At 41.2% G+C, this 57,671-nt stretch carries 39 protein-coding genes and 1 pseudogene (2 of these 40 cut by a window edge); 33 read left to right on the top strand and 7 right to left on the bottom strand.

From position 1 onward, the window contains the following. On the bottom strand, positions 1-1,444 hold the 5' portion of the coding sequence (locus K0T92_RS06205) for a DEAD/DEAH box helicase (RefSeq protein WP_219871551.1). It extends 377 nt beyond the left edge of the window; only the first 1,444 of its 1,821 coding nucleotides appear in the window; its start codon is at positions 1,442-1,444; the stop codon falls past the left edge of the window. A 302-nt stretch (positions 1,445-1,746) separates the two neighbouring features. Between K0T92_RS06205 and K0T92_RS06200 the strand changes: the two genes are divergently transcribed. Further along, a complete protein-coding gene (locus tag K0T92_RS06200) occupies positions 1,747-4,437 on the top strand; it encodes an adenosylcobalamin-dependent ribonucleoside-diphosphate reductase (protein WP_219871550.1) in 2,691 nt (896 codons plus the stop codon). Between the two features lie 744 nt (positions 4,438-5,181). On the opposite strand, the pseudogene K0T92_RS25590 reads toward K0T92_RS06200, so the two are convergent. Further along, positions 5,182-5,644, bottom strand: a pseudogene (locus K0T92_RS25590) (transposase); the annotation flags it as partial. A 99-nt stretch (positions 5,645-5,743) separates the two neighbouring features. After that, positions 5,744-6,502: a hypothetical protein gene (locus K0T92_RS06190; protein ID WP_219871548.1), complete on the bottom strand. Its 759-nt coding sequence runs from the start codon at positions 6,500-6,502 to the stop codon at positions 5,744-5,746. Between the two features lie 140 nt (positions 6,503-6,642). Here K0T92_RS06190 and K0T92_RS06185 point away from each other — a divergent pair, with 140 nt between their 5' ends. The 8 genes from K0T92_RS06185 (at position 6,643) to K0T92_RS06150 (ending at position 17,463) form a co-directional block, all read left to right on the top strand. Further along, a complete protein-coding gene (locus K0T92_RS06185) occupies positions 6,643-7,734 on the top strand; it encodes a TniQ family protein (protein ID WP_219871547.1) in 1,092 nt (363 codons plus the stop codon). 116 nt (positions 7,735-7,850) lie between these two features. After that, complete coding sequence (locus tag K0T92_RS06180) at positions 7,851-8,393, top strand: helix-turn-helix domain-containing protein (protein WP_219871546.1); 543 nt, start codon at positions 7,851-7,853, stop codon at positions 8,391-8,393. 72 nt (positions 8,394-8,465) lie between these two features. Further along, positions 8,466-9,119 carry a TnsA endonuclease N-terminal domain-containing protein gene (locus tag K0T92_RS06175; protein WP_219871545.1) on the top strand — a complete coding sequence of 218 codons (654 nt, stop codon included), beginning with the start codon at positions 8,466-8,468 and terminating at the stop codon, positions 9,117-9,119. A gap of 2 nt (positions 9,120-9,121) precedes the next feature. Continuing rightward, positions 9,122-11,239: a Mu transposase C-terminal domain-containing protein gene (locus K0T92_RS06170; protein WP_219871544.1), complete on the top strand. Its 2,118-nt coding sequence runs from the start codon at positions 9,122-9,124 to the stop codon at positions 11,237-11,239. A 19-nt stretch (positions 11,240-11,258) separates the two neighbouring features. Further along, complete coding sequence (locus K0T92_RS06165) at positions 11,259-12,296, top strand: TniB family NTP-binding protein (RefSeq protein ID WP_219871543.1); 1,038 nt, start codon at positions 11,259-11,261, stop codon at positions 12,294-12,296. A gap of 94 nt (positions 12,297-12,390) precedes the next feature. After that, a complete protein-coding gene (locus K0T92_RS06160) occupies positions 12,391-14,061 on the top strand; it encodes a TniQ family protein (RefSeq protein WP_219871542.1) in 1,671 nt (556 codons plus the stop codon). Between the two features lie 366 nt (positions 14,062-14,427). Next, a complete protein-coding gene (locus K0T92_RS06155; RefSeq protein ID WP_219871541.1) occupies positions 14,428-16,515 on the top strand; it encodes a retron system putative HNH endonuclease in 2,088 nt (695 codons plus the stop codon). 9 nt (positions 16,516-16,524) lie between these two features. Next, on the top strand, positions 16,525-17,463 hold the full coding sequence (locus K0T92_RS06150) for an HNH endonuclease family protein (protein WP_219871540.1): 939 nt from the start codon (positions 16,525-16,527) through the stop codon (positions 17,461-17,463). A 32-nt stretch (positions 17,464-17,495) separates the two neighbouring features. On the opposite strand, the gene K0T92_RS06145 is transcribed toward K0T92_RS06150, so the two are convergent. After that, the gene (locus K0T92_RS06145) at positions 17,496-19,094 is read right to left on the bottom strand and encodes an AAA family ATPase (RefSeq protein ID WP_219871539.1); all 1,599 of its coding nucleotides are present in this window, start codon (positions 19,092-19,094) and stop codon (positions 17,496-17,498) included. Beyond that, positions 19,051-19,782 (bottom strand): hypothetical protein, encoded by a 732-nt coding sequence (locus K0T92_RS06140; RefSeq protein WP_219871538.1) that lies wholly within the window; start codon positions 19,780-19,782, stop codon positions 19,051-19,053. Before K0T92_RS06140 ends, K0T92_RS06145 begins: the two co-directional genes overlap by 44 nt. 282 nt (positions 19,783-20,064) lie before the next feature. On the opposite strand from K0T92_RS06140, the gene K0T92_RS06135 reads away from it, so the two are divergent. The 3 genes from K0T92_RS06135 to K0T92_RS06125 all read left to right on the top strand — a co-directional run bounded on the left by K0T92_RS06135 (position 20,065) and on the right by K0T92_RS06125 (position 26,207). Further along, positions 20,065-22,323 carry a zinc-ribbon domain-containing protein gene (locus tag K0T92_RS06135; RefSeq protein WP_219871537.1) on the top strand — a complete coding sequence of 753 codons (2,259 nt, stop codon included), beginning with the start codon at positions 20,065-20,067 and terminating at the stop codon, positions 22,321-22,323. Between the two features lie 394 nt (positions 22,324-22,717). Next, positions 22,718-24,370, top strand: a complete 1,653-nt coding sequence (locus K0T92_RS06130) for a hypothetical protein (RefSeq protein ID WP_219871536.1) — start codon at positions 22,718-22,720, stop codon at positions 24,368-24,370. Positions 24,371-24,860: 490 nt separating this feature from the next. After that, complete coding sequence (locus K0T92_RS06125) at positions 24,861-26,207, top strand: hypothetical protein (RefSeq protein WP_219871535.1); 1,347 nt, start codon at positions 24,861-24,863, stop codon at positions 26,205-26,207. Positions 26,208-26,630: 423 nt separating this feature from the next. Here the strand turns inward: K0T92_RS06125 and K0T92_RS06120 are convergent, their stop codons facing one another. Further along, positions 26,631-27,704: a helix-turn-helix domain-containing protein gene (locus K0T92_RS06120; RefSeq protein WP_219871534.1), complete on the bottom strand. Its 1,074-nt coding sequence runs from the start codon at positions 27,702-27,704 to the stop codon at positions 26,631-26,633. 226 nt (positions 27,705-27,930) lie between these two features. Here K0T92_RS06120 and K0T92_RS06115 point away from each other — a divergent pair, with 226 nt between their 5' ends. The 18 genes from K0T92_RS06115 to K0T92_RS06030 all read left to right on the top strand — a co-directional run bounded on the left by K0T92_RS06115 (position 27,931) and on the right by K0T92_RS06030 (position 51,167). Beyond that, positions 27,931-29,454: a TIGR02677 family protein gene (locus K0T92_RS06115; RefSeq protein ID WP_219871533.1), complete on the top strand. Its 1,524-nt coding sequence runs from the start codon at positions 27,931-27,933 to the stop codon at positions 29,452-29,454. Further along, positions 29,454-30,626 carry a TIGR02678 family protein gene (locus tag K0T92_RS06110; RefSeq protein WP_219871532.1) on the top strand — a complete coding sequence of 391 codons (1,173 nt, stop codon included), beginning with the start codon at positions 29,454-29,456 and terminating at the stop codon, positions 30,624-30,626. The genes K0T92_RS06115 and K0T92_RS06110 overlap by 1 nt, the downstream gene beginning before the upstream one ends. Then, the gene (locus K0T92_RS06105) at positions 30,623-34,873 is read left to right on the top strand and encodes a TIGR02680 family protein (RefSeq protein ID WP_219871531.1); all 4,251 of its coding nucleotides are present in this window, start codon (positions 30,623-30,625) and stop codon (positions 34,871-34,873) included. The genes K0T92_RS06110 and K0T92_RS06105 overlap by 4 nt, the downstream gene beginning before the upstream one ends. Before the next feature lie 3 nt (positions 34,874-34,876). Next, positions 34,877-36,166 (top strand): DUF2399 domain-containing protein, encoded by a 1,290-nt coding sequence (locus tag K0T92_RS06100; RefSeq protein ID WP_219871530.1) that lies wholly within the window; start codon positions 34,877-34,879, stop codon positions 36,164-36,166. A gap of 374 nt (positions 36,167-36,540) precedes the next feature. Beyond that, entirely contained in the window at positions 36,541-37,251 is a 711-nt protein-coding gene (locus K0T92_RS06095; protein WP_219871529.1) for a hypothetical protein, read from the top strand. A 127-nt stretch (positions 37,252-37,378) separates the two neighbouring features. Continuing rightward, entirely contained in the window at positions 37,379-38,149 is a 771-nt protein-coding gene (locus K0T92_RS06090; protein WP_219871528.1) for a GIY-YIG nuclease family protein, read from the top strand. Between the two features lie 91 nt (positions 38,150-38,240). Then, the gene (locus tag K0T92_RS06085) at positions 38,241-39,374 is read left to right on the top strand and encodes a hypothetical protein (RefSeq protein ID WP_219871527.1); all 1,134 of its coding nucleotides are present in this window, start codon (positions 38,241-38,243) and stop codon (positions 39,372-39,374) included. Between the two features lie 327 nt (positions 39,375-39,701). Further along, positions 39,702-39,845: a hypothetical protein gene (locus K0T92_RS06080; protein ID WP_219871526.1), complete on the top strand. Its 144-nt coding sequence runs from the start codon at positions 39,702-39,704 to the stop codon at positions 39,843-39,845. A gap of 278 nt (positions 39,846-40,123) precedes the next feature. Next, positions 40,124-41,731, top strand: a complete 1,608-nt coding sequence (locus tag K0T92_RS06075; protein ID WP_219871525.1) for a TIGR02391 family protein — start codon at positions 40,124-40,126, stop codon at positions 41,729-41,731. A 512-nt stretch (positions 41,732-42,243) separates the two neighbouring features. Then, a complete protein-coding gene (locus K0T92_RS06070; RefSeq protein WP_219871524.1) occupies positions 42,244-42,660 on the top strand; it encodes a hypothetical protein in 417 nt (138 codons plus the stop codon). A gap of 18 nt (positions 42,661-42,678) precedes the next feature. Continuing rightward, positions 42,679-43,653, top strand: a complete 975-nt coding sequence (locus tag K0T92_RS06065) for a hypothetical protein (protein WP_219871523.1) — start codon at positions 42,679-42,681, stop codon at positions 43,651-43,653. 815 nt (positions 43,654-44,468) lie between these two features. Next, the gene (locus K0T92_RS06060; RefSeq protein WP_219871522.1) at positions 44,469-45,704 is read left to right on the top strand and encodes a hypothetical protein; all 1,236 of its coding nucleotides are present in this window, start codon (positions 44,469-44,471) and stop codon (positions 45,702-45,704) included. Between the two features lie 98 nt (positions 45,705-45,802). Further along, complete coding sequence (locus K0T92_RS06055; protein ID WP_219871521.1) at positions 45,803-46,174, top strand: hypothetical protein; 372 nt, start codon at positions 45,803-45,805, stop codon at positions 46,172-46,174. Positions 46,175-46,401: 227 nt separating this feature from the next. Continuing rightward, entirely contained in the window at positions 46,402-46,794 is a 393-nt protein-coding gene (locus tag K0T92_RS06050; RefSeq protein WP_219871520.1) for a hypothetical protein, read from the top strand. A gap of 87 nt (positions 46,795-46,881) precedes the next feature. After that, complete coding sequence (locus K0T92_RS06045; protein ID WP_219871519.1) at positions 46,882-47,736, top strand: hypothetical protein; 855 nt, start codon at positions 46,882-46,884, stop codon at positions 47,734-47,736. Between the two features lie 940 nt (positions 47,737-48,676). After that, positions 48,677-49,267: a cyclase family protein gene (locus tag K0T92_RS06040; protein ID WP_343223635.1), complete on the top strand. Its 591-nt coding sequence runs from the start codon at positions 48,677-48,679 to the stop codon at positions 49,265-49,267. Between the two features lie 749 nt (positions 49,268-50,016). After that, positions 50,017-50,556: a DinB family protein gene (locus K0T92_RS06035; protein ID WP_219871518.1), complete on the top strand. Its 540-nt coding sequence runs from the start codon at positions 50,017-50,019 to the stop codon at positions 50,554-50,556. A 107-nt stretch (positions 50,557-50,663) separates the two neighbouring features. Then, complete coding sequence (locus tag K0T92_RS06030; RefSeq protein ID WP_219871517.1) at positions 50,664-51,167, top strand: DinB family protein; 504 nt, start codon at positions 50,664-50,666, stop codon at positions 51,165-51,167. 635 nt (positions 51,168-51,802) lie between these two features. Here K0T92_RS06030 and K0T92_RS06025 read toward each other — a convergent pair. Then, entirely contained in the window at positions 51,803-52,678 is an 876-nt protein-coding gene (locus K0T92_RS06025; protein WP_219871587.1) for an SDR family oxidoreductase, read from the bottom strand. A gap of 233 nt (positions 52,679-52,911) precedes the next feature. On the opposite strand from K0T92_RS06025, the gene K0T92_RS06020 reads away from it, so the two are divergent. From K0T92_RS06020 to K0T92_RS06010, 3 genes are all read left to right on the top strand, one after another. Then, positions 52,912-55,533: a PAS domain-containing sensor histidine kinase gene (locus K0T92_RS06020; protein WP_219871516.1), complete on the top strand. Its 2,622-nt coding sequence runs from the start codon at positions 52,912-52,914 to the stop codon at positions 55,531-55,533. Between the two features lie 33 nt (positions 55,534-55,566). After that, a complete protein-coding gene (locus K0T92_RS06015; protein ID WP_219871515.1) occupies positions 55,567-56,208 on the top strand; it encodes a response regulator transcription factor in 642 nt (213 codons plus the stop codon). A 294-nt stretch (positions 56,209-56,502) separates the two neighbouring features. Then, on the top strand, positions 56,503-57,671 hold the 5' portion of the coding sequence (locus K0T92_RS06010; protein ID WP_219871514.1) for a methyl-accepting chemotaxis protein. Its footprint extends 430 nt past the window's final position; 1,169 of the gene's 1,599 nt are visible here — the first part of the coding sequence; the start codon lies at positions 56,503-56,505; its stop codon lies beyond the right edge, outside the window.

Below are 57,671 nucleotides of genomic sequence, written 5' to 3'. Positions count from 1 at the left end.
GTTCGACCCGCATCGGATTCCAGGGCAGATCGAAGTTGATAATATGATGGCAGAATTGAAGATTAATGCCTTCGCCGCCTGCTTCCGTGGCAATCAGCACCTGGGCGCGGCCGCGAAATAAATCCATCATCCAATCTTTCTTACCCCGATTCATGCCTCCGCGATACGGGACAGCAACAATATTATTAGATTTTAAATATTGCAGCAGGTATTCCTGTGTCGCCCGATACTCGGTGAAGATGATAACCTTCTCATTCATTTCCCGGACGAGCTCCATCGTTTTCTCCGCTTTGGAGTTGGCTTGAATGCCTTTAATCACTTCAACAAGCTGCCATATTTTCGCGCGGACCGGTGAGTCCTCGGATGTCTTTTTAAACATATTGACAAGCGTTAGAAACACGGCGTCCCGGCTGCTGCACACCTCGCGCTGAAGGGTCACAAGCGACAGCATGCTGGACAGGTCGCCGCCGCTCTCATCGTAGCGTTCCCGCACGAAGGAGGTGACCGCATCATACAGAGCCTGCTCTTCCGGGGAGAGGGACATTTCGATATTTTTGACGATACGCTTGGTGAACTGAATGCCGCCATCACCGCGCCGATTGCGGATCATGACGGTGGAGAGTGCCTGCTGAAGCTGATCCTCATTCTTGGGCACACGCTTGTCTACGACAAAATTAGCGGCAAAATCACTCTGTCCCCCGAGCTGTCCGGGCTTGAGCAGGGTAATGAGATTATAAAGCTCGTCCAGATCATTCTGCACCGGAGTTGCGGTCAGCAGCAGGCAGTATTTCTTGCGGAGCTGGTTGACGAATTGATAGTTTGTCGTCTTCTTGTTCTTCAGCTTGTGCGCCTCGTCGATGATAATAATGTCATAGTCTGTACCGAGCAAAATAGGACGGTGCGGATCGCGCTTGGCCGTATCGATGGAGGCGACGACCACATCGTACTGCCAGGTATGCTCCTTCTTCTGTGCAATGGCGGAGATGCCGAATTTCTGATTCAGCTCGCGCACCCATTGCAGCACCAGGGAAGCGGGAACGAGAATAAGCGCACGGCGGACGAGCCCGCGAACCATATATTCCTTCAAGACGAGCCCGGCTTCTATCGTCTTGCCGAGTCCGACCTCGTCTGCAAGAATGGCCCGGCCGCTCATCTCATGGAGCACTCTGCGGGCGGTGCTAATCTGATGCTGCATCGGCTCAAAGGCAGGCAGGCTGCGCAAGCATTGCAGATCATCGAAGCTGCCGATCAGCTTCGTCTGCTGGGCTTCAACGGCGAGCTGGTACATGGACCAGTCATCCCATGGGCCGTTGCGGTCTACGCGTTCCTGAAGATTATGAAACCAGGAGCGGTCAAACTGGATGTCAGCATCAGGATGGAGCTTGCGACTGTGAACAGCGGACGGTTGTTCTCCCTTGAATGTGTTGTTCGTCGTCGAGTGCATGCCTGGTAGGCTCCTTTCCGGGGATGGATTCCTTTTAGTATGGCCTTGTAGGGAGGATTTCATAAGAATCAGGGGGACAAAAAATATCGAATTCGTCAAGTCGGCTAAAAGAAAGTAAAACATGCGTTCGAAGCAGATAATAGAAGAACAGCTGTCCTCTGGATGCCAAAGCTGCTTGAAATTGAACGAATACGGCTCTTTGAATCAATATATTGTATGTTATAATAGATTCATAACACAATATATAGTAATTTTTATGTATTTCTACTACCTTGAGCTGATATGTGGGAGGCGTACTTGGAATGGTGACGAAGCAGAGTGGGCAGCTGGAAGGGCTTAGCGAGAAAATTTTTCTGGATCGGTATGCATGGAAGAACGCGGATTCGAACGATACGAAGGTCGGCGATGTTGTCCTTGTATTAACGAAGGATGATCCTAAATTTCCGGCGAAGGAAGTCGGGGAGGTCATCGCTCGCAGCGGCAGTGAGGTTACGGTGCGTCTGCGCAGCGGAGATCTTGTTCAATCCTCTGTCGAGAAGCTGACGCTTACGGTCGAGAAGACGCCGGGTGAAATGTGGGACCGGCTCGCGGGTGCAATCTCTGCCGTTGAAGAGACGACAGAGAACCAGAAGCTGTGGCAGGAGCGGTTTCGCTATGTCCTTGACGACTGGAAGTTAGTTCCAGGCGGTCGAATCGCTGCCGGAGCTGGTGCTAGCGAGGAGTTGACACTGTTCAACTGCTATGTCATCCCTTCTCCACATGACAGCAGAGGCGGTATTATGAAGACATTGTCGGAGATGACGGAGATTATGGCCCGCGGCGGCGGTGTCGGCATTAATCTGTCTTCTCTGCGGCCGCGGCGGGCAATCGTTGCGGGTGTGAACGGCTCTTCCAGCGGTGCGGTGTCATGGGGCGGATTGTTCAGCTATACGACAGGGCTTATTGAACAGGGCGGAAGCCGCAGAGGCGCTCTTATGCTGATGATCAACGACTGGCATCCCGATCTGCTTGATTTTATAACGGTGAAACAATCAATGGGTCAGGTGACGAACGCGAATCTGTCGGTATGTGTCAGCAATGACTTCATGCGGGCGGTGAAGGAGGATCTGGACTGGGAGCTGGTATTCCCTGATACGAAGGATCCGGAATATGACGGTCTCTGGGATGGCGATCTGGAGAAATGGCGCCAGCGCGGCGGCAAGGTTATTCCGTACAAAACGGTCAGCGCACGCGAGGTGTGGCATACAATTATTGAGTCAGCCTGGAAATCAGCAGAGCCTGGCGTTGTATTCATGGAGTACTACAACCAAATGTCCAACAGCTGGTACTTTAACCCGATTATTTGTACGAACCCTTGTGGAGAACAAGGGCTGCCTGCATGGGGCGTATGCAATCTCTCGGCGATTAATCTGTCTAAGTTTTACGATGAGGCCAATGGGGATGTTGCATGGGATGAGCTGTCCAAGGTTACCCGGTGGTCGGTTCGTTTCCTCGATAATGTTATTGATGCGACGCCGTATCATTTTCCGGAGAATGAACAGAACCAGAAGCGCGAGCGGCGAGTTGGGCTTGGCACTATGGGGCTTGCGGAGCTGATGATCAAGCTGGGCATCCGTTATGGCGACCCGGAGTCGCTGGTGTTTCTCGATAAGCTATATGGCTTCATCGCCCGGGAATCCTACATGGCCTCGACAGAAATTGCTGCTGAGAAGGGCTCATTCCCTGCTTTCGAGGCTGACAAATATGTGCAGAGCGGATTTATGCGCCATATGATAAGCGAATTCCCTGAGGTGGGAGAGGCGGTCAAGAAGCGCGGCATCCGCAATGTGACGGTCATTACCCAGGCGCCTACGGGCAGTACAGGTACAATGGTCGGCACATCAACGGGCATCGAGCCGTATTTTGCCTTCGAATACTACAGGCAGAGCCGGCTCGGCTATGACAAGCAACTGGTGCCGATCGCACAGAGCTGGAAGGATGCCAATCCCGGGCAGGAGCTGCCGGATTACTATGTGACGGCGATGAGCCTGTCCGCAGAGGATCATATCCGGGTGCAGGCGGCGATTCAGCGCTGGGTGGACAGCTCCATCTCCAAGACGGCGAATTGTCCGGGCGACTTTACCGTTGAAGAGACGAAGCGGTTGTATGAGCTGGCCTTCGAGCTTGGCTGCAAGGGCGTAACGATCTACCGTGACGGCAGCCGGGATGTGCAGGTGCTGAGCACGGACAAAGCGGAGGAGAAGCCTGCGGAGGATAAGAGCAGCGTTGGCGCTGCTGCTAAATCCGGCGAAGGGAATGGAGCAGCAGAGATCGGCGAAGCGAATGGAGCAGAGGCAATTGGTGCATCAGTGCCCGCCGCAGCGTCTGCGGAATTTGCAGAAGCGCCAGTCTCGTTGAGAGCGGCCGAGCAGGTGGTGGACAAAGCCTACAAGAGCCGTCCGCAGGTGCTGCGCGGCGCGACATACAAGGTGAATACGCCATTCGGAATGGCGTACATTACAATCAATGATCTGAATGGGTCGCCGGGTGAAATCTTCCTGAATGTCGGCAAGGCTGGCTCTGACGTATTCGCGATGGCAGAGGCGCTTGGGCGTGTATGCTCGCTCTTCCTGCGTTACGGCGATCACGGCAACAAAGTGAAGCTGCTGATCAAGCATTTGAAGGGAATCGGAGGCTCCGGCGCCATCGGATTCGGCGTGAACCGCGTAGAGTCCATTGCCGATGCGGTGGCGAAGGCACTGGAGAATCATGTGCAGCTGGATGATGCCGCAGACGGAAGCGGAACGGCGGCGGTCTATGCTGATGAGAGCGCGGCCGTTCAGCAAGGAACTGGCGGAGAGCTAGTGGATGAAGTAGCTGCTCCCTACTTAGCTGCTAAAGGAACAGCGGCCATCACATCCAGAGATCTATGCCCATCCTGCGGCTCGGCATCTCTGATTAATGTGGAAGGCTGCAAAACCTGCAGCAACTGCGGCTATAGCAAGTGTTCATAATGAGGTGATTGAACCACGGAATAGCTATATACATGTGAGGAATCTTCAAAGTTGCCAAAATGAACACAACTGATAATAATTTTGTCTCACGAAAAGTGAGAGAAGTCGATGATATACAACGTTGTGTATAAACATTCATTTTGGATAAATATACATTAAATCGAATAATAATTAAACAAGGAGCTGTAGGCCATTTGCCAACAGCTCCTTGTTTAATTAATATTTTCAACGGGATACGTGTTCTCCTTGTCGTTCCGCTCGTCGTGTAGCACGATTTTATGTGGTCCTTTTAAAAGCAATACTTGCTATCGGCGTATGTACTTGATTTTAATTGGATATGGATTATGACGTAGCCCAGGCATAGAGGGGGTAGCGTCCTTTTTTTGAACAGGTGGGATGGTTCAATACAGTCCTTAGGTTTGATAGGACTTTATGTTTTCGGATAGATAAATGGAACATATAAGCAAGTGGGCATTATTTCAGCGGTGAAACCGATCAATCGCTTTTTCTGGTTATTTTATACTCCGTTAGGGAGACAAGAGTGTGAGGGGGGCTGATTAGTCACTTGCTTCACGATCACTGAATTACCGAGAGTTTACTGTAATTGGAAATACAGTAAAAAATTAGAAGTAGAAGGCAAAACGTGGGTAGCGTCAGTCGGTTTGTGTATCCAGAGTGCAGGAACTCATTGTAAATTGTTTGGGTGGTGTATCCCAAGCGAAGGCGCGGAGCTTTAGCCCTGCACCTCTTGCTGTACATAGATGCAAACACTTTCTTTGTCTTTTCCATGCTAAAGCCTCGGATGATTCTTTGGCTCCATTGATCGTTGTAGTCCGTCACAACCAAGTAAACGATCTTCTCTACAGCATCGATGTTCGGCACACTAATGTCTTTCGGATACTTGTAAAAGGTGAGTAGTACCGGCAGATTCGATCTACAGGTTGCGAGTCCGCGAGGATACTGTTTCGCCCACTTAAGCTCTACAGCGTGGAACAGACGAACTCCTTCTTCGTAGCATTGCGCATTATTAACTTCTTTAAGATCACCCATGAACTGGACCTTGTCTTTGACTCGAATCTTTGGGAACTTACTGTGCTTCTTGTGGACGACGCAATGCTGGTACATCGATCGGCTTTGGATACACTCTGTGGAAGGCCATCTCAAGTTCGACTAGGCCATCGAACACTCTGATAAAGATTTCCCTTGCACTGGTTCAAATTCTATTTCTTCTTCAGAAGGCTTGTTTTCATACAAATTCATGAGGGCCTCTGTTTGTCTAATTAGCTAGAAAGATGTGAGATACGCATCAATTACTCCTGTACATTGAGTTATTATATGTACGAAGAGCCTCCAAACAAGTTTTTAAATATTCTCCCTCCGTGGAAGTGACAATTTCCCTTTCCCCATTAAGGAACAAGACCGATAAATTTAGTTTTTTTGCAGTTTCCAACAGTTCATTTTGGTATTCCAGATCATCTACTTCATTTCGGTCTTTCTCCAGGTTTTGATTCCCATAAGAAATACTTTCCTCGTGTAATTTACGGAAAAACTTGAGGATATAGGGAATTACTTTTAGCTTATCCCTTTGGCTAAATTCCTCCTTTAGTACAATCTCTATTGTGTCTATTAGTACGCTTCTCGAACCCATGCCGATTTCACTAAGGTTAATTTGATCAAAAATACAAAAAGGGCGAAATCCATCAATTTTAAATTGTCGTAAATGATCGATAATAACTGCGAGTTGTGGAGATGTTGAATTGAAAACTAAACTTTGTAAAATTTGATCAACCATTTGATCTATTTCTGAAAAGGTTTCCTGGACATCGTTTGGCGCTTTCTCTATATATCCGGCAAAAACTAATTTATTCGGATTGCCATATAGTACTTCTGCCAGTGCACGGTTTACATCTTCAGAAGCAGGAGGTTTTTTGCCGGTTTTTATTTTGCTTATATAAGAACTATCTATAGATAAATTTTTTTCTTCATAAAGCTCTTTGCTTATTTCCTTTAGTGTTTTGCCGGAAGTTTTAATGTATGAACTAAGTAATTTAGCATAATAACTCATTGTTTTAGAACGCCTCCTTTGACTTATTGTGCATCAAGATGCCCAAAAAGTCAAAAATTTCTTGACAGATCAACAGCGAATTACTATTATAAAAATGACTTTAAGGTCAATTGTGACCAAAAAGACAACGGAGGTGTAAAATGCGTGACCCGTTTTTAAGAAGAAGACCAGTTCCTTTTCCTGACGAGAGTATAAGGGGATATATTGTTCGATTAGCTCATTTAAATCGCACATCGCCACGAAATATATATCAAAAATCATCATTACTGACGGGAACTGTTCCAAGGAGCCTTCTAATGATTACGGATAAAGTTCCATTATCCAAACTTCAAGATCTCACATTAATCGAAGAATCAAAATTATATGATCTAAGTTTTTATTCACTTGCCGGTAAGTATAGGGATAAAAGGGAAGATTTAAAAATTTTAAGACGTATTAGTGCTAAAGGTTTTTGTTCCGTATTCTTTTCACAAGTTTGTCCTATTTGTCTAAGCGAGAAAGATTTCCACAGGAAATTGTGGGAATTAAGAATGATTACGACGTGTCATTTGCATAAGTGTAGGTTGGTATCAACTTGTCCTCAGTGTGGGAAGATTTTGTCTCCTTATCGCCGTTTTGTTACATATTGTGATTGTGGATTTGATTTACGAAAATGCAGTGCTAAATATGTTAATTCGTCGGATATTTTATTACCGACCTATATTAACGAAAAATATTTTACTGGGATTAAGACAATTCATTTAACAGAAGAGTTTCAGCAGCTTAGTTTCCGCCATTTTCTCTACTTGCATATTTTTTTATATGAATACATTTTTAAGTGTGAGTTTTCTCAGTCTGACTTACAGTATTCGGCTTCCTTTAAACCTGAAATTATGCACCAAGTATCATTAAAAACATTTGAAATTTTTATTGGTTGGCCAAAATCTTTTTACGAATTTATAGAAACGTATAGAATAACACCTAAAAATAGTAGTTCTGGAATTACTAAAGAATTTGGAAGGTTTCATTATCAATTAATAGAGAAATTATCTTTAGAAGAGTTTTCTTTCGTATTAAATACGTTTGTTCAGTATTGTGGAGATATTCCTTCAGACCCTATTTTGAAACAAGTGAAAAAACAATTATCAGATTTTTTAACAAGGAAGAGAAGAAAGATGATATTTCCCTTCAAAAAGATAATTTTATATGCATTAAAAGTGCAGCTGAAATCCTTGGAGTTAATGTTAGGGTAATTGATGGTCTAATAAGCAAAAAAATAATACAAATAGTTAGGGGTAAACATGCTCATAGATTTTGTCTTCTTAATAGTATTAACAACATCATCCAAACAATTCGTTCGTACAATCTAATGGAAGATGAATCTTTAGAAAGTAGAGATAAAGAAATAGTTGAGTTCAAAAATATCGATAGGATATTAAGACGCAGAATAAGCTTAGTTCAATTTATTGCCGATGCCTTAGAAGGCAAGATTTTTGCTTGTGTGGTTAATTCTAAGGAGAATGGGCTCAATCAGTTCTCCTTTTTTAAAGAGGATGTGGAACAGTTTATAAGTAACGGTACGATTCCAATTGATGAAGCAGCTCGACAACTGAATGTAACAAAACAGTCTCTAAGAGGATGGATAAAGATGGGTCTTATAAAACAAAATACTAATAATAGGTTCTATTCACTGAATCTTGAGGAAATAAAAAAATTCAAATATCACTATATACCATTGACTGAACTTCTAAAATTACATCCACATATTAATAATGTTTCATCTCTTTTTAGTTATCTAACGAATAAAGATATTTATCCGGTTACTGCCCTTCGAAAGGATCGCTGCGTAGCCAACCTATATAAAAAAGATCAGAAATTATTACGTGCAATGGGACTGGAATCATGGAATTAATTTATTGTTAATCGCTAGGTTTATAGATTCATAGAATTGGAAAAGCTTGAAATAAAGAAGGAGGTAAAGGACATGAGAAGGAAGCCGGCACGAAAAATAAAACCGGTTAGAGGTAAACATTATCGATGGAAAGTTCCTTTGTTGAAAAACGGGGAAATGATAGATTGTGAGAGTCGATTAGAACGATATTTTGTACGTTTGCTCGATTTTGATCGCAATGTGCTTGAGGTGGAATCACAGCCTATCTGCATTGCGTACTCATACAAAGGTAAGTCAAGGAAATACTACCCGGACTTCAAAGTTATTACTTCAGATGGACAAGTCAGAATTGTTGAAGTTAAGCCTAAATCAAAGACACAGCATCCGAATAACGTTATTAAGTTCATTATCGGTAAAATGTATTGTGAGACAAAAGGCTGGGAGTACCAGATTGTTACAGAAGGACAGATATTTAATGGGTTTATTCAAGAAAATATAGATATACTGCGGGCATTCGGTCATGAAGTAACTTCATATGAGGACTTAATTTATCTTCTTAATATGTTAAGCAATACCGGTACTTGTACGATTGAGGTGTTGCAGTCCAATTGTAGCAACTTGGATCCTGAAGTTTTCTACAAGTGTTTGTATAAACTGATTTATCATCAGAAAGTTTATGTAGATTTATACACTGAAGTCATTAATGAGCATTTGCTCATTTCATTAAATAACAAGGAGGAGTTATAGATATGCAAGGGTTCTCTTTTGTACCAGGAATTTACTTTCGGTGGAGTGAAAAAGAATTCGTCGTTAGGAAAGTTATTGAAAATAACGACGTTGAGGTAACGAACTTATCATATGATACTGTAGAAGTTTTTTCCCTGAATGAACTATTAGAAGCATGGTCTGATGAAACTCTGGTTGTAAAGCGAGATTTTAAGGCGGAAGAGGCAAAGATCACTCAACACGATGTTGAGTTGTTAAGCGATGAAGAGAAACAAATTATCGAACTTCGATATAAAGTTCTTGAACCGATACTATCTGGAAAAGTAAAATCCAGAGAGTATAGTGAATACATTGATTCATTGCCGGAAGAACAAAGGAATTTGGTGAATTCCACTTCGACATTATATCGATGGAAACGAAGGTGGGAAGAAACGCAGGATAAAAGAAGTCTGTTGCCTCGAAATGATTTAAAGGGCGTTAAAACATTTAAGGTGTCAACGGATGTACAGGATATCATTGAAAGGCTATTAGTTAAATACGACAAGCAAGGACTAGATGTCTCGAATAGAAGAATTCACATCGAGATGGAAAAAGAAGTGAAAGAGATAAACTCTACCCGTACCGATGATCACCAAATCGAACCTTGTGGGAGAGCAACGACTAATCGGATCATTCAACACCTAAGGAAAACATACTTAAAAGACAAGGCAAGGTATGGTGTGGTTCAAGCAAATCTAAACAAAAATGGCTCAACAACTGAAGTGTACGTCGAACGGCCATTACAAAGGGTTGAAATTGATTGGACACCGCTCGATTTGTTTGTTGTTGATACATATTCAGGAAAGACGGAAAGATTCTATTTAATCCATGCAGTAGATAAAGCAACAGGTTATGGGCTTGGATATGAGTTGTGGCTGGGCGAGCCTAACACAAAGGCGATAAAACAATGCATGTTGCATGCAATGTTTCCGAAGACACATATTCGTTCATTGTATCCAAGACTGCAGCATGACTGGGCAGCATATGGGAAACCGGAAGTAATCGTAGTGGATAATGCAAAAGTTCATGATGCCGAGGACTTGGTAGAATTCTTCAGTCTCATAGGTATTGAAGTGCAATTTTGCCCGGTAAAGGCAGGCCATCAAAAAGGTACAATCGAAAGAAGGTTTCGTACCTTGAATGAGAAGGTTTTTCATAGTATACCAGGAACCACATTCTCAGATCCTAAAATGCGTGCACTCTATGATTCAACCGGAAAGGCTTGTCTGACATTAAAAGCATTACATGAAATTGTGCATATTACAATTGTTGATCTCGTTGCTAATGACTACAGTATTGCACTTGGTGGTACACCTGCTTTCCTATGGGAGCAGGGTTTAAAAGATTGGCATGTACATCGTACCCTTCCGATGCAGAAAAAAGATCTGATCATGCTGCTTTCAACGGGAATTGATTACCGCACGATTACTAATAAAGGAATCGAGCTTGAAGGGCAACATTTCCAAAGCAGTTCATTGATGAAATTATTTGATTATATGAATAGAAAAAAGAAAGACAGAAGAGTTCGAGTGCGGTTTAATCCATCAGATATGCGTACAATTTATATTTTGGATGAAACCACAAATCAATACATCGAGGCATACCCTGTGAAGAACAGCTTACGAAAGAAAAGCATTGATGAAACTCATCCGGTTCATATCGCGCAATTAAAGTATTATAACCTTCGTAAAAATAAGGAGTACAACGATTTTGATACTACTCATCTGGCCCATGCGTATGAACAGATAGAGGATATTATTCATAATAGTCGCAGAGAACTTGCTCAACTTGAGAAGTTACCAGATGATTTGAGAGCAGTGGAACATAATAAGCATCTGTCTTCCATTCAACATCTACATGAAGCTCAACTTGCCCCTGAAGGGATAGAAACCTTAAAGATCATTAGCGAAAAAGAAGAGGAAACGGTCAAGGATAACGGAAAAACAGCCGTTAAATCCAAACCAAAAGTGTTTAAAAAAGGGAACTCTTATCAATCTGTCAACAATGACTCGAATGGGATTGTTCGGGAATCTTCAGATTCAGAAATGCCTCCATTACTGTTTGATGATGATTTGGATGAAGATTGGGATGTTACTGTTTAAAAAGAAAGGAGAACCGTCCGTGAGTATAAAAAAGTTAATGTTTCAGACGCTTTCAGGGAAACCTTTATCTTTCCGTGATCCAGAATATAAGTTGCGGTTAGAATACATGAAAAAAATGATTGTAAAACATCCTCAGTATCAAGAAGTATCTGATGAATTGGAAGAGCTTCATATTACTTCGAAAGATTCAGTTCAGGCTTCACACCTGAATCTTTGTGGGCAAACCGGAGTAGGCAAGACAACGGTTGTAAAAGAATATGCAAAGAAATTTCCCAAGAAACATGTAGGTTCGGAAACGATAATTCCTGTACTTTACCTGAAGGTTCCACCGAGGTTAAGAACACCTAAAGCATTGGCCTCCAAGATTTTAGCAGAGATGGGCGATTTATTCGCTAATTCTGGTACAGATGAGGAATTGGGCAGGAGAATTGTGGATTTTGCAAAAGATAGCAAAATGGAGATGCTTATTCTTGATGAGTTCCAACACCTAATTGATCGGGACACTCAAAACGTTTTAGCAACTGCTTCTGACTGGCTGAAGCTCCTTACAGAAGAACTCAATATTCCGGTTGTTTTGTGTGGTTTGCCGGAATCGAATGATATTTTTGAGTACAATGAGCAAATAGATGGAAGGTATCCACGAAGGATATTACTTGAGCCTTTTGGCTTTGAGGATCAAGAGCAGCAGAGGAGCTTTAGGATGTTCCTGAAATATATTGATGAAGAACTTCCATTTCCAGAGCACTCTAATTTAAGTGATCCATTATTGGCTTCCAAGATCCATTATGTCACAGAGGGCGTACCTCGTTATGTTAAAGACCTTATGATTGAAGCGGCAAAATTATCCTTGAAACGAGGGTTCGATCGTATAAATGAGGAATCTCTTCATGACGCTTTTAACAGAATCACACGTTCAAACCAACGGTATGCCATTAATCCATTTTTGGATTCAAAATTTGAGTATTTTGCCGAGCTTAAAAAACAGCAAGCTAAAATAAAGGCTTTTATTGACGAAAGGCAATCAAACTCAAAACGCAAAAGAAAGAAAACTTCATAATTAATAATATTAAAACACTTGTCCTAAGCAAGTGTTTTTTGGTTTATTAAAGAGACTGTAAGGCAATACTAGGTTAATAGAGAGGAGTGTTCTTATGCTTCTTAGAAGACCTAGTAAATTCCCGAAGGAAAGTGTGTCTAGTTTCATTTTTAGACTCGCAATAGCTAATCACCGACCTGTTAGTACGTTCCTATCATTATTTGGTATTCGTTGGGCGAATTGGTTGAAAAATTCGTTTTCAAACGAACAATTAAGAAAAATAGCAGAACGGGCGAATATTAATCCCTCCACCCTAGAGGATGGATTATTCCATTGGTTTGAGTCGGACGCTTATTACCTTAAGAATAGGGTGAAGTTTTGCCCGGATTGTTATAGGGAGAGTGCGTTTCACCGAACGTTTTGGGGACTCATACCAATAACAACTTGTTTGCAACATAATTCTCTCTTATTAGACACTTGTTCAAATTGCGATACCCCAATAAAGTTGGAAGAACTAATGATAGGAGTCTGTAAAAAATGCCAGAATAAATTTAAAAAATTCGAGGCGATACATGTAGAGGTAAACTCAATCATTTATGAACAACAAGTTGCTATTCAAAACTCTCTTCATACTAACTCCAAAATGTTGTCTATAGCTAAAGGTTTTAGTGCATATCAATTTTTGTTGTTAGCCAAACATAGCTTCCACCTTCTGGAACAACTTCCGTCTTTTCTAGATGAGAATCGGAAAAATAAAATATTTCAAAATCATTCCGGTGGCTACAAGAGTAACCATTCCGCAGCTGAATCCTACGCTCTCGTGTTCTGGTCCTATCAAGATTTTCCTCACCGTTTCAATAAGATGTTAAGCAAATTTGTGGAAAAGCCACGGCGAACGTTATACATGCAGAAGAAAGTATTCGAGTCCCTATTTAATAATGAAGGATTTGAAGTAATTAAACAGGAGTATGAGCTGTTTTGGGCAATGGAATTAGAAAAAGGAACTGTAAGAAGGAATTTATCTGTATTTAAGAAAAATACTGACCTATTGGAACAAAAAGGACATTATAGGAAAGAAGAAACTAAGCAATTAACAGGAATGTCATACCCGAAGTTGGAATCACTTCATGAAGCCGGAACGATTAGTATTATTTCAAGGAAAAACGGGGGAACAATGCAACATTTCATTGATAAAGCTTCGGTTACTTACCTTTTAGAAGAGAAACAAAACTACATTAATAAAAGAGAAGTTGCACAGATACTTGGCGTTCAAAGAGCATCTGTTTCTCAACTTTTAAAGGAGGGTTTGCTAAAGGAAGCAGGAACTGTTTTCAGTCCCTATAAGCTAATTCGACATAATGAAGTCTTGGAACTATTGAAGAAGTCAACAGGACTGCTAAACATCCATATAGAAGGGCTCAAGTTTCACCAGGTACTTATCAAATACTCAGTGAATGGGTTAACGATTTGCAAGCTATTAAAATTAATACATCAAAAAGCATTAAGTCCTCAATTGGCTGTTCCGAATGGTAATCTATCGGACGTTTGGTTTTGGGAAGACGAACTTCAGCAGTGTAATGAATTACTGAAAACCGAGAAGAAAAACAAGGACGGATTATATATGAAAGATGTATTGGAGTATTTGAATATTGGAGAAAAAAAGCTGAAAAGGCTCATGGATAGTGGGGAATTGAAACCAGACAGAGTGATCGTTTGGAAAGATGGGCGAAAGCGGTATTTGTTTCACGTTACACGGATAGAAGAATTTAAAAAGAATTTGAGATGAATTGGCCCCAAAAAGTTGTTGAGTTTTCTGAATTAAAGGTCTCTGAATCGATCACCTATGGGTTGGGTTAATACCGAATAAATGCAAACGTCAAATATCAACATGTGGTTTAACATAGTCTAAATTAAAAATAGTCAGGGTCAAGACTAGAGAAAGTGAGTATTTTGGATGTCATCAGAGAAGGGAAAATGAAAGAGGTGTTCACATTATTACGTCAGATGTTGTTTATATTTAGTTTCGAAGAATATAAGAAAAACCAAAACTCTTTAGAGTGGAATCTTGTGGTAATATTAGGTATAAGGGTCGAATTATTATTAGTAAGTGGTGCTTAACAGTTATATTTAAATGGCAAAGGGATGATTGCTAGTGATTTTTGTCAGTAGAAATGACGCAAGACTGCCGGCTTGGTTCGAATCTCAGAAAGCAGAATTTATAAAATCTGAAATAGAGAACTTCTACTCAGATATTCCAAATGAATTATTAGAACAACGCAGTCTAAGAGAAAATCAAAACTATAGTAGAATATTATCCCAGTTTTCTCGTAACCCCGAAATCCGATCAGAATTAAAAATGTTGTTTTGTAATAAGTGTGCTTTTTGTGAATCATCACTCACTGAGTTATATGTTGCCCATTTTCGCCCCAAATCTCTTTATGAGTGGTTGACCTTTGAGTGGGATAATCTGGTGCTTTGCTGTCGTGAATGCAATAAAGCCCAGGGTGCCGGATTTCCGATAAAAGGAAAACGCGGCAAGGTATTGAGTTCAATTGAAGAATTGCGAGAAACGGAACTTAGTTTATTAATTGATCCTTGCTATGATATCCCAGAGGAACATATTGCATTCGATTATGATGGGAATATCTTAGCTCTGACAGACAGAGGAAACGAAACAATTCGTGCTTTTGAACTGAATCGTCCTTCCTTAGTACGCAGTAGGAAAATGCGAATTAACGAAGTAGAATATCTAATTAATCGACTGAGAAATCAATTTGAAAATAATCCTACACAAGATATATTTAATCAGCTAATGTTTGAAATTGAACCCTCTCCTGATCAGCCTTTTCAAGGATGCATAAGATCTGTGTTCAAAAATGTATTGAACAAATTACAAGAAAAATTAGAGTTTGAAGAGTCCAAAAGCATTGTTGATTCTCTAGTTAGGATTAATGTTGTAGGTGAACTTGTGAATCATCGTACAAAAACTAGAAAAATATCTTCTGTTAGAGTTGTGAATCTCCTTGATATGGAAGACTGTGATATTCATATAAACGAAACTGACGGATCAAATTGGCTGATGGTCTTGGGGGAGAATGGTACCGGAAAAAGTACACTGCTAAAACTACTAGCTATTAATCTAGCAGGAGAAGAAAAAAGGCGTTCTCTGAGTCAGGGGAGTATGTCCCCCAAAGAGTTGGTGAAACACGGAAAGAGTTCTGGCTATATTCAAATCGTGTTTACAGGTGAACCGGTAATTACGCGTCAATTAATTTTTAATTCTGACAATACTTGGACTGGCTCGGCGGATCATCCATTTGGTGGAAAAGTACTTAGTTACGGACCCGTTCGAATTGTAACGAAAGAACTTAATGCTCATGACATCATTCAAAATCAATTTATGCCATATTCATCCCTCATGGACATGAACATGTGGCTCGTTGAAAAGTATAAAACTGAAAAGCCAATCTATTCTGCAGCTGTTCGATGTATCCGAACAATGCTACCTTTATCAGAAGACGTTGCACAAATCTTTTTATTAGAACCAGAGGAAAATCGACTGGTTTTCCGGAATCTTCATCATGAACAAAATAAAATTCCACTGGACTCATTAAGCTCAGGTTATCGAAATGTATTCTCTTTAGTTTGTGACATTTTTCGAAAATTAGATGGTAAAGATGAAGCATCATTAGAAGGTATCGTGCTTCTAGATGAGATCGATGTCCATCTGCACCCTCGTTGGAAGATGAGAATTGTCAGCCAACTTAAAGAGTTATTTCCTTTAGTACAATTTATCACCACATCTCATGATCCATTATGCTTACGTGGATTAAATAAGCAAGAAATTGTCGTTTTGGAACGTATTAAGGATAGGGTCAGAGTACATTCAGATAATTTACCTAATCCTCAAGGGCTTCGTGCGGATCAATTGCTTACATCTGAGTTTTTCGGGTTGAGCAGCACACTGGACCTGGAGACTGAATCTACATTTACTGAGTATTACAGTTTGCTGGCTAAACGAGTTCGGGGATCTGAGGAAACTAACCGAATCGAGGAGATCAAGGAAATACTGCAGCAGTGGGGCTACATGGGGAATAATCGTCGTGAGCGGTTGATGTATGGTGCAATCGACGTTTTTTTAGCTGAGGAGCGGATATTATCTACTTCAGAGCTGCGCCAACTCGCACAAGAAAATAATCTTATGGATAAGCTTCGGAGTATTTGGAATAAAAAAGAGTAGGTGGACCCTATGTTGAAGGTTGTAAGATCAACTGAGATACCAGCAACTTTGGTAAAGGAGTGTTCTCTTGGAGGTAGATTGACAGAGGCCATTAATGTCTATTCCGATTACTTTGCTTCTCTTGCAGAGGCAGGTGAAGAAAAAGGTAATTCTGAAAGTATACACAAGTTTCTTAAATATGATGAAGACGATGTTAGACAAAAGCTAGATACTATGTTTCATAGTAAATGCGCGTACTGCGAATCATTACCCAAAGGAACTGGTTTGATGGAAATCGAGCATTTTAGACCTAAGGCTAAAGTTCTGCAAGAGAGAGGCGGAGCTATACGTCGGACAGGTTATTACTGGCTTGCTTGGGAGTGGGAAAACTTACTACCTTCTTGTCATAATTGTAATAGCGTTATTTATCAATATATTATTGGAGGTGATTCCCCCGAAGTTAAAGTTCTCCGAGGTAAAGGAAATTTATTTCCATTAGCGGACGATAACATGAGAATAAGTCATCATGAGAATCATAAGTACTTGGATAAGGAAGTACCGCTACTTCTTAATCCTTGCGTCGATGTCCCCAAAAATCATCTTGAGTATTCTGATGAGGGTCATATATATCCAAGAAGTGATAAAGGTTACACATCCATCATTACATATGGCTTGGACCGGAAGGAACTGTTTAAAGATCGACTGAGTATTGCAACGCTTATTACAGCTCAAATCAAAAGAGTAAGAAGATGTATGACGAAATGGATAGCTGACCCCGAAAATACAAGCGTAATGGAAGAGTTGATTGAGGAGCGGGATATTCTATACGCATATGTGAAGCCTGAACGCGAGTATTCGTTAATGGCCTCCCAAATAATTCATCGTTTTTGCTTAGAAGCTGAACTTGATTGTCCTTGTTGTATGCAATCATCGGATGAACAAACAGGAGACATTGCATTAACAACCTAAATCTATTTCCTTTTCTAAACCACATCGGCTCTTCACCAGCAGGTGCTGTAATCATTTTTTCGGCTTCGTTGAACAACGGGAGTTCTAATTGATCCTGATGCGTCTGCTCGCAGGAAGCACCGAAACGCCTTGTCCGGTTTCTTAGCAAATACAGGCGTAGCTCCAGGTTCACCAGCTCCCCAAGATTCCGCCCTGAGCCATGTAACACCGCAATCAATGCCCATTTCATTAGCCGCATCTTCAAGTAAAGTTAGGAAAGAGAGACGATGAGTAAAGACAATCACTTGTCTGGATAAGCTCAATTTAGCAATTCTTTTTACAGTTGCCTCCTCAAACAGTTGATCTAATGACGATATAGGATCGTCGAAAATAAAAGGTGAACTATCTGAGCCACCTTCAACATCAGCAAGAAATCCGGCAAGAGACACTATTCGGAATTCTCCTTCGCTCAACACTTCAGAAGTTCGAATATGTGGAGGGCAATTTCTAAGTTTCACCTGATGATAAATATGCCCTCGTTCAGCCCTAGTTTTAGTCAATTCAACATTGACTCTAGAGCCTCCTAGACCTTGTAACTCCTTTTGAAATCTTTTTATGTACTCGGCAGTAATTAATTCGTTCGACAGTGACGATTTCTTGGTCGATAACGATTGCGTACTAGTCAATGTAATAGCCGCTTTATACTTTTTTGTTTTTCCTAGCATTTCTACATTTTCCACAATGACAGACTTATTTTGGTGAAGCCATCTTCGAGCTTCAAGCTCAATTACGCTTTTCTTCAATTCGTCTCTGTTTTCTGTTTCAGCTAATTTTTCGTAGTCAGCAGCCTGTTGTTCTTTCGCAGCCGCCGCTTCATCAAAAGACTTCAACAAGTCTACTTGTGGTAAGATCGCAAGTTGGTCAAGTGAAGTCGCACCATTCAAGCTCTCGCTTCTCTTTTTTAAGATAATGCAGTATTCGAGAATGGCTTGTTTTTCTTCATCTGATGTAATCCCTATTGAGTTAAAATGAAGTGCTAGTGTTGACTCAGACGGTATTTCTTTAATTGCTTTTAACAATGTATTGTAATGTGACTCTGCAGCTTGTGCTTGTTTGTTGAGCGAATCTTTAACAAAGGCTTCAAAACTACTTAGCCTTCCTTGTGCTTCAGGTGAAAGTGGTTGCTGGCAAAGTACACAATTAGAGTCAGTCTCTATGTATGGAAATGATTGTTCAGGGTATGCGAGTTGCTCAGAGAAAGCCCTTGCTTGCTCCCAAAGCAATTTCCAACTATCAGATCCTACGCCATCAAGAGGAAGTCCTTCAAAAACACTCTTGGCATCTTCTTCAGCAGCTTTCTTTTTTATCGTGTAGTCTAATTTAGCATCTATTATCTTAGTACACGAATCATCAGTCAGAAAGTCCCTAATGTCTGTAAGAATGCTTTGTAGTTTCTTAATACTTTGCGCAGTAGTCCTAAACTGCTTCATTTTTTCAATGGGATCTGTCTCGGCCAGTTGTTGTCTTTTAGTGCTAAGCGTAACTTCATCTGCTTCCGTCCATGAACAGTTATCCTCTATTTCTTTACTAGAAGTTGTATCCTTAATCTTAATTAAGCCACAAAACAGCTTTTGTACCAGAACTGCCCTCAAGAGGAATAAGCTTTGTTAATGATATAATCTCCATTTCTTGTTTAAGAGCTTGGCCTACTTTTAAACAAGCTTCCGTCAGTTGGCTGAAAAACAACAGTATCCACGGTTCGTAAGCGACTTCGTTTTCATCATTAACGTATACATTAGCACAATCTGTATCGTATAGTTGGAATGTGCGTAGTTCATTGAGAGCCCCTTGATCGGGTGTCCAGTTAATCTCATGGTTTGTACCATCTTTTGTAATGGCTAAAGAACAGTCCTGAGGCTGTTGTTCTTGGGCATAAACATTCCCCATTAGCTTTCCGGGCTTTTTAGCTCCAGATATATGTTTTAGCAAGCGTACATAGCTTGATTTGCCGGAACCGTTTTGACCATATACAATTGAAAGGGGGCTCTGAAATTTTAAAGGATTTCTGGGATTAAGGGCACTAATCCCCTTGATACTATTTATAGCATCAAGTCTTAGATGTAATGAACTTTCCTTTGCGGAGAGGCTGCCTGCTATAATACTTCGGGGCTTTACTTCAGAGTCTATCAGTCGTGCTTCAACTTTGCACAATAACACTAGTTCTCGATAATTGTCTTCGGTAAGTAAATTGTTATTTTGCATAAGAAGATGTGCTGCGTGTTGCAGCCAACGCGGTCGTTGTGAAAGCCATTGTTCTACTTCTGTTAATATTGTCCCCATCGTCAGTCCTCCTCTAAAACATCAAGCAATAGTATTATTTTACTATAGCTTCGTCCCTTTTGATAGAAAATTCTGTATAATTTGTAGTGTGAGGCAAAGAACTTGAGTACTTTGCTCCTTACATAATCACCTAACAATTTGCTCACTGAGGATAGTAAAATTACTCCAGTTAGGACGAACTGGTCATGTGTACGAATCCACCATTTTTTCTAGGGATTGAAAGGATTGGCATGTCCAATTGATGCAGGGAAAACGTTTCGAGGAGATCGAGAGGAGCAATAAATGAAGAAAAGAAAATCAAGAAAAATTGCCCCCTCCAAAAGTCTAGGAGTCGTTAATCCTGAGATAGCGAAAGAATGGGATCATGAAAATAACGGAGGGAAAACTCCGTTTAATTATGGGGCCTGTTCTCACAAAAAGGTATGGTGGAAGTCAGACGTATGTGGGCATCGGTGGGAAGCGATGATCTTCAACCGCCATCGGAGAAATGATGGGTGTCGCATTTGTGCAAATAAAGAAGTGGCTCCCGATACTTGTTTAGCTGCGGTGAACCCGATATTAGCATCGGAATGGCACCCTATACGGAACGGAAGTTTAACACCTTATGATATTGTGGCAGGAACGAATTTGAGGGCATGGTGGCAATGCAATAAGGACACTCGTCACGAATGGAATGCCTTAATTAGTTCAAGACACAATCAAGGAGTTGGATGCCCTTACTGTGACGGGAAGAAAGTGTTACCTGAGGAATCATTCGGGGCCTTATTTCCGTGGATTGCAGAAGAGTGGGATGAGAAAGGAAACGGGAGGAAAAGTCCATTCGAAGTATCATCTGGCTCTAGTTATATAGCTCAATGGATATGCCGAGATTGCGAACACTCTTGGTCTACGAAAGTAAAGATGCGGGTAGGTTCGGATTTTCAAAAAGGAACCAATTGCCCGAAATGTAATGGAGCAAGCCAATCCTCTCATGCCGAGCAAATCTTTTATTATAACATGAAGAGAATATTCCCAAGTACCCTTCATCGACTGAAGGTAGTTGCGGATGGGAAAAAGTACGAAATTGATGTTCCGATCCCAGAAGTCGATTTTGCATTGGAATATGACGGTCCACATCATGCGGATATTGCTGATAAAGATGAGGAAAAGAATGAAAAAATCAAAGATATGTATCAATTGATTCGGATTCGTGTCCCGAACCTTCCTGTGATTGAACCTCATGGTTCCATTGTGTTCGAACACGACACGACACGTTATTATTCTTCCTTAAAGGAAGTACTCATTCAAATATTCCAGTGTATAGCTGAACGTCATCAGTTAAGTGAAGAACAAATCAAGAAAATCCAAGAGTTCGAAAGCAGTGATTTACATGAGCAAGCAGGTGAGGTGATCCAGTATTTCCGAAAGATAAAATTGGAGCAATCACTCGCTTATGTGAATCCCAAAATTGCGAAAATATGGCATCACACGAAGAACGGAACCTTAAGACCGGATCAAGTCTATCCTCACGACAAAGTAGTGGTGTGGTGGAAGTGTACGGAACATGGTGATCATGTATTTCAAAGCACCATCATCGCTCGGCACATGAGTCAAGGTTGTTCATTCTGTAATCAAAGTACTCACTATGTAAAGCGATTAAAAACTGGTCCTCGCATCTTAGCAAATGCGAACCCTCCACTTGCTGCAGAATGGGATCAAGAATTAAACGGAGAATTGACAACCTTGGATGTCACCGTAGGGATGACGGATAAGGCATGGTGGAGATGCCAATTGGGTCACCGGTGGGAAGCGGTGATTGCTTCACGACATCAAGGGGCAGGGTGTCCTGTCTGCGCGGGAAAAGTGGCTACACCTGAAGATAATATTACAGTCACCCATCCCCATGTCGCCCAAGAGTGGCACTCTGTCCTAAATTTACCTCTACTACCTCATGAAGTAAAAAAAGGGTCAAACAAGAGGCTGTGGTGGTTATGCCAAACCTGTTCTTATGAGTGGGATGCATTCGTATATAATCGAACCAAAGGTGATTCGTGTCCTGCTTGTACGAAAAAAGTGACTACAGATAATTACAGTTTAGTTGCCTTATATCCTGATATTGCTACTGAATGGAACTACGAAAAGAACAATGGCAAACAACCACAGGATTTTTTACCGAAATCCAACGAAACGGTATGGTGGAAGTGTGCAAAAAAACATAAATGGCCTGCTGCGATTTGTAACCGAACCATACGTGGCGATATTTGCCCTTATTGCAGCGGGAAGAAAGCAACAATTGAAACGTGTTTGGCTACGTTGTATCCTGAAATCGCAAAGGAATGGAACCATGAAAAGAATGCTATCGAATTTCCTGACCTAACGCCTGAAACCATATTGCCGGGTTCGAACAAAAATATATGGTGGAAATGTGCAAGAAACCATGAATGGCGAAATATGGTGGTTCGTAGAACATCAAGGTGGACAGGTTGTAAGGAATGTAAAGCCATCGATAAACAGAATAAGCAACGGAAACGCACCTCAAGTCAAATTGAACTATCACAATAAATAGGATCAGCAATTGATTCGGTTGTGGCAATCAATTCGCGATGGAGGGAAAGAAAACAATGACCGATCGATTTCTTTCAGAGTTAGAGCCGCTTATTGCAGCCCAATGGCTGCATCATAAGAATTATCCGCTTACTGGATGAATATGGTATGGATACTTCAAATACTGCACAAACACAAGTAACTAGACCAATTATTGATTTATTTTCAAGTATTATTAGCGATTTTTCCAAGTATAGGCTTGCGAAGGCATTTGTTAATTGGACCAGAAAAAATAGTGCGAACGATCTTACAGAAGTAGAAAGAGAACGGTTAACAAAGCTAATTGATGACATCAATAATGTTCTTAAATAATGACGATAAGGTGAACTTAAAGAAAATGGAGTTGAAGTGATTGAAATCAGATATTCAGCTGCAGAAAGAGTATGATTTTCGACAAAAGTTAATTTCAGATATAGAGGGACGAATTCAATCATTTATTTCATCGTATTGTCTAAAGTACAAGAGTAATATAGGATTCATGTTGGTTTATCCTCTAATCCGTCTTGAGGAACGCTGTTTTGAATTGAATCAAGGTGGCAACCTTAGTTGGATCGAAGATGAGAGATACGCAATTAGTTGGTTTATTAGACAGATTGCTAAATTTAGTGTAAGTCAAAATCAGTCTTATGAATTTAATAATACAGAATATCAACTTTTCAAAAATGTTTATCCTCAAATAAAAGATATATGGGATGACTATCAATACATAATAAGATTAAATGATATGAACTCATATGGTAAGTATGATATTGACATGAATAGTGATGTTATACAGATTATTAGACCTGCTATCATGCATACTATGATCGATTCAGCTATTTATGGGAATGGACTTCATGATAGAGAAGGGATGGCGAAAGATAAAATTGCAGCAGAAAAAGTTAGTCGATATCTTCAAACACGTGATTTACAACAGTTACGAAAGATTGCATTGGGAAAGGATAAAGATTTTATAGAGCTCTGTATAACAAGAGTAGATAAAGATTTTTCGAAAATGGGTGGAAATATCACCAGTGCTTATATTGAAAATTTATCCAATCTCAGGAGATTTATTGGATTTTTATATTCAATATGCCAATTTCAATTATTCAGTAAATTTAATCGCATACCGGGGATCGGTATTAAAAAGGATAGTTTAGTTTTTTCTTATACGCAATCAGAATTTATTGAAATCACATATAAAGCGATAAGAATTCCCATCGAACAACTTAAGCTGTTTATTGAATACTTTACGTTTCCAACGGATAATGAAGGAACATTGCAAGAGTTCCCATTGATCCTTCATAATGAAAAAATTTACTTTATTCCAAGTTCATTTTTATTGAATGATTGGCACTTTAATATTCCAAATGGGCATTATTATAAAAAAATAGAAATTACCAATAGAAACAATACAATTGCTCATACCATTGTTCAGTGGGTAGCCGACCGAGCGGAAAAGTTCCCTAATATCGTTATTTCGATGGAGAAGGATTATCAAAAGGTTGCTCATCAACAAAGTCTAGATGGAAGTGAAATCGATTTAGCTTTATATGATTTAGATAAGAATGTTCTTCTAATAATTGAGTGTAAGTGGCAGGAGAATGTTTATAATCCAACTGAAAACTACTTAAATATACAGCGTATCTTTAATAAAGTATTTAAAAAGCAGCTACCAACACACGAAAAATTTTTAAGGCGTAAAGAAAATATCGATTATATTTTTGATTACGATCAGCGTGTTGTAGAAAAATCAAATAATGTAGATATTCATTATATTATGTTGGATAAAAGGGTTCAGTACCATCATGGCAATAAGCATTTAGTTACTGTCTACATGATGCTTTTGCTTATCAATATATATGCACAAGATGATGGTATTCTCCGTTTAGATGAGTTGATTTCGAAAGTAGAGTCATTTGAGACAGAAGTAGATTATGAACTACTGGGCTCTTGTACAGAGTTTATTTTAGATGGAGATAAAGTAAGTGCTGAATATTTAAACTACTATTATTTAGAGCCTTAATTGTTTAGTATAACTTAAACCGTTGTAAATAATAAAATTAAAATTTTCGGTTATGAACTAAGATTGGGAATCCGTCCATTCCTAGTTCAAAACCGAGATAAAAGGACTGAATAAGTTCTGTTATTCAAGAAAAGGAACATCATTTATAATGGTGTATAAAATCGTGTCGCGCGCAAGTATGGCGCGCGGATCGAGCAACTGCAGTTCGCGTTCCTGTATGCTTATCTGGACGAGGTTCAACCTTAGTACAATCGGCCTCCTATGGAGACGGTTAGTGGTGCGACCTCTTGCTCCCATTCACATTCAATACTTTATTACCTCCGATCATTTTAGCGCTAGAATGCTGGTAACTCATCCGGATTTGAAAGTAAGGACGATAGCTCGAGCAACGCGAGCAGTCCCAAGAAGGATAATTCTATATTTGCTTCTGCGAGTCGGTGAATTTAAATTTAACTATATATTATTCTCTAAGTGATGGGAGGAACTTTCTGTGATTGATCATAAGTACTCTATTCCAACTCCACAGAGATGGGAAACTTGTTTTTATTGTGGAGGCCACCTTCCGGCTAAAAACAAAGAGCATATTTTTAATTCAAATTGGACAGGTAAGCATAAGACGGGTTCTTTGATCTGCGACGTTTGCAACGCTGCATTTGCACCAGAGGTTGATAAGGCATTTCTCCCTTATACGAAGTACCAAATGAATGTATGGTCTCTAAAAGGCGAACGACACAAAGATGCGCCCACTATTAAGACTAAAGAGAAGATAGTTATTCGGCCGGGAGCCCAGCCAGAGGTTACACCTTCATTAAATTTACATATTGAGGATGGAAAGCTATATTACAAGGGCAAAGCTCCAAATAAAGCGACCTTGCGCCGTCTCTTAAATGATCAGCTTCCTTTGAAGTTGGGGCGAAGCCTAAGAGAAGATGAGATACAACAGATAAATATTTCTGTACGCCAAGCAGAAATTCATACAGAACTAGCAGGATCTGTGCAGTTACATGATTCAATTGATCCCTCCTTAGAAATGCGCTCAACCATTCATACTATTCTAAAGTGTATGGCCCTCTATGACCCAAAATTTAGGGAGCATATATTCAAGGATGTACTGGACTTTAGTCGATATGGAATTGGCGATTGGAGCTCTTTTGCCGTTCAAACTCATTCTATCGTCGTTGACGTTGTAGCTGCCTACTCTAAGAATAACCCTGATTATAATGCGGTAGAAGTGCATTATCTACCCGCAAATAAACAAATTCTGGCGAGGCTTGTAATTCTGGGTCAAATAAATCGTTGGGTAATTTTATCGAATGAATATGAAGGACCCTTTCAGTTATTGTTTGTAGGCGAGCCATCTCTTGGAGGAATACTAGAACCATTGTTCTTGACGTTCGCTGATTCATTTCCCCTGTCAGTTCAGGTCGATCGTGTTATGGTAATAGATGATTTTGCAAAGGAACTAGTACAGCTATCTCAAATAGCGCTTGGACCGGATGCCCAATTAGCAAATTTATTTCGTTGTATTGAGCAGATTTTAAAGGGGAAAAGTCACGTAACGGTTGAACTTATTGAAGAGTATAGGGATGCACTACTTTCATTTATTACTAACATGGGGAAAATTCAGTCCCAAATCACGGGATCTTTTATTTCCTATTCGGAAGAAGATATGCTCCGTGACTTGATGGATAATGGTCTCGCCGAACTTGAAGCGTTAATCGGACAAAGCATTGTGAGTCCCAAAGTAGCTGAGCTCATAACTCGTCCGATTCTATTCGTATTCAGTCGTTTAATTCAATTGGGTAAGGAAGCAAAATCGAGGCGCGAAGACCCTTGATTTCTAGACATTGCTAGTCTAAATCTGGAAGCCAACTTGAAATCAGAAATTCTTCTTCTCACGAGAAATAGTGTTTTCTCAACAATCTGATTATTTATGCATTAATATTCAATTGCAAAATATTGCGTCTTAAGGAGCGATTGGCCAATTTGCCAACTGCTCCTTGTTTTTTGTGGATTTGTTCAATGAAAATGACCCTGTAAATGTAAGGTTTATCTTCAAAGGATGGATTCACATTATTTATAGAAGCCAAGGTAAGACTAGTGTCACGAAAACAAGTTTGCGGGGCAGCAGAGCTCAACCCAGACTTATCTACAAGGATAAGGATAGTAATACCATAGTGGTCCCCCACGTTTTATCTCGTTTACTTATTGAAGGCTCCCCCTCGATGGTTTATTTATTCGCATATTGAGTAAGACAACATCATTTAAGTTGAAGAAATGTAACAATAAATCCGAATGCAGGATCAAATAATGATTCTTCATAAATATTTAATGGTTTTGATGGATTCTTCACCCATGCATTAGTAGGGACAAATCCTTTTTTTATTTGTTTGGAGCTCGGTGGGTTGTTCGTAAGTTCAAAAGCTAATGATCCCTTTTGAAGTTGGTCCACGAGGGGGGAAGGAAATCCAGCTTCGTATTTTTTATTGACGTTGATCCCTTTTGAAGTTAGAAAAGCAGTTGTCTTATTGTGAGACTGTTGATACTTCTGGCCGATCACCTCCATAGAACTTCCGAATCGCTTCTCAGCGAGCCACTCAAAACCATCTATCCCAGGTCCAATCGATTTGAATTCCTGTTTTAATAAACCTGTAGGAACTAGTAATTCACCAGCGAACTCCCTGGCTTCGATTGCAAATATGTCTTCCTCATCTAGTGATCGCTTATTTTTCTCTCTGTAGAATGTGCTTTTCACATGCCATGGAATGCATAAATGTCCTAACATCATCGCAACCGTAAACTTTTGTCGAGGTTTATATCCTTGACTTAAAATGATAACAGGCTTCTCTCCGCCTTTGTGTAAAACACCTTCATAGTCTAATTCGTTATGAGATTGCACAATTTCTACTCCCATTTGTGCAGCTAATTGGAACGGCTCAATAGGTGGTTCCTCGATTCGGTAATGCCGCAAAAGGTAATGTGCATACTCAATGGAAGTATCGAAAAATGGGAGATCAAAATATCGTTTTGTCCCCGTGAGAAAATGTATGTAATCAATCAATTGTTTCTTTTGGTTGCGGTCAAGGTAGCGGGAAATAGATGTGATCATTTTTGTGTTTGGGTCTTCGTTAGCCTGCATATCACCACTGACTAGATATTCAAGTGATACGTCAAGTTCATTACTGATTTTTTGTAACAATCCATATGAAGGATTTCTTTTTGCCTTTTCGATTTGGCTGATGAAAGCAGCGCTAACACCCGTGAAAGTTCCGAGCGCTTCCTGCGATAAACCTTTTTCCTTTCGCTTTTCACTAATGCGTGCACCTAGTGACATGATGTAACGATCTCCTTAAATACTCTTTTTTTATTATAATACTACACTACGATTATAACGTATAGTTAAGATATGCATTAACAATAAGTTAAAAACTTGACAGAGCCGTTGCGTGGGCATATCCTTTAATAAGGAAACACCTTCCAAACGGAAGGCGGTTATATCATCTGGTATGGGCATTTCTGTACCTAATGAGTACAGCAAAACGTAATACAAGGGGTCTAATATGAAAAATTACAATTTTGATTCAGAACCACTATTCAAATACTTAACCGAGCCCAGGGCACCTATTTATAGAGCTATAGCGAGATTTTTATACGAAAAGCATAACCGGCAAGACTCTAGTACGACAATCGACGAGATACAAGAACTGTTAACAAGAAACGTTATAGATAGCGAAGATTTTGATGAGGCAAGAGTGAAAGAGGCTTTGCGAAGTTTAGAGAAATGGGAAGTCATTGAGACGGAAAAGACAAAAGGAAGAGGTATGACGATTGCGGAGTGGAATAGAAATCGCTTCACCTACCGTCTTACTAAAGCAGGGATTGAAATCGAAACATTATTAATTAGATTAGACGAACCGGATCAATCGTTATTAAGTGGTTTGAAAAGTCGCCAGTTCAATATTTTGCTTAACAAACTAGAATTATTAAAAAATACTCAAGCTCGCTACTTATCCAGAGAAAGAATGATGGAAGTCTGGTCGAGTGTTTTTGACGTTCATAAAGAATTAAGAACAAACGCTTCAAGTTACTTATATCATATTCAAAAAGCTGAAAAAGCGGATTTGTTTAATACGGAGGCTTTTTTAGAATTTAAGGATAATATTATGCAGTATCTGGGTGCTTATATCATGGAGCTGAAACGGAATAAGCATAGTATACGTGAAATGATTAAGAGTATTCCGGATAGTCACATAGAAGATTATGTGGATACGATGTTGAAAGAAAATAAAGTTAATGCGCTTTTATATGAAGATTACTCTCCTGATGAAATGCGAGTTTCGTTGCTGGAAAAGTGGCGTGAATTACAGACGTGGTTCCTGGGTTCGAACGGTTCAATGAGTGATATTGAAATATTAGAAGAAAGAACCAATGAAGCAATCGGAATGATTGTTACCTACGCTAAAAGACATTCGGAAGCAAGAAATACAGCGAGTAGGATTCAGGATTATAAGATACTTGCAGGTCTTTTTAAGCAGAGTGGCTCTATGGAAAACGCGCATAAGTTATTTGCTGCGGTGATGGGAGCAAGCAATTCCCGAAGTTTATTTTCTCCAAGTGATATTGAAATCCAAAGTGATGGAAAATACATAAACGGAGAGGATATTTGGAAGACCAACATTGGCGTTTTTTATTTACCTAATATGAGTCGGACTGGCCCCCGAAGAGAGCGAAATAACTCTGTAATTCAAAATAATGACGAGCAACAAAAATACATCATGATAGAAAAAATAAAACGTCGAAAAGCAGAAGAAGAAGATGTGAAACGACTGATCAAAGACGGAAAAATCGTTTTAGCAAATACGGAAATTTTAAAACCACATCAAAGGAAGACCATATTAAAATGGCTAAATAAATCTGTAAAACAACGACAAGGTAAAAAAGATGCTAAAAAATATTACCGTACAGAAATGGGATTTAAGTTTAAGGTTACGTATCGTTCTGACAACAAGAGAGTGCCCATTCTTTGTACAGATGGTGTGTTATATGGTCCTGATATTATTCTGGAATTTGAAGGTGAAAATTAATGGAAACAGGACCGATTAATGAAGGATTGCAAGCTGCTGTAGAGGTCTTGATGGAGGATTTTATTGTGGAAAGACGTAGTGATACAGATACATTTAGAGAGATCTTAAATAATGAAAAAACCATCCGTCGTTTCGTGACAGAAAACTTTGGCTACCAACTCAAAATAGATTCTGATCAAGCTAAATTGGAAAAGGTCCCTTATTACGCAAGAGAATGGATGGGGATCAAAGAATTTAGAGACGAAATAGATTATATGTTTTTAATGAGTATTTTGGCGTTCCTTGAGAAAAAGCAACCAGAGGAAGGTTTTTTGTTAAGTGACATCATTGAAGAGACAAAACAATTTTTGTATAACATTCAATTAGTTGATTGGAAGAAGAGGCAAGATAGGAAAAGTTTTGTTAATGCCATTCAATATGTCACAAACTTGAATCTGGTTTACATAAGAGATGGTGAAATCGAATCGTTTGAAGAGTCCGAGGACGGGGAAGTGTTATATTTTACAACCTCTTTGATCAGGTATATGTTTCGAAATTTTTCCAAGCCTATCGAGCAAATTGAAAGCATAGAAGCGTTTTTGATGGATGGGTTGGACACCGGAAATCCACATCATACGTTAATGCGTAAACTGTATTTTGAACCAGTCGTCTTTTTCAATGAATTATCAGAACAAGAACGCGAATTTATCGCTAGACAAAGAAATTACGAAATTATAAAAAAAGCAATAGAAGTTCATACAGGTTTCGAGTTAGAACGCTCGTTGAAATGTATATACCTTATTAAAAAAGAGAGAAAACGACATCTTAAACAACATCCTCATTATAATAATGAGTCCTATATCGTCACACAAGTGGCTAAAGAATTATCTGATCGCTTGAGTGTAATGCAAGAAAAACCCTTGGAATTATGGGTGCTCTCTGACCAAGAATTTGAAGATGTCTTACAGAAAGCAAAACGAAAAAATGAGTTAGCATGGCCTAACACATTGAGGCAGTGGAGTTTTATAGAATATAAACACATGGTCATTCAGTATGCAAGAGAATGGAAGTTGGCGGAATACAACGATATCACCTGGGAAATTACAATTTACCCCACTTTCATTAGAACAATTGGGGAATACCATGAGGAATTAAAAAACTATATAGCAATGGAAAGTGGTGGTAATGAATGAAAAAGAGGTCAAATCCTTTTATCCCGGCAGCGGTAGGGTATATCAATTTTTGGGTATATACGCAAGAAGAATATGACTTCTATAAGGGGAATATTCTTTTTGGTGGAGAAAATGGCCAAGGCAAATCTGTATCAATGCAATCGATTATCCCGCTATTGTTAGATGGCAATAAACACCCTTCTCGTATTGACCCATTTGGCACAAGCAAAAAGAAACTGATAGATTATATGAAAGTAAACGACGAAATCGTACCTGGGAAAATCTCATATCTCTACATCGTTTATGAGAGAGAGAGAACCAAAGATGTAGTAACGACAGGTCTAGGATTAAGATCAAAGTCAGATGGAACGGTGGAATCGTGGGGTTTTATAGTCAAAGGTGAAAGGCCTGGATCTTTTTTCTCTCTTGTTGAAAGTGAAGGCTTCAATGAAAACGGGGTTGAAGTATTTAAGCCCAAAACTAAACAACAACTCCGAGAAGAGCTCAAGAAACGCCCGAATGCGACATTCACTGATGGCCAATCGGAATATGCCACGGCTGTAAACAATGTAGTTTTTAACTTCGCTGGCGGCGTGGACCAATTGAAGGAATTAACAAACCTGTTGATCCAAGTCCGTTCACCGAAGCTCTCTAAAGAATTAAAACCCTCCATACTCTACGATGCTCTAAAGTATTCCTTGCCTGAATTATCTTTTGAAGTTGTCTCCAGAATATCCAATACAATTAAAGACATCGACGATAGGAATCGTCAGATAGAAAGAACAGAACAAGATCTAGAGTTAGCGCGAATTCTGTCTTTGGAATACAAAAAATATCTAGAAGCAACTTTGCGTAATGCTTCTACGAAATTTGTAGAAGCAAAAGATGAAAAAGATAAAGCAACGAAGTTATTAAAAAACACTCAGGATGACATGCACAAAAAACGAGCTATCGAGATACGAACGAATGACGAGCTTGAAGACATGAATATTGAATTGTCAGTTAAGGAGAACAAACTAGATACACTAGAATCTCCGGAGTTACGCAGTTTGAATAACCGAATGATAAGCGCAGATTCCGAAAAAACGTCAAAAGAACAAGAATTACAAGATAAGCAGGATAAGCTAGAAGATAATAATAAACGCTTATTTCACATACAAGGGAACGTTAAAAGATTTGAGGAAAACAGTTATCAATTAGAAAAGTCCATTCAAGCACAAATAAGGGATATTCAGAGTGTTGGAGAAGAAATCCAATTTCACGAAAACGAGTCTTATCTTACTTCGGCTAAAGCACATTTAGAAGATTGTCGAAAAGATAATCAATACTTCAATTCATGGTTAAACCGTTTGAATGATCATATCAAAAAATTAAAACACATTATAAAGCTCTTCACGGATGAAAATAACGCAAAAGAAAAAATGGAACAAAAGAAAGCAGATATCCGGGAGATAGATCTTCAAGTTTTAGATGCTACCAAAGAATACAACAAAGCCCTTGATGTAATCGAAAGAGAAAAAGAAGCCTTCAAACGCGAATTTCGTTTGTGGTTACATAAAAACGAAGTATTCACTATACCTCAAAGTGTTATTGGTTATTTAATGAATGTGGTGGAGAATTTATTTGAAGTGGATAATATGACAGCACAGATGGTGGAACATGAATTAGCACAAATCAAGGAAAAATTGTTAAAGCCGATTGAAGACCGGTTTTCAGAAAATCGTGCTGCAATCATTAACACACAGAACGACATTGAATCGTTAAAGAAAGAAATAGACGAACTTCATCAAGTGAAAGAAGTTGAACCCCGTTCAAGAAGGCAAAAAACAAAACAACAACGAACATTACTTGAACAACAAGGTATACCGTTTATTCCTTTTTATGAAGCAGTTGATTTCCGTGAAGGGGTTTCTGAGGAAACAAAAGAACGGATTGAGTCTGCTTTGTTAGATATGGGGTTGTTAGATGCACTAATTGTGTCCGAAAAACATCGGGAAAAAGTGAACGCAAACGATGCAGTTATTATCCCAAATAAGGATCAAGGTAAACATAAGGATTCAGGATTATCGTCTATTCTGAAAGTTGTTCCACCAAAAACGGAAATTGTGATTGCTGATATAGAATCTGTTCTTCTAAGCATTAGTATGGAAGATTTGAATGCCGAAACCTCTATTTCTAAGGATGGTAAGTACAAACACGGGCTCTTGCAGGGATATGCTGTTGAACAGCCACTTGCAGCGTATATAGGTGAAGAAGCTAGAAAGAGATTTAGAGAAGAAAGTATTCGTCAAAAAGAAGAGATGCTGGAGAAAGCTGAACATGAATTAAAAGCCTTGAAGGAAAATGAGACGGCCATTCAAGATAAAAAGAAACAGCTGCAAGAAGAATACAATAAACGGCCTGTATTAGACAAAATCAAGAGTGCCTATGATGAAATGAGAATAAAGAAACGCTTTAAGGAACAAGAGATTCTTAAGCAAGAAAAAGTAAAAAAATTACACCAAGAGTTGGTTGATATCTTTAACAGAAAGCATAATGAACGAACGTTGGTCTGCCAGTCATTGGAGGGAGCAACAACATTAGAGTCGGTTTCTTCGATGTTAGAGATTGCTGAAGATGAGTGCCGAGATAAGATTATTAAACTTTCTAATATGCTCCATACGTTCAGTACAAACAAAATCGAATTAGAAATGGCGCTGGATAATCTTGAACAAGCAGAACAAGCGGATGAACAACTTCGAGATGAGATCAGCTTACTGGAAAGAGGGATTAAAAGGGCAGAACTCTTGATTAAAGAAATAGAAGAACAATTGAATAAAATGGATTATGAAGGGATTAAGCAACAAATTGAAATAACGAGAAATCGTATCAATCAACTAAAAGAAGATATCCCGAAAAAGATCCAACTACATGCGGAGGTTAAAAGTAAAAGGGAAGACTTAGAAGTGAAAATCGAAGACTTGAAGCATGTAGAAGCGTATAAAGCTAAAATGTTATTGGCTCGAGAAGAAGTCTTAGAAAACGAGCTGCACGCTAGAAAAGTTGACGGCATTACGGACCTATACGCATACGCAAAAGAGCACGCCAATGAAGAACCTATCAAAATCGAGAGTGCCATTGAAAAAATGTCGAATGCTTTAAACCGTGCGCGTTTCAATGGGCTAGAGAATTATACGGTCCAATCCATTAGAGTTCCATATGGCTCCATAACTTTTAGTGAAGAAGATTTTGGTGAGGATAAGGACAAACGTAATTCGGTTGAGTTGTTAGTCGGGGAAAGAGAGCGTTTGAATATTACTTTATCTGTTGACGGCTTTAAGATAAATCCTTCTGAATTTCATGATTATTTGCTAGCTCTACTCGAAGAGCAGAAACAATTCTTGCGTAAAGATGAAGAAGCTTTAATACAAGATGTCATGATTCAAGGGACAGGGGAACAAATAAATGAATTAATCAAAAAAGCGAAGAAATGGAAAGATGACATCAATGTGATTATGGCTGATATGAAAAACTCCATTGATCTACGCTTAATATGGGAACCTATCGCTAAAGACGATAAACAAGCTTCACTATCCACGCTGCGTTTAGTGGAATTGTTGGGTAGAGATTTTAACACCTTAAAGGATGAGGATATCGAAGCGCTTAGTGATCATTTCATGTCCAAAATCTATGAAGCTAAAGATAAGTTGCTAAGTGGTTCAGACGTTCAAAACCTCGAACAAGCACTCAAACAGGTGTTGGATTATCGAGAGTGGTATCAGTTCAAAATCATGTACACCATCGAAGGACAAAAAGAAAAGACCCTCAACGAAGATAATCTTGCACTTCTTAGTGGAGGGGAAAGGGCGATGGCCATCTACATCCCATTGTTTTCAGCGACCTATTCCAAATATACTAATGCCGGGGAAGATGCGCCGTATATCGTAGCATTGGATGAGGCGTATGCCGGTGTGGATGATAACAATATCTCAGAAATGTTTGGGATTATGAAACAGTATCAATTCAACTATATTTTGACCTCTCAAGCGCTATGGGCCGACTATGAAACGGTTCCAGGAATTAATATCTATGTGTTGAGTTTTGATAAAACAAATAGAGTCGTGACATCAGAGCCATGGAAATGGGATGGACAAAAAATCGCAATGAATGAGGAAATGCTAAAAAAACGGGGGGTCGTAGTGGATGACGACGGTGAACTGGAATTGAAAGATGGGGTACAAGTTGCCCTAGACTTTGATTTCGTAGCAACAAAGGAGACAATGGAATAAAAGATGGACGTGAATCTAAAAGAACAGGCAAAACTCTATTTTGGTAAAAAAGAATTTAGATGCGTTATTCAGTCTTTCAAAAATAAAATAGAGTCGTTGGGGAAAGTCGGGGGTACGGTTAAGCTCACCCCGACGTTAGATGAACGAAAAGCCTTAGAAAAATGGTTGGATGAAGATTTCGAAGGAACCACCATTACGGTATCTCTGGATAAGTTTGAAAAAAGACTATCGGGATCTCGCTTTGATGAGTTGACGTTATGGGAAGTTGTAGAGTTAGTGTCGGGAGAAAAAATCATTCCTAACAAAGAGAGAGAGCAACACCAACTTTTGCGGAAACAAGAGTTTTTTGACCGGTTAAGACGAAAATACCTGCATCCCTACACGGATTTAATTTTAGAGAAACTGGAAGCTAAAGCGAAGAATGTTAGCTGGATAACGGGCTTGTACAACAAAGGAGATAAACAAACCATTGAAGTTCTGTTTCATGCGGTAACATCTCTCCCCTCTGAGGGTGACTTTGAGCGGCTACCTATATTTTCAGAACGAATAACAGGAGATCCTCATTATTTTGATAATAGTAGCCAATTGTGCAAAGCTCTTGAATTAATTCAATCTGAACAAGAAAACCGATCATATATAGGTAATTTATCTGCTGAAGAAGAAGATGTGCTGCTTGTGTCTTATGGACTTGCAAAAGATGATTTACATAGCTTTGTTACATGTTACGGTTTGGAAGCTTATCGAGATGAATGTTTGCTACAACAATGGTATTGGGCTAACGAGGAGAAAACGGTTCAAAATATTCCTTTGCGAGCTATGAAACGAGTAGAATCGGTTCGACCGATAAGAGGTAATTGTGTTTTTGTGATCGAAAATAGCGGTGTATATTCAAGCGTTCTCGACAAATTGGGAAATAATATTGCGCCTGTAGTTTGTACCCATGGAAACTTCAGATTATCAGGGTTGATTTTATTGGATAAAATTATAAAAAGTGGCTATTCAATATTTTACTCTGGTGACTTTGATGGAAACGGTATTTCGCTCGCGTATTTTCTAAGGCGTAGATATGGTCAACAAGTGAAATTCTGGAGAATGGGACGCGAAGAATATTTAGAATCTATCTCTAAAGTTTCTTTAAATGAAAAATCAATCAAAAGAATTTCTGCAATTCAAGATGGTGAACTAATGCCAGTGATTCAAGAAATGAAAAAAAGGAAAAAAGCGGGGTATCAAGAACCTCTTTTGGAAAAATTATCAAATGATATTATTGAGAATAATTTGGAATTTTCTTGAAGGGATAACCTGCTTCAATGTTCATTCGAGTAGGAAGTAGGTAATCGCTGTAGGATTACCAGCGGATAGCTATAGTGGCAGAAGTTGTTCAGAAAAGATGAGACTCTGTAATCAAGAAGAGAGATGATATGCAGATTATGAGGGGTCTTTTGGCTTTGTAAAATTATTTAGTGGTGGTGTCTCCCGAGGCACCACCTTTTTTTCTTCAAACGCTATAGGTACAACGGATTGTTTTTTTGTTGGAAAATAGAAGGATAAACTCCCTGTTTGTCGAAACAAGTGCAGGGTAGGGAATATCGACAAGTGTTAAGTCGGTAGGATATATATGTCGGTTAGGTTGTGTCGCAGAAAAAAATTCAAAAGGGGCTAGAGGTATGGGGCTTTCTGTATATAGAATCGACACTGGAGTAATTGGAAAGATTTTTGGTTTATTGCGTAAAACTGATCTTCCGACAATGTTGGGTGCACAAGGGTTGATGACTAAAAGGGTTAGCTTAGCTGTAACAGATTTTGTTGGCTTTGAGAATCACTACGTAATTAACTCTGTTGATGAACTTAATCGTTTTGAGAATCCTTTAGGTAATTCTTGGAGCAAATCAACTAGCCAATATTATATAAGGCATCCTAAAAAGGCTCGAGATAGGTTTCTCATTGAGGTTGATAAATTTCATGAGTACATATACAGGGAGCAGATCTCGGATATAGTCGCTTTTTTAAGAGCTAATCTTTCAATTAAGAGCCTTACTATATCTTCTGCAGCGGAAACTGACTTCTCTGCTTTTGCTCATCTGCCGATTGAAGGCTTAAAGATTGAGGGGAAGGCAGAGGCAAAACTTATCTCAAAGAAGGAACTCGTTATTAATTGTCCAGAAGGAATGAAAATCTCAGAGAAGAGAAAAGAGTATGTGTGGATCAATGATTTTCAAGAGTTATTGGAGGTTGTTGATGGATTTCCAGGTGGTGATTTCAGACATACCATTGAGATTTCAAATTCTTTCGGGATGACATTGAAAGAGGCTAAGCTTTTAGGTATTGGTGGTTCATGGCTCAACAATCGGAAATTTGAGATAAGATTTAGCTGTTAGAAAGAGCAGGGTTGGTGTCTAAGGTGTCGACTTTGATTTTGTACGGAAAATAAACAACGACGAAGATGCAGGTTTTTCTATATGAGGGAATCTACATATGCTTTGAATTTGAAGGAGGAGTACCTTTTTGTTTGGAACTATTATCATGGATGCTTACCGCAAGGAAGAGGTGGGTCAGATAGCATTTGCTCTTGATGATCTGTGTTCAGCAACTGATAGTTATGGTTGGGCTTCTTCGGGTATTTATTGCTACTGGAATTATTACACAAGTGAAGTATATTATATTGGGTTAGCCATAGACTTGACCGAACGATTCAAACAGCATAATGGACTACTTACAGTAGATCCTGCAAGTTGTAAACTTGATAAGATAACAGAGTATTTTCGGTCGAATGAAAAGCTGGGTTTTTCGATCTTTGTTCAGTCGCCACTGAGTCAAGCTGTAACTAGGAACAATATTTATAAATGGTTTGGGTACGATCCAGAGGAATTTCAAATTCAAGATTTTACTAAGGATAGGTTTAGAGAAGAGTTAAAAGTTTTAGAAGGGATATTAATTGAGGCATATAGATTGAAAAAAGGGGTACGTCCTCCTTGGAATGCAGTTTCCGGAAGTATATCAGGACAAAAAAGAGCCACTGAAGAGACTTATGAAGTTGTTCAATACTTCACATCTGTTGATCCTGCACCTCTAACTGCTAGATACTCCTTAAGGGAATTATCAAATGATCCAGTGATAGAAGGACACGAGAATTTCCTGCATGCAGCAAGGATTTTAATGACGAGTTTGGGTATTACGTACGCAAGTGCTTTGGATATTATTCGCAAACATGATTCAGTTGGGATATACAATCAGTTGTTAGAAACAAACTATTTCTATAAGAGACTGGTGATATAAACTGATATATCCACTTTGTTAAGATAAGATTAGTTCACAGGTCTTCTATGATGATAGTAAACAAGAAAATAACTCCGAAGTGAGGTGAAATATGAACCCGTACATTTTAAATGATGCATTACTACAGCAATTCAAACAAGCTGTCTTTGAGCACGATGACTTTTTAATAAACACGTTCTATGACTTCAATGGGGAGAACCGCTGGAACCTGATCTGTTCTGCGAAAGATTGGCTGAGTGTCAGCATTAATGGTTTGCCGTACATTGACTTGAACCATAAGATTGACGATGTTCGATCACTAAATGTCGCACAGTTAATAATGACCTACGACATAGTTGTCGAATCAGTGAAGAAGCTTCTTCAGGTATTTGATCTTGAGAATCCGTTAAAAGATGACAGCTCCACGTTTAACAAATCTGTGCCAGATGACAGGTATTTTAAGCAGATACGAGCCTGCTTTGCAGCTCATCCGGTTGATCTTGATAGCACTGATGGGGTAAAAGCCAAGAGAAATGGCGGTAACAGTAAACCAGAGAGGTACTTTGCTTCTTGGTCTAGCGATGTCGGGGGTGCTGCAGATTATTCGGTTTATCTCTACAGTAATAAGCCAGGGGCAGAAGCTATTCCCTTCTTGATGAACTTTGCTCAAATTCATGAGTATACCGCAAAGCGTTATTCGCTTTTAGATGATATCGTAAGGGCAATTGAGAACAAGAAAAAGGAGTTTTCTCTTGAACAGAGTCAACACCCTATTAGACGCAGCTCTGAGATCGTAGAACAACTAACAATACTTTTAGAAGAAAACAGTACTCGGATTCGTGAAGGTGATGGGTATCATTATGAAATCAAAACTCTGATGGATTTGTTAACCGCTCCAAAGGACTTCCCTGATTATGAACAAGATACTGTGAAACCGTATCTTAGTTCATTATCCGCTTTAGTTGAAGAAATTTTTCAGTCTTTGCAGAACATGAGGTATGAAGAGTTGAAACATGGTTATTTGCTGAACTCAAGATCCTATAGATTTGAAAATGTATTTTACGACTTGTCTAAGGTGTTCGAGTATATCAACAATCCTTACTACAACGCGTCATTGGTTGATCATCATCTAAATCGCTTAATCACAGCCGGGGTATTGCCTCAGTTCGTAAACCGAACTACCGACAAGCGTGATTTGCAACTACTGCTCTTGTCTAAAGTGGCTGTTAAAGAAGAGAATGATTGAGAGGGCAATCTTCAACAGTCACATGGACAAAGATCAGGTTCAATATTGACATGTTCAAAAAATAGTATTTTTATCAGCTTTTTCCGATACATTGATTATCGTTATGGAATTGGAAATAAATAACTAATGGAATTTTGCGAAATTGTTTGTCTAAGTAAATCACACTTAGTAAGGTGTGATTTTCTTGCATACAATTAGCCCATCGAGGGCTATGTGCTTGCTCACATTAGCTCCAATAACCAGAGTTATAGGAAGTGATTTCTATTTCTTTGTCGAAATGTTTATTATGGTCTGACATGATGAAACATAGGGACGGTGACATTATTAATGAGCATATTCAAGAATCGGATCAGAGGCGGAAGCGGTGATGGACCACAAAAACCGATCGATCCATCAAAAATTCTCAAAACCTTGATTCACCAAGAAGGCTATGACTATCCTGGTGTGGATCGGAATGTCCCTGATGTCTAGGGCACCAATATAGATGTTAGCTCAGAAGCTGCCAACCTATATTTGGCGGTTTCTGTTCTGCTTCTAGAGAAAGTTTGGAGCCTGATCGAGCTGCAGTGAAAAACGGCAGCCCGATCCTACTGAATGAGAAATGAAGTGCCCATCATACAAAGATAGCCGATTTAATTGTTCTTAATGCGTTTTTTGTCGATTCATACTTTTGGAGCAGGATTTTAGTCCCTTGTTGGTGAATATTTACATATGCAATTGCAAGTGAATTTAATGTATGGAGCGATGTCATGACAGCGAAGATTATTTGTCCGCTTTGCGGCAATGAAGCGGTGCAAATGCGAGACAGGTCTGAGGTTTACCTGATAAACTGCCCGAATTGTGGTGACTTCCAGATCTCCCGCGAGTGTTTGGATGATTTACCAGCAGAGTGTAAGCTTCAGCCGCAACTGATGAAGGTATCGTCATTCACCAGATATCGCACGATTAATCATGATCCGGTAGCTACTCTGTTTATAGGTGAGCCAAATGGTTCAGAGGGTTATTCTATTCAACAGATTATCGGTCAATTTCCATCCGTACCGGAACGCAAATTGAAAGCATTGAAGAACCTCCAAGGAATGTCGAAGTATTGGGGCGATGCGGTATCCATTGATCATAAGGATTACGCTGTATTTTTCCCCGAAGTAAATGAAGAGCAGCCGAGCCTTATGATGATGAGGACGCTGGTCGAAGAAGGATTAGTTTCAGGCGAAGTAAAATTCCCAACACAGCTTACGGTTACGGAAAAAGGTAGTTCTCTATTGAGGGGTCAAACAGCTCATGCAGCGCCCGATGCTCCATCGCCAGCGCCTAAGGCTCCTGTGATTGAAGAGCCGACTCCAGTCGCCGCTCGACCGAGTAAGTTGGAGGGATTGCATCCAAGAGTACTGGAGGTTGCCCAAAAGCTTTTCCAAGATGGACATTTCCGTTCGGCTGTTCTCGATACGTATGTAGCGTTGGATAATGATGTTCAAAGGAAGAGCCGCCTTGCTCTAACTGGCAAGCCTTTAATGGACGGTGCATTTTCTAAAAATAACCCTGTTCTAAAGTTAAGCGATGCTCCAGACGCGCAATTAGGTGCGATGTTACTATTTTCGGGAGCAATTATGGGGGTTCGGAACGTCTTAGCGCATGATCAAAGGGCAAATCCGTCAGAACAAGAAGCATCAGAGCTGCTTTACTTTGCATCGACTCTGTTCAGGAGATTAGACCAAGCGGTGAATGTTGAAGCTGAGAAGCTTATGGTTGAAATTTCTCAGCTTTCATTTAAGCTTGACGGTAAAGCATCCTATTCGAACAGCGCCCAAATTAGGAAGTACTTTGCTCCTTCAAGGGATTACGTTGACGGTGGGTTGCATAGGCTCTGTTTCGAGAAGATCCTTATGTTAATTAGAAGCGGATACTTCAATGACCAAAATGCGGGTATCGATTTGTTACTGGAGTGGGATGAAACGCTTCTCGATCACGTAACCGATGATGACCATATAGAATTAATCACCTACATTTATAAAGCAGCTGGTGGCTCATATCCGTCGAACTCTGCTGTAGATTTGATTAAAGGTGGCTTTATGCCAATAACAAGGAGTCTTAAGCTATTCCAGGAGCATTTGCTTTCTAGTCCTGAAGTATTTCATAGGTTATTGGAGAAAATTTGGTGGAGACCTGAATTCTTCAAGTCAATCGTTAATTATACTGACCTAGAGTTTCTAGTCGCACTCCTCAATAAAGTAGTCGATAGAGAGTTTGTTTTAAATCGACCTGACTTAAATAGTCTGAGCTATGAGTTGAATCACGTAGGAAGGAAAGGTATTGCAGAGTTGGCTGACAAGATCGACCAGATGGATAAGGAATCTTAATACTGTTGTAAGGTGAGTTATACTCCGAAGCTGCCGTGAAAATCGGCAGCTATTTCTTATGTAATGGTTATTTCCTTTAGTGATTGATCCGTAGAGGGTATTTCTCTAAATTAAACTTATCTACTCACGAACTCCAACCACAACACAACACTGCACTCTCTATACAAATGCTACCAGTCCAGTATAATGAGCTTAAGACGGGGCTAACCTGATGAAAGCATCAGCGGACTTTATGAAGCAATTGGAACTATTATACGAGCAGTACGAGCAAGAGGTAACTGAGAAGCTGAAAGCCGGTATTCTTAAAGATACCACTGCCAAGACATACCTAACCCATTCAACCAATTTTGTCAGATGGTGTCGAAATGATTTTGTGCCAGGGGACAGAAATAAGTAGTGTAGCCGTGTTAGCCGCGGCAGACTAACAATATGTTGTTAGCCATGCCAAATCATCTGAAGACTACAGAACCATGTGCAATGATATGGAAAATACGGGATAAAGGGGTATCACAATGCCTGTTCCAGATAAGAAAATTGTCGTTAGCAAGTTGGGGGGAAAGTACGGCTGTTCCTTCTCTACGATTGAGGGGAAGAAAATTATGTATCAGGGAATTGTGGATGAAGAACAAATCGTAGTTTGCACACCACACTCCAAGATTCATACAATCGGTAAAGGTTGGTTCGACCTTACGATAAAACAGGTTGAACTTTTGGATGAAGCGGACATAGCGGTTTTAGCGGTTCGTTTGGAAGAAGGAAACATCTATATTGTAGACTTCAAAGAACAGCGAAAAATGATGACTCTAGAGATTCAGATTGAGAATCCTAGAGAAGGTGAGCATTGGAAGTTCTATATTTGGGGGAATAACATTCAAGTTAGGGGTTGTTTGGATAAGTTTCAAGCAGTACCTGAACGAATGATATCATAGCGACTTGAGGTAAATGGTATGACAAAGTTATTTCTACATAGTCGAGAAATGCGAAGCGTATTTCAGCTCTTAGGTGAGCACGAGAATGATATAAGCTACAGTGTGGCATGGGGGTTGACGCAGTGCCCTTCATTTCTGAAGGTTTTTCTCCAAAGTGTTCTTAAATGGAACGGTGATGTTAATGAAGTCGAAATCCGAATGCAGGAATATGAAAAGGGCAAAGGATTCACTGATATCGAAATTGAGTTGACCCAAGAATTTCACTTAATTATTGAGGCGAAGAGAGGATGGAACCTTCCAAACATCACACAGCTTCAAAAGTATTCAACCAGAACATCCTTCATACAAAATTCTTGCCATGATAAGCGTCTGATTGTATTGAGCGAATGTAGCAGAGATTACGCTAATCACCGTGTCCCAGATCAAGTAAATGGTTATCCGGTTGAGGTATTATCATGGAGGGACTTTTACCAATTCTCCAGGCTAGCACATCCACTCGGAACACATGCTGAGAAGCGGTTATTGCAAGAATTGAATGTTTATTTGGGGAGTTTGATGACAATGCAGAAGCAAGACTCGAATATGGTGTATGTAGTATCTGTTGGAGGTGGATCTCCTGATGGTTGGTCAATTTCATGGAGAGATATTATTAGCAAGAAGAGGAGATACTTTCACCCTATCGGTGGTAATGGATGGGTAAAAGAGCCACCTAACTACATTGCATTTCGTTATAATGGAAAACTGCAATCGATTCATCATATAGAAGGGTATGAGGTTGTCACTAACATGTCTAAAGTTTTTTCGGAGGCTAGAGACGAGGAGTGGAAACCAAGTTTCGTGTATCACTTAGGAGCTCCATTTACTCCAAGTGATGAGGTTAAGACCGGAAACATATATCCCAATGGCAGAGTGTGGTGTATGCTGGATACATTGTTCACTTGCTCAACGATATCCGAAGCGAGAGACCTCACAAAGTTGCGTCAAAATAGTTAAAGGAATGGTTATGCTGGTTTCTTCTCAGCAGCATTCAGGCAAATGAAAAGAACCTATAACCCCAAAACTGTAATAAGACAGAACGAGAATGTAAACAAGGACATTTACGGAAAAGCAAATCAATGAATTCCAGTAGGGGCTGTTAAGCCGAATCAGTATAATCACAAGATCATCTGTGCAATTTTCAAGGCAGTTGCTACCACAGGTCGTACTACCATAGAAATGATGGAGCGCTTGTGTAGCGATGAAAACAACCCAGTAATGTACGTGCCTACTTTAAGAATAATTACTCACAGATGAAGTTGGATGGAACTAAGAGCCACGGTAAAGTATTTGAGGATGACGGTGAAACGGTAACAGTCTGGCGCGAAGTTGAAGATACACTGATGAAATACAAATTGAGCTTTTGTGATTAATAATGTTATGGCGATTCACATTTGCTGTCGCATAAAAATAAATTTGAAGCACATATTGATCCAATTTCTTGTCCATCATGTAATAAGAAATTCTTTGACTTCGCCTATTATCCGCGATATTATCCTGCAGTTCTGCTTCGACCTGCTTGTCATCACTGACTCAACTACGTTATAGGTGGTGGCACACCGTATAGGGGCTGTTCTCACTGATTACTCCACACTTGTTGATTGCGTGGGGCAGTCTTAAACCCTTGGTCAGGGATTTTCAGGTTTGCGGGTTGGAATGCGGTGACTGGCCAATAGGTGGATTGATCGGCATACAGAGTGAATTAGATGTCATTACTTGCTTGCTGATAGAGCAGGTTGGATGTAAGACGCTCATAAGAGAGCAGATTAGACGTGTATCCTATTAGGCGATATTTTTGTGATGGATTTTTGGAGGTGTTGAATATAGGAAGGCAGTCTGGTTATCATAACAATCTAAATTCGAGTTCATATGAAATAGACCCGGATGTTATCAAGGATAAAATTGGGAAAGAGGCAATTAATGCTGACGAAATTGCGGCTTACCTTACAAAGTATTCTAGAAGGGGCGTTACATTTAGTGGGAAAACAATTAGGAGGCTAATCAATAAAATATGTGATTTAAGTGATGGGATATTAAAATTTACAGATTTTCAGGTTTCTAGAGATAACAATGAACCCATGTATTTAATCCAGCCAGAATACCAAGGGTTTATTCTTCCATTAATAGATTCTAGATATTTGCTTGACAATAAAAACGACAGAAAGCTCAGTACGAGAGAGGAATTGTACAGTGATCTAGTAGTTAATCTTGAAACTTATATGTCAGAAAAGGATTTAAAGATAATCGAATCAAATCCAGCGTTTATGAATGCTAAATTGGAGTGTCTGCTATCGGAGAGCATTAATAGGCAGATCTTAATATTAATGCAAAATCTGTTTCATTCAGATGAAGTATTGCGGTATAAGTTGATGGAGAAAACACTTGACACTTTGATTGAACTAAATCGAATTGTTATGAAACAGGAGGCGCGAATTTCTTCGTCAAAATTAGTTTATGGGCGTGCTTTCGATGAAAGTGCTGATGGTGAGTATAAGAAGAACATGCTTCAAGCTGATGGGCTAGCACAATTCATTATTCAACTCTTAGGCTTGAAGATGCATGGTGAAAAGTATGAATATCTAAGTGATGATGAACAACTTAGTTATCCCGCACTTTGGGCAGCAGCACAAATGTACGATTTAGATATTAATCCAGAAACTGATGCGGGACAAGAACTTAACAAAATCAGTGCTGCTATATCAGATAATGAGAAATTTAAAACTCTTGTAAAAAAAGCAAAGGAGATACTCAACCTCGATGATCCACGAGAATTTTTTATGTTCAAGGATATTATAAGATTGTTAGCTGCATATTACCTTATGCCTTTAGTAGATGATGATGATTATAAAAATATGATAAAATTCACAGAAAGCGCTATTTCCAATGACAAATGGGATGTGCTTAGAAAGTTAAATAGCAACAATGAGCGTGCGAATGAAAAAACGATTCGGGAACTGAGAAGAATTAATGAACTCAGAGCAATTCACCACTGGACAACCCCTGAATGAGATATTTCCTTTGGCAATAACACTTAACTTATTTAAATTAGAATCAAGCTTCAACACTGTAGCTTAGTGCTAATGAGAAAAATAAGAGACTGGAGTGTATGGCCATGGAAAAATGTAGCGTTATTTATGTGAAGTACGAGCCATCAGATACTATTGAAAAACAAGGAAAAAGGAGTTCTATTGAGAAGTATCTAAAACAGGGCTATTATATTAAAGAATCCCGAAATGGTTATTGGGTTTTAGTCAAACCCGTACAGGTAAACATTAAAATTAGCAATTCTTCGGGAGCTAGGACTTTTAATGTAAAGCAGGATATACTCGATCATTATAAAAAAAATAGAATTTCAGAGAAGTTAACTGAAAAATTTGAAGAAGATATGCAAAAGGAGAAGATTGGCATATATATGGATGAAGAAGGTGATTACGAAATTAGAAAAGAGATTAACCAAAACAAAGGAGGTTGCTCGTAACAATAAATCTAAATATAGAGATTTGAACGTTTCTCAGTCCAATAAAGCAAGGCGCTCTACGCTCAAACTTCGTAGAGTGCCTTGCTTACTTTATCGTTATTATTCCATATCCACCGTCGCGCCGGACTTGAATTCTACAGCGAACTTGTCCCCCCTGACCGTGACCTTCTCAATTAGCCGCCTGACTAGTTGCTCATTGTATTGGGTATTTGTGGTGGGTGGCTCTTGTGAAAATGCGCTCATCTAGACGATTCTTTGGCGAAGCTAGTCCCGACCCACGTTTTTTACTTGTACCTTCTGCTGTTGCTCGCGCAGGCGGTAGATTTCCTCCGGCCACATCGCCTCAGTTGCTACTAATAATCATCTGGGTGAAGCTGCGGTTTGTCTCTTGGGTTGGTATGCACGACGCGGCGCTTGATCGATTCTTCTTGCACCTTCATGAAAATTTTAACGGGATAAAAGCCTCGTTGTTGCTTTCACATAGTATCGGGAACAAGGGTCTACTTTACCCGCTTTTTGGTTGGAAAATCAACGGTGTTTATTGTGTTATTGTGTGCGATAGTGGGAAGGGCTTTTTTCAAATTATTTTGGATGTTTATTTCTTTTTATTAATATGGTAAAAATGAAGATATAAAAATCGGTCCAATCTGAATTGGACGATCGATAAAATGAAATGTACACATTTTCACTTTGAAGAGAGGTGCTTTATGGGAGAATGGGCAAAACCTAATAATTTTTCTGGAGCCTTTAGATTAACTAGTTCGAAATATGCTGATGCCTTTTTAGATACCGGATCAATCAAATTCAACACCCCCCAATCGTGGATTGATTACTCCAAAAAATATGGAGATGGTAGAGGAGATGGCTATGAGGGAGCTTTGGCATTTTGTGATAGTTTAGATGTTGAACGTATAGCCGAATTGACTCAAAAATATGAGTCTAGCTGCATCTTAAATCCTAATACCAGACCATTACTCAAGGAGATAAGCGGAGAACGACTATTTTTGAAAGATAAACGAAGTTTAGTGTTGCCTTGCTTTTGTGTGTACATCATGAAAAATAGCTTGTTTCCTTGTCCTGACAGTGGGGGAAAACACAGGGTAACTGCTGAGATACCAGCTTCATATTTTAGAGACTTTTCAGACAATTCTTTGCCGGAAGATATTGGAAATTTGCCATTAGAAGACCAGCCTGCATTGATAGTCATTTCCGACTTTGATGAGTTTAAGAATAGATTGTATAGCGCATTAAGGCAACTTGGTTTGGAAGATTCTGAAATATTAATTGGTAATGTATCATATTTTGATTTTGAGGCATACGGTTATAAAGGTTGGATGGATTTTGGCCAAAAATACCCTAAAGAATTATTGGTGAAAAATATCCGCTTTGCAGAGCAAAGTGAGGCACGAGTTATAATTAAAACTATTAAAAAGGAAGTTATTGAGCGTCTATACGGTGCTCCAATAGAGTTAGGTTACATGAGGGATATAGCACAAGTCCATAAAGGTTACTTGCACGAAGGTATGCGTGTCGAAATGACAGTAGACATATATGAAGAATAGATGTAAATTTCTCATGCGTTTTATCCTGGTTTTTGCAATTATTGTGCTTTCCAAAAGTGGAATTATCATTTAAAAGAAAGTTACCAAAAGCTAAATCAAATATAGCTACTCATAAGCGGTTCGCTGTGTCCAATTAAAAGTCTAACAGCATGATTTTGTCAGCATCAAACTTACTACACTTGTTCGTAGCGGATAAAACGCGCCACAATGAATCCATCCTTTCCGATAGCTTGATGGATTCATGAACAAGTGTAATGGGTTTGACGCTTACTTTTATACAGAATATACAATGAAGACAAAGCAGGGATGATTTTTCTGAATAAAGATGCATAATTCGTATAAAAGGCGAAATTGGACGTTTGAGGATTTCTCCTTTTCTATGATTCAAATGCGTATAAATGGAATGAAATAAAATTCCATTTCATTATTAGTGAGACACTTTTAAACTAAGAAAGGGCTTTTTGATCAGGTTTGTGGCAGCTTTCATGATTCATCATAATACAACATCATGTATAGAATAAAGTGTGCTGATCGACAACGATACAGCACACTTTATTTTTGGAAGAGTGAATTATGCGATTTCTAAAATTACAATGAGACTTTTTTGGGTTCAATAGAGGGGGATTATCGCAGCCGGCTTTATGGGGACTTCAATCATCAAAAGCTTCACGATCGCTTTTAGAAGGTGTAATGTTATCAATGAGTTGATTTTGATTGTCCTTTGATTTAAACTTCATAATAGAGCGACCTGGTGGATGGGTTTTTGAGGCTATGACCTCGTGCGAAACCCCATCGTACCGAGGGCGCTCGTTTTTTTTCAAACGCTAAATGATTCATATTACATGAATTCATCATATTACAGGAATTTTTACGGATAGGATAGAACAAGTCAAACAAAAGTGAATTTTGGATAATAACTTGCAGGACAGGAGGCACCTGAGTGAGAGTGATCGATTTGTCGCTGCCGATTGCGGATGGCATGTCCGTTTATCCCGGCGATCCGGAGGTAACAGTCAAAGTAGCGCATACGTACGAGAGTCACAACTGGGAGCTGCGGCAGCTGTCGATGGGCAGCCATACCGGAACACACGTGGATGCGCCTTCACATATGCATCCCGGTGCCGCGACATTGGATGAGCTGCCGTTGGAGCGATTTTTCGGAGCGTCCCGCGTAGTCGGGATCGAAGACTCGGCTTGGCCGGAAGGCCGGGGTCTGTTTTTCGCCGAATCCGCCGGGCTGGAATGCTTTGACCGACTCGCTGCGCTGCGGCCACCGTTCGTCGGCGGCGAATTGTCTGAAGAACTGGAGCGGGCGTTGTTGGGCATCGGAATTGTGACGTATACGGGGCTGCACGGTTTGGATCGTCTTCCCGGAGGGAGCGACTTTATGTTTTACGGATTTCCTCTGCGCATCGTCTGTGGCGACGGCTCCCCGGTTCGGGCTGTTGCTGTGGTGGAGACGGAACCGACTGGGCTAGGAATTTCCCTTGAATCGGGAGAATGCTGTGCGATTCCACCACATAGTCGGTGAACAAACCTGCCAAACTGCAGGCTTTCTCTCCATTTCGGCCTGCTGAAGACGAAATGCCTGCCAAGGTGCAGGTATTTCGCCACATTTGCCTCAATCGGCCCATTCTGCTGCTGTATTCCTGCTCTTACGCAGGCATTCCTTCTCTGCTGCAGCCAACCGCCAACACCATGCAAGACAACACCACTCCACTCGCTGGAAAATACGTGAGGTATGGTACTGCGACGCGGTACGATGCTACCGTATCATAGAAGAATGCTTGTCACGAACGCAGGCATTTCGCACTGCGCGCAGCTCCCAGTGCGCGGTGTTTGGCTGCATGACGGCGGTCGGTCGACCATAATCGTTAAACGGGTTCCAAGAATACTTCTAACAATTCGTTTGTTTGGCTGGGGCGTCCAGCTAATGTAGCATCGAAACTGATAAATGCCTGCCAAACTGCAACTTTTTTCTCGTTCCGATCTGTTGAAGATGAAATACCTGCCAAGGCGCCAAAGCGCGGTTATTTCACTCTATTTTCCCTCAATAGGTCAATTCGTCCTCGTATACCTGCGCTTTCGCAGGTGTTCTACCACTTAAGGCTCCTTCTAACCAAAATTCCTGCAACGTATGCAGGTTTCTTCTCTGTCTGCCAGGAGTGATGCAAGAATTAAAAAGCCGAAAATCATTATTCCAACCCTGACATACAGTTGTCAGGGTTAGAATTGTATGATGAATACATAAGCAAGCTACAAGAACCGGAGGTGATTGAAATGACAAATCATAGTTTGAGATTGTACGACTATCATGTATGGGCAAATAAAATAATCTTTAACCGATTAAAGGAGCTCCCGCGTCACCTATACAAACAAGAAGTGCAAAGCGTATTTTCTTCGGTGTCAAAGGTCATGGCACATATATACAAGGTTGATTGCGGTTGGCTCGACATCCTGATGGGTAAAAGTATGAATGAAGCTATGGAAGCTTCTTCTCAAATCGAGGCGGATGCAGAAGCTAGAAGCCTTGAGGAGCTGGAGGCTATGTATGACGATTTGTCCGTGAGATTCAAGGCATGTATTAGCGAGCATGTGGATCTTGAGAGAGAGGTTGTCTTGGACAATCCCTACGCTGGAATTTTGAACACCAGATATTCAGAATTTATTATTCAAGTTGTGAATCATGGCACATACCACCGAGGTAATCTTTCAGCTATGCTTCGTCAATTGGGCCATTCCTCTGTTATGACGGAATATGGGCTTTTTATGTACCAGGATGAACCAACTACTAGCAGGTCAACAGTTTCTGTCAATTAGGGCATTGTGGAGAATGGGTTAGAGGGTGCGTTACTACACACTTACAAATATTGAAAACAAATAATGATATAATGGTGCTATTCCATCACAAAAGGGAGATGTTAAATATGTTTAAACACATCGAGGATTTTGCCGCAGCCTGGCGGCATGAAACGGCAGCAACGCTGCGCACGATGGAGGCGCTCACAGACGATTCACTTGGCCAACAGATAACGAGCGATCATCGAACGCTGGGACGGCTTGCATGGCACCTTGTACAGACGGTGCACGAAATGCCATCGCGGACTGGATTGTCTTTCGAAGGACCGGGCGAAGACGTGCCGGTGCCAGCTTCGGCAGCGGATATTGCGGCGGCCTATAAGCGGACCTCGGAAGCTCTCCTTGATGCTGTACAGTCCAGTTGGAAGGATGAGAATCTGCTCATCATGAGCGATATGTACGGCGATCAATGGCCGAACGGCTTGACGCTGGATATCCTCGTAAAGCATGAGATTCATCATCGCGGTCAAATGACGGTACTGATGCGTCAGGCCGGGCTTCGTGTGCCGGATCTTTACGGCCCGACGAAAGAGCAGTGGGCCGAGTACGGTGCGCCGGCTCCGGCAATATAGAGTAATACAGACCAAGACTCAAGGGGCTGTCCCGAAAGTCATTTTTGGAAATATCAGCGCCCACTCTGTATGTAATAGGGTCCAAAAGAACCTTCAACTCCACGTTTATAGTGGTTATGAAGGTTTTTTTGTATTTGACTTACTCGGATTTACGAGTTGCCTTCCTTCATGCGCCGACCTCACGCATGCCGAGAACTGCGCAGGGTGCAGTAAGTGGGGGGAACCTGTACAGTCCCACTGCGTGGAGGGGAACTCTGAAGTCATTCCATCGGCGCGGCGGCGAACATTCCTGCGAATAGGCATGCTTTTTCTGTTTTCGGCCTGCTGAAGACCGAATGCCTGCCAAAGCGCAGGCTTTTCGCCATGTTTTATCGCTAGCAGCCCAATCCGCCATTTATTCCTGCCTAATCGCAGGCATTCTGCCCTCAATGACTTCTTTTAGCCGAAATTCCTGCTCTTTCGCAGGCTTCCTCTCACTCTACTACCCGGATCTGTTGCCCTCAGTCACTGATGCACATTTGAAGCCGGGTTGACGGGTATTCGCCCCAATAAAAAAGCATCCAGCTCCGTAAACAGACGGTGGCGGATGCTTTTTTATTGCTGTATTCACTCTGCGACTCAGCGCGCCTTGGCGGTCAGCCGTTAACGACGGTGCCGCCGTTAATATGAATCGTCTGCCCGGATACGTAGGAGGAATCGTCGCTCGCCAGATAGACATAGGCGGGAGCCAGCTCCGATGGCTGGCCGGGACGGCCAAGCGGGGTGTCTGTGCCGAACTTGGCGACTCGCTCTGCCGGGAAGGTCGAAGGAATGAGCGGCGTCCAGATCGGACCGGGCGCCACAGCATTGACGCGGATTCCCTGACTTGCCAGGTTGTTGGCAAGCGCACGCGTGAACGAAACGATTGCTCCTTTGGTGGAGGAATAGTCGATCAGCGTCGGATTGCCTTCATAAGCGGTAATGGATGCGGTGTTAATGATCGATGCGCCCTTCTTCAGGTGCTTCATGGCAGCCTTGGTCAGGTAGAACATGGCGAAGATGTTCGTGCGGAACGTCTTCTCCAGCTGTTCGGCCGTAATGTCCTCGATGCTTTGCTGGGGATGCTGCTCGGCGGCGTTGTTGACGAGAATGTCGAGCTTGCCAAGCTCCTTGACGGTTTGCTCCACGGCGGATTGGCTGAACGCTTCATCACCGATATCGCCTCTGATCAGCAAACACTTGCGCCCCAGTTCCTCTACACGCTTCTTCACTTTATTCGCATCTTCATCCTGCTCAAGATAGACAATTGCGACGTCTGCGCCCTCCTTGGCGAAGGCGACGGCGGCGGCATGCCCGATCCCGCTGTCTCCTCCAGTAATCAGGGCGGTTCTGCCAGTCAGCTTGCCCGCGGCGCGGTATGTCGGCGACTCAATCTCGGGCTGGGGGTGCATCTTGCTCTCCAGCCCTGTGCCTTCCTGCTCCTGCGGAGGCAGCTTCTTAGGTCTTTGCTCCGTAGCATGGTTTCCTGCCATCATAATCCCTCCTTGAAGTCGTCTAGATTACGTTACCCGTTCCGGTCGAAGGATAATCATTGGTTCACCCGTTGACAGGACTCTTTGGCTTGATCAGAACCGTCTTTTCATACCATGCACTATACAAAATAACCCTGAATGCAACGATATAGAAATTAGGGCGCCGATCGCCCCCATTGCTGCTATTCCAATAACAACCAAGTATAACCTTAACAAGCAGGGAGACAGGCAGCATGCGTGCACAGGACAGCTTAGTGTTGAACGAGGTCAGGAATGCACTGGAACAAGCAGAGCGGAAACTGAAGTGGTTCGAGAATATGCTGCATACAATTGAGGCAGCGATTTGGTCAATTGATGTCCTTAATGGGCAATTTCTATATGTTTCAGAGGCTGTAACGGGTATTACGGGCTATCCGCCGGAACAGCTTGTTAACCTCTCCAATTGGAGCAATATCGTTCATCGGGAGGATCTGCCTCTCTATAAAGCATGGGCAATGAAGATCGGACAAGGAATTCCGGCGACAAGCGAGTACCGGATCTATCATGCGAGTGGTGAGGTTCGGTGGATTCAGGCGAGAATAATGCCGATAGTGGACGAGTGCGGGCAGGTCATTCAGCTGGATGGCATGATGGTCGATACAACAGCGACAAAAGAAATGGAAGCACAGCTGCACCGAAGTGAGCAGAAATACAAATCGCTGTTCCATTATAATTCGGATATTATTTGTGAATTGGATCTGGAGGGCGGTATACGCGCGATCAATCCGGCTGCCGAGAAGATTACGGGCGAACGGCTGTATGAGGCGGATCTTAATTTCCCGTTTGAAGAGGTGTTCGGCGGGGACAATCTGCACAAATTAACACACCATTTCAATCTGGCGATACAAGGACATTCCCGGCATTATGAGGTATCCTCACGCCACCAGAACGGCAAATCGTTTCAATGGTCGATGGAGAATGTCCCGATCTATGTGAACAATCGTATAGAAGGCACTTTTGTTATCGCCAGAGATGTGACGGCTCATAAGCAAGTCGAAGCAGCTTTTGCCGATCGTGAAGCGCAGTGCCGCCGATTGGTGGAGCTGTCACCCGTGGCAATCGCGATCTATAAGGATGGAGAAATTACGTTTCTTAATCCTGCCGGAGAAAAGATGCTGGGCGTATCGTTCGAAGGAGATTCATACCGGACAAACATCATGGACTGGGTGCATCCCCATGATCGTGAATTTGCGCTGGAACGAATGGAGAATACGCTGTTGAACGGTTATTCTCCTCCTGGCGAGTATAAGATCATTCGGGCTGATGGCCGTGTCATTGACATTTCGATGATCTCCATCTATGACTCCCAATCTGCCTCCATTCAGCTTATGTTCGAAGATATTACGGTTCGCAAACAGGCGGAGCGGGCTTTGCTGGAAGGCGAGGAGCTGAATAGGCGTCTCATTGAGCTGTCTCCTGAAGCCATTGTTCTTCACAAAGATTATAAATTTGTCTATGCCAATCTTGCCGGTCTTGCACTATTCGGAGTGTCCGGCTTGAGCGAATTGGCGGGAGAATCGATATTCGACTGGATTCATCCGGACTTTGCGGAGGAAGTGAAGCAGCGGCTGCAGCACATTTATGCCCGGCATTGCGTCTCTTCCCTTGTCGAGCAGCAGATTGTTCAGGCGGACGGCACTCTGATCGATGTGGAAGTGATCGCCAGCACCATACCCTATAAAGGGGACAATGCAGGCATTACTCTATTTCGCGATATTAGGGAGCGCAAGCGGGCGGACGAGGATCGGCAGCGGACGGAGCAGAGCATCAGAGAGAGCGAGGACCGGCATTTTCGCCTGCAGACGAGCCTGGACCGTTTCTCCCATGATCTATTTGGTGTGATGAAGGTCAGCCACTTGGAGCGGCGGCTTGTGAAGGAAGTCCGGGACGTGCTCGGAACGGATCATGTCAAGATCATGGAGCTGGATTCAAGCCAGATCAAGCTATGTGAGCTGAATGAGACGGAGGATGGCTACTATCTGAAGATTGGAGAGATGAAGGGGAGGAGCAAGCTGCTCTGTATCGATGAGAAGCCTGCGGCATTGAGAATTACCTCAATACGAGTATGGCTGGAGACGATCGCCCGTTATGCCAGCGTTCTGCTTGACAATTTTCTGTTGATAGAAGATTTGACGAAGGAGCTGGAGGGGACAGTCGGCCAGCAAATTGCGCCAACCTGGCTCCTGAGACTGCTGTTCACGCTGTCTGAGAATGAGAGAAAATCACTTTCCCAGGATCTGCATGACTCCGCACTGCAAGAGCAGATTGTTTGGTACCGCAAGCTTGAGCATTTGAGGCTAAGCAGCGCTCTACCTGAGGAGGTACAGGAGCAGCTTGAGCAAATTGCACAGGGACTGCTGGATGTCATCTATCAAATTCGGATCACCTGCAACGAGCTGCGGCCGCCAATGCTCAAGGAAGCAGGGCTTGTGTCCTCTCTGCATGCCCTGTTCGAGTTCACGCAGCTGCGCACCAACTACAGCATTCGCTTCCATCCTGCTTATATCGAGCATGCCTTGAATGATGACCAGTTGATCGGTCTTTACCGCATTGTGCAGGAGATGCTCGCCAATGCTGCGAAGCATTCCAGCGCAACGGAAGTTCATATCGGATTGTCCAGCAGCTCTTGCGGTGTGCAACTGCACTATAGAGATAACGGGGTGGGCATGAAGCTTGAGGCGACAGAAGACTCCTTCAATAGCATGGGCATCTATGGCATGAAAGAGCGGGTGCGCAGCTTGAACGGAACCATAGAGTTCCGATCGCCTGAGAACGGCGGAATGGCCATCTACATAGGCATTCCCATTGGTGATTAGCCAGGACATATTAAACAGCGAGGTGTAGACAGCATGATTCATATTCTACTGGTAGACGACCATCCATTAGTAATGGAAGGGACGAGAATGATCCTTGAGCTGGAGGGGGACATGAAGGTTTCGCTGGCGAATTCCGCCAGCAAGGCGCTTGAGCAGGTTCGAGCACAGTCCTTCGATATTATGCTGTTCGACCTTCATATTGGCGATATCAATGGGATTGATCTGGCCAAGCAAGTTCTGGGCATTACGCCGCATTCAACAATATTAATCTACACGGGCTTCGAATTCAGCAATCACTTCAATCTGATGATAGAAGCGGGCATTAGCGGCTTTATTCTCAAGACGACAACCAGCGAGCAGCTTGTGAATACGATCCGCTGTGCCCTGCGGGGAGAAGTTATGCTGCCGCTCTCCTTGGTGAAGCAATTAAGAAGAACGACACTGCAGGCGGATGCTGCCACAGGACAGCAGGGTGCAGTTGCGATAAGCAATAAGGAGTATGAGATTTTGCAAGAAATAGCCAAGGGAAGGAGCAATAAAGATATTGCGGAGCGGGTTCTTATGAGCCAGCGCTCACTGGAATATTGTTTGACAGCCCTGTTCCACAAGCTGAAGGTGAAATCAAGAATCGAAGCGGCGATCAAAGCGAAGCAGCTAGGTTTTCTGGCGGATTAAGTGTAGTACCCTATCCTTCGAATAGCCCTATAACCGGATCCCGGTCACAGTCTGCTGTGATGCGGGATTTTTGTTATGCGGCATCCCGCGGGAGCACGAAGAAGTTTTGCGCGGCCACGCAAAATATTTTCGGTTACCGGAATGTGCCGCGGGTTTATGATGAATCTAGTTCTTAAGTATTACATCACTTGTAACATTCCAGACACGGCAAGGAGGTTATTAGGGACAGAGCTAACGGGAATTTGGCGGTACGAAATGATAATCAAACCATAATAGACAACGAGGTGCTGGACAATGAAATGGTTTTATAATTTGAAGACGGTTATGAAATTGACGATCGCATTTGTGATAACAGCTATCATAATGGGCTTTATTGGGTTCCTGGGCCTGAGCAATCTGGGCAGCATGAACAAATCTATCGTGGATATGTACGAGATCAATCTAGTCCCTATCAGCAAGCTTGGGGATGTGGAAATTCTGTATCAGCGGATTAACGTAGAGCTCCGGGATATGAACACGATGGCAAGAACAGCCGCGGAGAATAATGCCTATAAGGACAAGATTCTGGGCTTTGCCAAAGAAATCGAAACCAGTATAGATACATACAGCCAGTCCTTCTTAACCAGGGAGGAGGAGGATCAGCTTCAGCAATTCGCTCCTTTATGGGAAGAGTACAGAATCATGTTGAACGAAGCGCTTGATAAGAATAGTGCGAACTTAGGCTCCGAGCAATTTACGGAATTTCTGCTGACAGGCGGTATGGATGAGACAGGCGATAAGCTGGAAGCCATTCTGGAGAAGCTGATTGAGCTCAATACCCAATTGGCCGAGCATGCACGCGGAGATTCGGATGAGCTGTACACCTCCTCGCGTTACATTACAGTAGCAATCATCATCGCTGCGCTCATTCTCAGTATCGGCTTCGGCTATCTGATCTCCCAAATTATAGCGCGCCCGCTGAATCGGGTCGTACGGCTGGTGGGCAAGGTCGCGGACGGAGATTTGAGCGAAATCTCGGATATTAATAGCAAGGATGAGATTGGCGTATTGGCAGCTTCCGTTAATGATATGGTCTTCAAGCTTAGAGAAACCGTAGGTGAAATTTTGGCTTCCGCAGAGAGTGTCTCAGCGGCATCCCAGCAGATCTCGGCCAGTACGGAGGAGATTGCCAGCGGAAGCATGAGCCAGGCTAACGCTGCTCAAACGATGAATGAGCTGTTCAGGGAGCTGTCGCTTGCCATTAATTCAGTGGCACGCAGCGCGGAGCAAGCATCGGAGCTGTCCAACAAGACGATGAGCATCGCTCAGGATGGGGGCAAGGTGGTTCGTGTCTCTATCGATGGGATGACACGTGTCAATGAGCAGATGTCACGGCTTGAAGAGGACTCCAACAAGATCGGCGAGATTATCGAAGTGATTGATGATATTGCGGAGCAGACGAATCTGCTTGCGCTGAATGCAGC

Origin of the sequence: Paenibacillus oenotherae (assembly GCF_019443105.1) — a bacterium.
Classification (GTDB): domain Bacteria; phylum Bacillota; class Bacilli; order Paenibacillales; family Paenibacillaceae; genus Paenibacillus_Z; species Paenibacillus_Z oenotherae.
Note: the sequence above shows the minus strand (reverse complement) of the source record. Positions and strands in the feature narration are given on the sequence as shown.

Bases quoted from the DNA above. Each gene is read 5' to 3' on its own strand.
- K0T92_RS06200 (WP_219871550.1), top strand. From the start codon at position 1,747: ATGGTGACGAAGCAGAGTGGGCAGCTGGAAGGGCTTAGCGAGAAAATT.
- K0T92_RS06190 (WP_219871548.1), bottom strand. From the start codon at position 6,502: ATGAGTTATTATGCTAAATTACTTAGTTCATACATTAAAACTTCCGGC.
- K0T92_RS06185 (WP_219871547.1), top strand. From the start codon at position 6,643: ATGCGTGACCCGTTTTTAAGAAGAAGACCAGTTCCTTTTCCTGACGAG.
- K0T92_RS06180 (WP_219871546.1), top strand. From the start codon at position 7,851: ATGGAAGATGAATCTTTAGAAAGTAGAGATAAAGAAATAGTTGAGTTC.
- K0T92_RS06175 (WP_219871545.1), top strand. From the start codon at position 8,466: ATGAGAAGGAAGCCGGCACGAAAAATAAAACCGGTTAGAGGTAAACAT.
- K0T92_RS06170 (WP_219871544.1), top strand. From the start codon at position 9,122: ATGCAAGGGTTCTCTTTTGTACCAGGAATTTACTTTCGGTGGAGTGAA.
- K0T92_RS06160 (WP_219871542.1), top strand. From the start codon at position 12,391: ATGCTTCTTAGAAGACCTAGTAAATTCCCGAAGGAAAGTGTGTCTAGT.
- K0T92_RS06150 (WP_219871540.1), top strand. From the start codon at position 16,525: ATGTTGAAGGTTGTAAGATCAACTGAGATACCAGCAACTTTGGTAAAG.
- K0T92_RS06140 (WP_219871538.1), bottom strand. From the start codon at position 19,782: ATGGGGACAATATTAACAGAAGTAGAACAATGGCTTTCACAACGACCG.
- K0T92_RS06135 (WP_219871537.1), top strand. From the start codon at position 20,065: ATGAAGAAAAGAAAATCAAGAAAAATTGCCCCCTCCAAAAGTCTAGGA.
- K0T92_RS06120 (WP_219871534.1), bottom strand. From the start codon at position 27,704: ATGTCACTAGGTGCACGCATTAGTGAAAAGCGAAAGGAAAAAGGTTTA.
- K0T92_RS06115 (WP_219871533.1), top strand. From the start codon at position 27,931: ATGAAAAATTACAATTTTGATTCAGAACCACTATTCAAATACTTAACC.
- K0T92_RS06110 (WP_219871532.1), top strand. From the start codon at position 29,454: ATGGAAACAGGACCGATTAATGAAGGATTGCAAGCTGCTGTAGAGGTC.
- K0T92_RS06105 (WP_219871531.1), top strand. From the start codon at position 30,623: ATGAAAAAGAGGTCAAATCCTTTTATCCCGGCAGCGGTAGGGTATATC.
- K0T92_RS06100 (WP_219871530.1), top strand. From the start codon at position 34,877: ATGGACGTGAATCTAAAAGAACAGGCAAAACTCTATTTTGGTAAAAAA.
- K0T92_RS06095 (WP_219871529.1), top strand. From the start codon at position 36,541: ATGGGGCTTTCTGTATATAGAATCGACACTGGAGTAATTGGAAAGATT.
- K0T92_RS06085 (WP_219871527.1), top strand. From the start codon at position 38,241: ATGAACCCGTACATTTTAAATGATGCATTACTACAGCAATTCAAACAA.
- K0T92_RS06080 (WP_219871526.1), top strand. From the start codon at position 39,702: ATGAGCATATTCAAGAATCGGATCAGAGGCGGAAGCGGTGATGGACCA.
- K0T92_RS06075 (WP_219871525.1), top strand. From the start codon at position 40,124: ATGACAGCGAAGATTATTTGTCCGCTTTGCGGCAATGAAGCGGTGCAA.
- K0T92_RS06070 (WP_219871524.1), top strand. From the start codon at position 42,244: ATGCCTGTTCCAGATAAGAAAATTGTCGTTAGCAAGTTGGGGGGAAAG.
- K0T92_RS06065 (WP_219871523.1), top strand. From the start codon at position 42,679: ATGACAAAGTTATTTCTACATAGTCGAGAAATGCGAAGCGTATTTCAG.
- K0T92_RS06055 (WP_219871521.1), top strand. From the start codon at position 45,803: ATGGCCATGGAAAAATGTAGCGTTATTTATGTGAAGTACGAGCCATCA.
- K0T92_RS06045 (WP_219871519.1), top strand. From the start codon at position 46,882: ATGGGAGAATGGGCAAAACCTAATAATTTTTCTGGAGCCTTTAGATTA.
- K0T92_RS06035 (WP_219871518.1), top strand. From the start codon at position 50,017: ATGACAAATCATAGTTTGAGATTGTACGACTATCATGTATGGGCAAAT.
- K0T92_RS06030 (WP_219871517.1), top strand. From the start codon at position 50,664: ATGTTTAAACACATCGAGGATTTTGCCGCAGCCTGGCGGCATGAAACG.
- K0T92_RS06025 (WP_219871587.1), bottom strand. From the start codon at position 52,678: ATGGCAGGAAACCATGCTACGGAGCAAAGACCTAAGAAGCTGCCTCCG.
- K0T92_RS06020 (WP_219871516.1), top strand. From the start codon at position 52,912: ATGCGTGCACAGGACAGCTTAGTGTTGAACGAGGTCAGGAATGCACTG.
- K0T92_RS06015 (WP_219871515.1), top strand. From the start codon at position 55,567: ATGATTCATATTCTACTGGTAGACGACCATCCATTAGTAATGGAAGGG.